This window comes from Actinocorallia sp. API 0066 (assembly GCF_020991275.1).
Taxonomy (GTDB): Bacteria; Actinomycetota; Actinomycetes; order Streptosporangiales; family Streptosporangiaceae; genus Actinocorallia.
Genome location: NZ_JAJLQY010000002.1, coordinates 112,097 through 169,322, shown reverse-complemented (window position 1 = coordinate 169,322; position 57,226 = coordinate 112,097). Strand labels below are relative to the sequence as shown.

Annotated in this window: 52 protein-coding genes (2 of these 52 cut by a window edge); 16 read left to right on the top strand and 36 right to left on the bottom strand. The window is 70.1% G+C overall.

Annotated features, from left to right (window positions below; translation table 11 throughout):
• The 3 genes from LO762_RS05590 to LO762_RS05580 form a co-directional block, all read left to right on the top strand.
• Positions 1–970, top strand: the 3' portion of a protein-coding gene (locus LO762_RS05590) for an NAD(P)/FAD-dependent oxidoreductase (RefSeq protein ID WP_230613119.1). It extends 485 nt beyond the left edge of the window; 970 of the gene's 1,455 nt are visible here — the last part of the coding sequence; its start codon lies off the left edge, out of view; the stop codon is at positions 968–970.
• A 10-nt stretch (positions 971–980) separates the two neighbouring features.
• On the top strand, positions 981–1,739 hold the full coding sequence (locus tag LO762_RS05585; protein WP_230613118.1) for an SDR family oxidoreductase: 759 nt from the start codon (positions 981–983) through the stop codon (positions 1,737–1,739).
• Positions 1,740–1,863: 124 nt separating this feature from the next.
• Positions 1,864–2,181: a co-chaperone GroES gene (locus LO762_RS05580; RefSeq protein ID WP_230613117.1), complete on the top strand. Its 318-nt coding sequence runs from the start codon at positions 1,864–1,866 to the stop codon at positions 2,179–2,181.
• Between the two features lie 18 nt (positions 2,182–2,199).
• On the opposite strand, the gene LO762_RS05575 is transcribed toward LO762_RS05580, so the two are convergent.
• A complete protein-coding gene (locus tag LO762_RS05575) occupies positions 2,200–2,574 on the bottom strand; it encodes a VOC family protein (protein WP_230613116.1) in 375 nt (124 codons plus the stop codon).
• Positions 2,571–3,311 (bottom strand): ArsR family transcriptional regulator, encoded by a 741-nt coding sequence (locus LO762_RS05570; protein WP_230613115.1) that lies wholly within the window; start codon positions 3,309–3,311, stop codon positions 2,571–2,573. Before LO762_RS05570 ends, LO762_RS05575 begins: the two co-directional genes overlap by 4 nt.
• 189 nt (positions 3,312–3,500) lie before the next feature.
• Between LO762_RS05570 and LO762_RS05565 the strand changes: the two genes are divergently transcribed.
• Entirely contained in the window at positions 3,501–3,836 is a 336-nt protein-coding gene (locus LO762_RS05565; protein ID WP_230613114.1) for a DUF6223 family protein, read from the top strand.
• Between the two features lie 93 nt (positions 3,837–3,929).
• On the opposite strand, the gene LO762_RS05560 is transcribed toward LO762_RS05565, so the two are convergent.
• From LO762_RS05560 to LO762_RS05550, 3 genes are all read right to left on the bottom strand, one after another.
• The gene (locus LO762_RS05560) at positions 3,930–4,535 is read right to left on the bottom strand and encodes a response regulator transcription factor (protein ID WP_230613113.1); all 606 of its coding nucleotides are present in this window, start codon (positions 4,533–4,535) and stop codon (positions 3,930–3,932) included.
• 101 nt (positions 4,536–4,636) lie between these two features.
• The gene (locus tag LO762_RS05555; protein WP_230613112.1) at positions 4,637–6,571 is read right to left on the bottom strand and encodes a multicopper oxidase family protein; all 1,935 of its coding nucleotides are present in this window, start codon (positions 6,569–6,571) and stop codon (positions 4,637–4,639) included.
• Positions 6,568–7,029, bottom strand: coding sequence for a DUF6220 domain-containing protein (locus tag LO762_RS05550; protein WP_230613111.1), 462 nt, complete (start codon positions 7,027–7,029; stop codon positions 6,568–6,570). The genes LO762_RS05555 and LO762_RS05550 overlap by 4 nt, the downstream gene beginning before the upstream one ends.
• 232 nt (positions 7,030–7,261) lie before the next feature.
• On the opposite strand from LO762_RS05550, the gene LO762_RS05545 reads away from it, so the two are divergent.
• Both LO762_RS05545 and LO762_RS05540 read left to right on the top strand, forming a co-directional pair.
• Positions 7,262–8,473, top strand: coding sequence for a sensor histidine kinase (locus LO762_RS05545; RefSeq protein ID WP_230613110.1), 1,212 nt, complete (start codon positions 7,262–7,264; stop codon positions 8,471–8,473).
• A 5-nt stretch (positions 8,474–8,478) separates the two neighbouring features.
• A complete protein-coding gene (locus LO762_RS05540) occupies positions 8,479–9,162 on the top strand; it encodes a response regulator transcription factor (RefSeq protein WP_230613109.1) in 684 nt (227 codons plus the stop codon).
• A gap of 49 nt (positions 9,163–9,211) precedes the next feature.
• Here LO762_RS05540 and LO762_RS05535 read toward each other — a convergent pair whose 3' ends face one another.
• From LO762_RS05535 to LO762_RS05520, 4 genes are all read right to left on the bottom strand, one after another.
• Positions 9,212–10,420 carry a 3-deoxy-7-phosphoheptulonate synthase gene (locus LO762_RS05535; protein ID WP_230613108.1) on the bottom strand — a complete coding sequence of 403 codons (1,209 nt, stop codon included), beginning with the start codon at positions 10,418–10,420 and terminating at the stop codon, positions 9,212–9,214.
• A gap of 11 nt (positions 10,421–10,431) precedes the next feature.
• Positions 10,432–12,033, bottom strand: coding sequence for an FAD-dependent monooxygenase (locus LO762_RS05530; protein WP_230613107.1), 1,602 nt, complete (start codon positions 12,031–12,033; stop codon positions 10,432–10,434).
• Positions 12,034–12,106: 73 nt separating this feature from the next.
• Positions 12,107–13,804: a hypothetical protein gene (locus tag LO762_RS05525; RefSeq protein ID WP_230613106.1), complete on the bottom strand. Its 1,698-nt coding sequence runs from the start codon at positions 13,802–13,804 to the stop codon at positions 12,107–12,109.
• Positions 13,801–14,127, bottom strand: a complete 327-nt coding sequence (locus LO762_RS05520; RefSeq protein WP_230613105.1) for a DUF485 domain-containing protein — start codon at positions 14,125–14,127, stop codon at positions 13,801–13,803. The genes LO762_RS05525 and LO762_RS05520 overlap by 4 nt, the downstream gene beginning before the upstream one ends.
• Positions 14,128–14,315: 188 nt before the next feature.
• Between LO762_RS05520 and LO762_RS05515 the strand changes: the two genes are divergently transcribed.
• Positions 14,316–15,056, top strand: a complete 741-nt coding sequence (locus LO762_RS05515) for a DUF6081 family protein (protein WP_230613104.1) — start codon at positions 14,316–14,318, stop codon at positions 15,054–15,056.
• Here LO762_RS05515 and LO762_RS05510 read toward each other — a convergent pair.
• The 4 genes from LO762_RS05510 to LO762_RS05495 form a co-directional block, all read right to left on the bottom strand.
• Positions 15,049–15,750 carry an SDR family NAD(P)-dependent oxidoreductase gene (locus tag LO762_RS05510; protein WP_230613103.1) on the bottom strand — a complete coding sequence of 234 codons (702 nt, stop codon included), beginning with the start codon at positions 15,748–15,750 and terminating at the stop codon, positions 15,049–15,051. The genes LO762_RS05515 and LO762_RS05510 overlap by 8 nt on opposite strands.
• 121 nt (positions 15,751–15,871) lie before the next feature.
• Positions 15,872–16,975: a 3-dehydroquinate synthase II gene (locus tag LO762_RS05505; protein ID WP_308103390.1), complete on the bottom strand. Its 1,104-nt coding sequence runs from the start codon at positions 16,973–16,975 to the stop codon at positions 15,872–15,874.
• A 32-nt stretch (positions 16,976–17,007) separates the two neighbouring features.
• The gene (locus LO762_RS05500) at positions 17,008–17,841 is read right to left on the bottom strand and encodes a 2-amino-3,7-dideoxy-D-threo-hept-6-ulosonate synthase (RefSeq protein ID WP_230613102.1); all 834 of its coding nucleotides are present in this window, start codon (positions 17,839–17,841) and stop codon (positions 17,008–17,010) included.
• 14 nt (positions 17,842–17,855) lie between these two features.
• Complete coding sequence (locus LO762_RS05495) at positions 17,856–19,121, bottom strand: aspartate kinase (RefSeq protein ID WP_230613101.1); 1,266 nt, start codon at positions 19,119–19,121, stop codon at positions 17,856–17,858.
• Between the two features lie 224 nt (positions 19,122–19,345).
• Here LO762_RS05495 and LO762_RS05490 point away from each other — a divergent pair, with 224 nt between their 5' ends.
• The gene (locus LO762_RS05490; protein ID WP_230613100.1) at positions 19,346–21,310 is read left to right on the top strand and encodes an anthranilate synthase family protein; all 1,965 of its coding nucleotides are present in this window, start codon (positions 19,346–19,348) and stop codon (positions 21,308–21,310) included.
• 94 nt (positions 21,311–21,404) lie between these two features.
• On the opposite strand, the gene LO762_RS05485 is transcribed toward LO762_RS05490, so the two are convergent.
• Genes LO762_RS05485 through LO762_RS05455 form a run of 7 tightly spaced genes read right to left on the bottom strand, consistent with a single transcriptional unit; the run spans position 21,405 to position 28,833 of the window.
• Positions 21,405–22,295 carry an aromatic prenyltransferase gene (locus tag LO762_RS05485; protein ID WP_230613099.1) on the bottom strand — a complete coding sequence of 297 codons (891 nt, stop codon included), beginning with the start codon at positions 22,293–22,295 and terminating at the stop codon, positions 21,405–21,407.
• A gap of 58 nt (positions 22,296–22,353) precedes the next feature.
• Positions 22,354–23,529: a hydroxymethylglutaryl-CoA synthase gene (locus tag LO762_RS05480; RefSeq protein ID WP_230613098.1), complete on the bottom strand. Its 1,176-nt coding sequence runs from the start codon at positions 23,527–23,529 to the stop codon at positions 22,354–22,356.
• Between the two features lie 2 nt (positions 23,530–23,531).
• Positions 23,532–24,593, bottom strand: a complete 1,062-nt coding sequence (locus LO762_RS05475; RefSeq protein ID WP_230613097.1) for a hypothetical protein — start codon at positions 24,591–24,593, stop codon at positions 23,532–23,534.
• Positions 24,590–25,699: a phosphomevalonate kinase gene (locus LO762_RS05470; RefSeq protein WP_230613096.1), complete on the bottom strand. Its 1,110-nt coding sequence runs from the start codon at positions 25,697–25,699 to the stop codon at positions 24,590–24,592. The genes LO762_RS05475 and LO762_RS05470 overlap by 4 nt, the downstream gene beginning before the upstream one ends.
• Positions 25,696–26,745 carry a diphosphomevalonate decarboxylase gene (mvaD, locus tag LO762_RS05465; protein ID WP_230613095.1) on the bottom strand — a complete coding sequence of 350 codons (1,050 nt, stop codon included), beginning with the start codon at positions 26,743–26,745 and terminating at the stop codon, positions 25,696–25,698. The genes LO762_RS05470 and mvaD overlap by 4 nt, the downstream gene beginning before the upstream one ends.
• Positions 26,735–27,697, bottom strand: a complete 963-nt coding sequence (gene mvk / locus LO762_RS05460; protein WP_230613094.1) for a mevalonate kinase — start codon at positions 27,695–27,697, stop codon at positions 26,735–26,737. Before mvk ends, mvaD begins: the two co-directional genes overlap by 11 nt.
• Positions 27,698–27,744: 47 nt before the next feature.
• Positions 27,745–28,833 (bottom strand): polyprenyl synthetase family protein, encoded by a 1,089-nt coding sequence (locus LO762_RS05455; protein WP_230613093.1) that lies wholly within the window; start codon positions 28,831–28,833, stop codon positions 27,745–27,747.
• Positions 28,834–29,240: 407 nt separating this feature from the next.
• On the opposite strand from LO762_RS05455, the gene LO762_RS05450 reads away from it, so the two are divergent.
• From LO762_RS05450 to LO762_RS05440, 3 genes are all read left to right on the top strand, one after another.
• Positions 29,241–31,820 carry a LuxR family transcriptional regulator gene (locus tag LO762_RS05450; protein WP_230613092.1) on the top strand — a complete coding sequence of 860 codons (2,580 nt, stop codon included), beginning with the start codon at positions 29,241–29,243 and terminating at the stop codon, positions 31,818–31,820.
• Between the two features lie 355 nt (positions 31,821–32,175).
• Positions 32,176–34,119, top strand: coding sequence for a helix-turn-helix transcriptional regulator (locus tag LO762_RS33370; protein ID WP_230613091.1), 1,944 nt, complete (start codon positions 32,176–32,178; stop codon positions 34,117–34,119).
• 328 nt (positions 34,120–34,447) lie between these two features.
• Positions 34,448–35,455: a response regulator gene (locus LO762_RS05440; RefSeq protein WP_230613090.1), complete on the top strand. Its 1,008-nt coding sequence runs from the start codon at positions 34,448–34,450 to the stop codon at positions 35,453–35,455.
• 115 nt (positions 35,456–35,570) lie between these two features.
• On the opposite strand, the gene LO762_RS05435 is transcribed toward LO762_RS05440, so the two are convergent.
• The 6 genes from LO762_RS05435 to LO762_RS05410 form a co-directional block, all read right to left on the bottom strand.
• Complete coding sequence (locus LO762_RS05435) at positions 35,571–36,209, bottom strand: isochorismatase family protein (RefSeq protein WP_230613089.1); 639 nt, start codon at positions 36,207–36,209, stop codon at positions 35,571–35,573.
• A 40-nt stretch (positions 36,210–36,249) separates the two neighbouring features.
• Positions 36,250–37,035, bottom strand: a complete 786-nt coding sequence (locus LO762_RS05430) for a 2,3-dihydro-2,3-dihydroxybenzoate dehydrogenase (protein ID WP_230613088.1) — start codon at positions 37,033–37,035, stop codon at positions 36,250–36,252.
• Positions 37,035–38,258 carry an FAD-dependent monooxygenase gene (locus LO762_RS05425; RefSeq protein WP_230613086.1) on the bottom strand — a complete coding sequence of 408 codons (1,224 nt, stop codon included), beginning with the start codon at positions 38,256–38,258 and terminating at the stop codon, positions 37,035–37,037. Before LO762_RS05425 ends, LO762_RS05430 begins: the two co-directional genes overlap by 1 nt.
• An 18-nt stretch (positions 38,259–38,276) precedes the next feature.
• A complete protein-coding gene (locus tag LO762_RS05420; protein ID WP_230613084.1) occupies positions 38,277–39,593 on the bottom strand; it encodes a phenylacetate--CoA ligase family protein in 1,317 nt (438 codons plus the stop codon).
• Positions 39,590–40,351 (bottom strand): amidohydrolase family protein, encoded by a 762-nt coding sequence (locus tag LO762_RS05415; RefSeq protein WP_230613082.1) that lies wholly within the window; start codon positions 40,349–40,351, stop codon positions 39,590–39,592. The genes LO762_RS05420 and LO762_RS05415 overlap by 4 nt, the downstream gene beginning before the upstream one ends.
• A 205-nt stretch (positions 40,352–40,556) precedes the next feature.
• Complete coding sequence (locus LO762_RS05410) at positions 40,557–41,225, bottom strand: response regulator transcription factor (protein WP_230613080.1); 669 nt, start codon at positions 41,223–41,225, stop codon at positions 40,557–40,559.
• A 139-nt stretch (positions 41,226–41,364) separates the two neighbouring features.
• On the opposite strand from LO762_RS05410, the gene LO762_RS05405 reads away from it, so the two are divergent.
• A complete protein-coding gene (locus LO762_RS05405) occupies positions 41,365–42,399 on the top strand; it encodes a beta-ketoacyl-ACP synthase III (RefSeq protein WP_308103383.1) in 1,035 nt (344 codons plus the stop codon).
• A 48-nt stretch (positions 42,400–42,447) separates the two neighbouring features.
• A complete protein-coding gene (locus tag LO762_RS05400) occupies positions 42,448–42,696 on the top strand; it encodes an acyl carrier protein (RefSeq protein ID WP_230613076.1) in 249 nt (82 codons plus the stop codon).
• Positions 42,697–42,710: 14 nt separating this feature from the next.
• Here LO762_RS05400 and LO762_RS05395 read toward each other — a convergent pair whose 3' ends face one another.
• Both LO762_RS05395 and LO762_RS05390 read right to left on the bottom strand, forming a co-directional pair.
• Entirely contained in the window at positions 42,711–43,838 is a 1,128-nt protein-coding gene (locus LO762_RS05395; RefSeq protein ID WP_230613074.1) for a sensor histidine kinase, read from the bottom strand.
• Between the two features lie 244 nt (positions 43,839–44,082).
• A complete protein-coding gene (locus tag LO762_RS05390) occupies positions 44,083–45,009 on the bottom strand; it encodes a hypothetical protein (protein WP_230613072.1) in 927 nt (308 codons plus the stop codon).
• Positions 45,010–45,277: 268 nt separating this feature from the next.
• Between LO762_RS05390 and LO762_RS05385 the strand changes: the two genes are divergently transcribed.
• The gene (locus LO762_RS05385) at positions 45,278–46,759 is read left to right on the top strand and encodes a DUF6851 domain-containing protein (RefSeq protein ID WP_230613070.1); all 1,482 of its coding nucleotides are present in this window, start codon (positions 45,278–45,280) and stop codon (positions 46,757–46,759) included.
• Between the two features lie 99 nt (positions 46,760–46,858).
• On the opposite strand, the gene LO762_RS05380 is transcribed toward LO762_RS05385, so the two are convergent.
• From LO762_RS05380 to LO762_RS05365, 4 genes are all read right to left on the bottom strand, one after another.
• The gene (locus tag LO762_RS05380) at positions 46,859–49,027 is read right to left on the bottom strand and encodes an MMPL family transporter (RefSeq protein ID WP_230613068.1); all 2,169 of its coding nucleotides are present in this window, start codon (positions 49,025–49,027) and stop codon (positions 46,859–46,861) included.
• A 159-nt stretch (positions 49,028–49,186) separates the two neighbouring features.
• Positions 49,187–50,665, bottom strand: a complete 1,479-nt coding sequence (locus tag LO762_RS05375) for an MFS transporter (RefSeq protein WP_230613066.1) — start codon at positions 50,663–50,665, stop codon at positions 49,187–49,189.
• Positions 50,650–51,768: a hypothetical protein gene (locus LO762_RS05370; RefSeq protein WP_230613064.1), complete on the bottom strand. Its 1,119-nt coding sequence runs from the start codon at positions 51,766–51,768 to the stop codon at positions 50,650–50,652. The genes LO762_RS05375 and LO762_RS05370 overlap by 16 nt, the downstream gene beginning before the upstream one ends.
• A 29-nt stretch (positions 51,769–51,797) precedes the next feature.
• Positions 51,798–53,024 (bottom strand): oxygenase MpaB family protein, encoded by a 1,227-nt coding sequence (locus LO762_RS05365; protein WP_230613062.1) that lies wholly within the window; start codon positions 53,022–53,024, stop codon positions 51,798–51,800.
• A 163-nt stretch (positions 53,025–53,187) separates the two neighbouring features.
• Here LO762_RS05365 and LO762_RS05360 point away from each other — a divergent pair, with 163 nt between their 5' ends.
• Together LO762_RS05360 and LO762_RS05355 are read left to right on the top strand one after the other, a co-directional pair.
• On the top strand, positions 53,188–53,868 hold the full coding sequence (locus tag LO762_RS05360; RefSeq protein WP_230613060.1) for a TetR/AcrR family transcriptional regulator: 681 nt from the start codon (positions 53,188–53,190) through the stop codon (positions 53,866–53,868).
• 32 nt (positions 53,869–53,900) lie between these two features.
• Positions 53,901–54,665 (top strand): DJ-1/PfpI family protein, encoded by a 765-nt coding sequence (locus LO762_RS05355; RefSeq protein WP_230613058.1) that lies wholly within the window; start codon positions 53,901–53,903, stop codon positions 54,663–54,665.
• Here LO762_RS05355 and LO762_RS05350 read toward each other — a convergent pair.
• From LO762_RS05350 to cobF, 4 genes are all read right to left on the bottom strand, one after another.
• Complete coding sequence (locus LO762_RS05350) at positions 54,637–55,410, bottom strand: hypothetical protein (RefSeq protein ID WP_230613056.1); 774 nt, start codon at positions 55,408–55,410, stop codon at positions 54,637–54,639. The genes LO762_RS05355 and LO762_RS05350 overlap by 29 nt on opposite strands.
• Entirely contained in the window at positions 55,410–56,669 is a 1,260-nt protein-coding gene (locus LO762_RS05345) for a VWA domain-containing protein (protein WP_230613054.1), read from the bottom strand. The genes LO762_RS05350 and LO762_RS05345 overlap by 1 nt, the downstream gene beginning before the upstream one ends.
• A gap of 67 nt (positions 56,670–56,736) precedes the next feature.
• Positions 56,737–56,967 (bottom strand): hypothetical protein, encoded by a 231-nt coding sequence (locus LO762_RS05340; RefSeq protein ID WP_230613052.1) that lies wholly within the window; start codon positions 56,965–56,967, stop codon positions 56,737–56,739.
• A gap of 45 nt (positions 56,968–57,012) precedes the next feature.
• Positions 57,013–57,226, bottom strand: the 3' end of a protein-coding gene (gene cobF / locus LO762_RS05335; protein ID WP_230613050.1) for a precorrin-6A synthase (deacetylating). Its footprint extends 551 nt past the window's final position; 214 of the gene's 765 nt are visible here — the last part of the coding sequence; its start codon lies beyond the right edge, outside the window; its stop codon occupies positions 57,013–57,015.

Below are 57,226 nucleotides of genomic sequence, written 5' to 3'. Positions count from 1 at the left end.
CACCGGACGCCGCGTCGCCGTCGTCGGCACGGGCGCCAGCGCCATCCAGTTCGTCCCCGAGGTGGCGCGGCGGGCCGCGCGCCTTGACGTCTACCAGCGCTCGGCCCCCTGGATCATCAAGAAGGCCGACCGCGCCTACGGGCCGCTCGAACACCGCCTCTTCGCCTCCCTTCCGTTCCTGCAGGACCTCCACCGCGGACTCATCTACACGCTGCTCGAATCACGCGCGCTCGGGTTCGTCTCCTGGCGCTGGCTGCTCGGGCTCACCGAACGCGCGGCGCTGCGGCGGCTGCGCCGCGACGTCCCCGACCCGGACCTGCGCCGCGCACTCACCCCCGACCACCCGCTCGGGTGCAAGCGCGTGCTCATCTCGGACGACTACCTCCCCTCGCTCCAGCGGCCCAACGTGACCGTCGTCACCGATCCCATCAAAGAGGTACGACAGAACGGGGTCGTCACCGGCGACGGCACGTTCCGCGAGACCGACACGCTCATCTTCGGCACCGGGTTCCAGGCGAACGACTTCCTCACGCCGCTGCGCGTCACCGGCCGCGACGGCACCGCCCTGAACGACGTGTGGCGGGACGGGGCGGAGGCGCACCTCGGCATGACCGTGCACGGCTTCCCGAACCTCTACCTGCTGTACGGGCCCAACACGAATCTGGGCCACAACAGCATCATCTACATGCTGGAAAGCCAGTTCGCTTACGTCCTTGCGTGCCTGCGCACAGGCAAGACGCTGGAGGTGCGGCGCGACGTCCAGGACGCGTCCGTCGCGGAGGTGCAGCGGCGGCTGCGGACGTCGGTGTGGAGCAGCGGGTGCAGCAGTTGGTACCTCACCCCCGACGGCCGCAACGTCAACAACTGGCCGGGGTTCACCTTCGCCTACCGCAGGGCGACCCGCCGTCCGGATCCGGCGCACTTCCACATCACGGCAGCCGCGCCTACGATCCGGCCGCGCAGCGCCTAAGGTGAGCCACATGCCTACCGCACTCATCACCGGCGCGACCGCGGGCATCGGCGCGGCCTTCGCGCGGCGTCTGGCCCGGGACGGACTCGACCTCGTCCTCGTCGCCCGCGACAACGAACGGCTGACCGCCTCCGCCGACGACCTCGCCTCCCGCTTCGGGATCAAGACCGAGGTGATCCAGGCCGACCTGGCCACCGACGAGGGGATCTCCCGCGTGGAGGAGCGCCTGCGTGAGGGCGTCGACCTCCTTGTCAACAACGCGGGCTTCGGCAACCAGGGAACGTTCCTGAACGTGCCCGTCGAGGACGAGCTCCGCATGCTCAAGGTCCACTGTGAGGCCGTCCTGCGGCTCACCTACGCCGCGCTTCCCGGCATGCGGGAACGCGGTAAGGGCGGCATCATCAACGTCGCCTCCGTGGCTGCCTTCCTTGTGCGCGGCACCTACGGCGCGTCCAAGGCGTGGGTGGTGAGCTTCACCGAGGCCCTCGCCCAGGAGATCCGCGAGCCCAACGTGAACGCGCTCGCCCTGTGCCCGGGGCTCGTCCGCACCGAGTTCCACGAGCGCGCCAACATGGACGTCACCGGGGTGCCCGCCGCGCTGTGGCTCGACGCCGACGCCGTCGTCAACACGGCGCTGGCCGACCTGCGCCGTGGCCGTGCCGTGAGCGTGCCCGACGTCCGCTACAAGGCGATCGTCGGCCTCAGCAAGCTCGTCCCCAAGAACCTCGCGGGGAAGCTGTCCAGCCGGACCGCCCGCAGCTACGACTAGCCTCCGCCCGGCCGGACGCCCGCCTGTGCGGCGTCCGGCCATCACGGGGACGGGTGGGACGGAGGGTGCGGCCGGGAAAGTCAGGACAAGCCCCCGCACCCCGCCGCCTCGATAGAATCGTCGCGTGCCCGACCCGAAGTTCGAAGTCCAGATGCTGCACGACCGCGTCATGATCAAGGCCGACCGCGAGTCCGAGCGCACGAGCAGCAGCGGCATCGTCATCCCCGCGACGGCCGACAGCTCCAACCTCCTGGCCTGGGGCGAGGTCTGCGGCACCGGCCACCACGTCCGCACCGTCAAGACGGGCGACCGCGTCCTCTTCCACCCGGACGACCAACTCGAAGTAGACCTCCAGGGTGTCAAGTACCTGGTCATGCGCGAACGCGACCTCCACGCCATAGCCAACGAACGCCCCGAACACGGCACCGGCCTCTACCTCTGACGGGAAGCCTTCCGCTCCTCAGGCCGGGGTGCCTGCCTGGAAGAGTTCGACCAGGTTGCCGGCGGGGTCCGCGAGGAGGATCTGGCTGCCGCCCGGTCCCTTCACCAACTCGCTGCGGAAAACGACGCCTGCGCCCTTCAACCGGGCGATCTCGCCTTCCAGATCGTCAACGACCAGGTGGATGCGGTTGCGGCCCGGGGTGTCGGTGTCCGCGGGGGTGGCTCGGGCTCCGGAGCTCGTGGGACCCGACAGCAGGAGCCGCAGAGGGCCGCGGGTGACGTCGGCGAAGGCCGGGGCCGCGTTGAGGTTGAGAGCGAACCCCAGGTGGGTGGTGTAGAAGTCGATGCCCGCCTGGACGTCGTCGACGACGTAGCGGACGTTGGCGTGGGTCATGGGTGTCTCTCCTCTGCGAGAACGGGCAGCAGGTAGCGGATGCGCGTGTCGATGTTCGTGGCCGCCCGGTCGAACGCCCGCTCGGGGTGATCCTCTCGGGCGGGGTCGGGAATGCTCCAGTGGATGCGGTGGGCGTCGTCGCCGAACTCGGGACAGATCTCGCGCGCCTTGTCGCACAGGGAGATCACGTAGTCGAAGTGGCGGTCGCGCAGGGTGTCGAGGTGCCGGGGCCGTTGGGCGGTGATGTCGATGCCACGCTCACGCAGGACGCGGACCGCGTCGGGATGGATCTGGGGTTTGGGCAGGCTGCCAGCGCTGGTCACCGTGAGACGGCCGGCGGTGTGGTGGCGGAGCAGGGCTTCGGCGATCGGGGAGCGGGCGCTGTTGCCAGTGCACACGAACAGCACCTTGAGGTCGGTCCGGCCCACCGGCCGGATCTCACGGCGCAGTGCCGGATGCAGGGCGGCGCCGACATCGGCGAGGGCGTCGGCGCAGCCGTCCAGATCCAGGCTGTAGTAGCTGTCCCGGGCGTCGAAACTGCTGCGGCGCGCGGAGACGAGGCCGCCCTGGCGGAGCAGCCGCAGGTGATAGGAGACCAGGCTCTGGGGCTCTTCGGTGAGCGCCATGAGTTCACGGACTCTCAGGTCGCCGCCTGCGAGTCCGGTCAGCAGGCGCCAACGAAGCGGGTGCGCGGCCAGGCGCACGAACTCCGGCACGGCTTGAGGTGGTGACGCCATGACTCCAAGATACATCAAATCAGTTTGATGAATTCTGCTGCATGCGCGGTACTCCGGGCGCGGTCTGCCACGTTCGAAGTACTCCGGGTGCGGTCACCGCGGCAGCGCGAAGTGCCTGCGTTCGGAGGACGACAGATGACGTGCCGGGAGGACATGCTTCGAGTGCATCCGAACCGCGAGGAGAACAAGATGAACTCTGAAGTCCTGATCCTGGCGAGTGACCTGGGCACGGGCAACGCGAGGGCCGGTGCGATCCTCGCCGCGGTCGTCGCGTTCGTCGGCGTCGCCATGGCCGGACGGGCCCTGGCCAGGACCAGGAGCGGAATCGCGGGCGCGGCCGTCGGCCTGGCAGGGATCGCCCTCGCCGGACTCCACCTGGCGACGTCCAGCGGCGACGTCGCCACCGGCAACGGACGAGGAGGCGCCTTCGTCGCCATCGCGATCGGGCTGATCGCCGCGAGCACCGGTGCCCTCGCCCACCGCCGCGCACACCGCGCCGCCTCCGCCACCGCGCCCCCGGAGTGATCCGAACCCGGATAGGGGCACGATCCGATGAGCACCGCGGACACGGTCGGCGGGATCGGGCTCTCCGTTCCGGTCGGATCCGGCTGTTCCGGTTCAGATCCAGCCGGCGCGCGCGGCCGCTTGGACGGCGCCGATCCTGTTCTCCGCCTCAAGCTTGGTGATGGCCGAGTGGATGTGGTTGCGCACGGTACCCGGACTCACGCGCAGCTGCGAGGCGATGACCTTCGCCGAACGCCCGTCCCGAGCCGCCTTCAGGATCTGCGTCTCCCGAGCGGTCAGCGGGTTGTCCCCGGAGATCAGCATCTCGGCGATCAGTTCGGGGGTGAAGTGCCGGTCCCCCGCGTGCACCTTGCCGATCACCAGGGCCAGTTCGGCGATCGAGGTCTCCTTGGTCAGCAGCCCGCGCACCCCGGCTTTGATCGCCCGCCGCACGTCACCGGGCCTGGCGTCGCAGGTGAGGATGACGATCGGGAAGCCCGGACGCTCCCGGCTGAGTTCTTCGGCCGCCTCTATCCCGCTCATCCCCGGCATGTGGACGTCGAGAACGGCCAGGTCGGCCTGGTGGTCCTCCACCAGCGCCAGGACATCCTCCCCCCGTCCCGTCTCGGCGACGACCTCGATGTCCCCCCTCAGTTCAAAAAGCCTCGCGAGGGTCTCCCTGAGTATGGCTTCGTCATCGGCTACGACGATCTTGATCATGATCTCTTCTCCTAAGCAGATCTCCGGCCTAACCGTGCCGTGGCTTCGATCTTCAGTGAGTGCCGTCCAGGATCAGGTGTCGTCCGCCCTCCTCGGGTGGGTCAGTGGGTATGGCCGCTACCGCCGAAGGGAGTGCTGACGCCCTCGTAAACGAGGCGGAGCATCATGCCCTGCTCCTGGTGGGGAAGATTGTGGCAGTGGTTCATCCAGATCCCCGGATTGTCGGCCCGGAACGCCACCTCCCAGATCTGCCCGGGCCTCACGTCGAACGTGTCCACCCACAGGGGGCTGCCGGAGGCGGGCGTGCCGTCCCTGGAGAGGACCAGCACCGGATGTCCGTGCAGATGCCAGGGGTGTGTCTCAAGGCTCCGGTTGACCACGGTGAACCGGACCAGGTCGCCCTCGGCTACCAGCTGGTCCGGGACCGACGGGTGCCCTCGCCCGTTGACGGTCTGGGCGTAGGCCGGGCGTCCGTCGACCATGGCCACCGACCGATCCAGAACGAGGGTGAAACGCCGGTCCGCGGCGACGGGATCGAACGGCCTGGCCGCGGGTTCTCCGTAGTGCAGCAGGTCGAGTTCCGGCCAGGCCGCGGTGTCCGGAACCGCGGGGTCCTCCGCGGTGCGTCCGGTCGGACGTAGCAGGACGCCGTGTTCGGTGTCGTGGTCGAGCAGAAGGGCCACGGATGTGTCCGGCATCTGGAAGACCACGTCGTACCGTCCGCCCGCGGGCAGGCGCAACCCGACCTCACGCACCTCCCCCGGCCGGTTGAGATCACGGCCGTCGACGGCCGTCACCCGGAAGGGTGTGCCGCACAGCGTGAACCAACGCGGATCGGAGTCGGTGTTGATCAGTCGGAGCCGCACCGACGTACCCGGACGGGCCGGGTGGACGGCGCGCCCGTCCTGGTCCCCGATCAGCACGGCACCGTCGAAGGTGTGCACGGGTAGTACCAGGTCCACCCCTTCTTCGGTGGCCTCGCGCGGACGCACCACGAGCGTTCCGTAGAGTCCCTTGCGGACGCCCGGATGAGACGACTGATGAGTGTGGTACCAGTACGTTCCCACCTGGTCGCAACGGAATCGGTAGACGAACTCGCCCCCCGGTCGCACCGCGTGCTGGGTGGCGCCCGGCGCGCCGTCCTCGCCGCAGGGGACGTCGTAGCCGTGCCAGTGCAGCGTGACGCCGTCCTCGATGTCGGTGTTGCGCAGGGACACCTCGACCAGATCGCCTTCCGTCGCCCTGATCGCGGGACCGGGTAGCGTACCGTCGTATGTCCGGGCGTCGAGTTCCCCGCCGGACGGGAGCCGCACCGTGGCGGTCTTCGCCGTCAGTGTGTACCGCCGGGTGATGCCACCCGTGGCCGGGGCTCGCGGCCCGCGCAGGTCCGCCACCGAGACGTCCTTCGCGCCTCCCGTGGCCCGTGCCGGTCCACCGCCTGTGACCACGCGCTCGGGGCTCCGGAAAAGCAGGCCGATCCCGATGCCACCCGTGAGGGTCACCGCCGCGCCGACGAACCCCCGGCGAGCGAGTCCTGACGGTGCGGCCGCGCCGCTCTCCGCGGCGGACGGTGAGAGCACACGCCCTGTCAGGAGGGCCGCCGCGCAGACGGACGAGACCGCTATCAGCACGGTGCCCGAGCGCAGGGGATACCCGGCCGAGAAGGTCACTACCAGGCCGACCAGGGCCGCGTAGCCGGCGGTGAACAGCGAGATGGCGGCCTTCGCTGGCAGCGTCCGGCCGGGCGTCCGCCGCGCGACCGACAACGCGGGCCCGGCGACGAGCGTCGCGGCCAGCCCCGCGGCGTAGAGCAGGGGAAGCACCAGGAACACCTTCTCCTGGACGAACCACCACCCACGGCCCCACAGCACCACCACGGTGAACGCCCGCGCGACGGTCACCAGGACCGCCCCGATGAGCACGCCGTACAGCAGCCGGTGGCGCTGGAGAGCCGCTGCGGCACCGGCCGCGAACCATGCGGCGACGCACACCAACGCCACCGCATGGTCCAGGACGATCCATACGAACGTGGTCATGACGCCGGTGCGGATCCCGGCCGGGGAGCACCGTCACCCGCTCCGGCACCGGTGGCCGAGGCCGGGCCGGCCAGCACGCGCGCCTCCTGCAGCACGGTACGGTTCACGGCCATGATCATCAGTCCGTTGACCGCGTGCAGCCCGAACACGAGTTGCCCGGCCGTGGTGGAGGTGTCCGAGTCCCCGAGTCCCCTGGCGATGACCGCGATCACCGGCTGGAGGATCGCCAACCCCACGAGCGCGCCGCACCGGCCGACGATCCTGCCGGGCAGCCTGATCGCCGCCGCGACAACCGTCAGTACCAGGGCGAGGAGGACGCTCATGTATCCGAGAGCGCGGTGGGGCCGGAACGCCTCCTCGTTGGGCGCGCTGTCAAAGGCACCGCTCGCCGCCAGAAAGAACTGCAGAACGATGACGAGCATCAACAACGCCGCCAGGCCGGCGAAGACTTTGCGCATGGGGGTGCTCCTTCTGGTCTGTCGGACTGGAGAGGTCTCGTGCACGGCCGTCTCCGGCGGTCCTTTCACGAAGGCCATCATCACGTGGATGTTCTCGGCTGATCGTCCGCCGGGGAACGGCGGCGTCTACGCGTTTCGACGTACTCCGGCGCGGCCCGACCGCGCTCTCCGTCGTAGAAGTCGACGCCTTTGAAGGGAGTCCGGGCATCGTTCCGGTCCTTATGATTGCGCCATGCAGGACCGAATCGCGTCATTCCGACTTTCCGCGTGGGCGCAGGATCTGGCTCTCGCTCTCTTCATCACCGCCATGCAGGTCGAGGGGACCCTCAGCCGGGTGGCGGCGGAACCTGGCACGGTGCTCCGCCCGCTCTCCGATTTCGGGTATCTCGGCTACGTCCTGCTGATCGTCAGCGGAGCCGTCCTGGCGTTGCGCCATCGCAGTCCGGTCACGGTACTCGTCGTGACCGCACTCGCCAGCGTGACGTACTACGGCCTCGACTTCCCCGACGGTCCCGGCTGGCTCAGCCTCTTCGTCGCCCTCTTCACCCTGACCGCGATGGGCGACGGCCGACGGTCGCTCGCCATCGCGGGCGTCGCCATCACGGTCCTGGCCGCCTGCTGGCTGGTCTCCGCGGCCGACATCGAACCCCGCGCCGCGATGGGTTGGATCTTCTTCCGGATCGGGGCGAGCATCATGAGCGCCGCGCTGGGCGAGTCCGTCCGTTCTCGGCGGGTGATCGCGGTGCGGGCCGTCGAGCGGGCGGAGTTGGCCGAGCGCACCCGTGAGGAGGAGGCTCGTGCCCGTGTCGACGCGGAGAGACTGAGGATCGCGCGGGAGGTCCACGACACCGTCGCGCACGCCATCGCCATCATCAACGTCCAGGCCGGGGTGACGGCCCACGTCCTCGAGAAGCGCCCGGAACAGGCACGCGAGACCCTCAGGACCATCGAGAAGATGAGCTCACAGGCGCTGAGGGAGATGCGGGCCATTCTCGGGGTGCTGCGGGACGTCGACGAGGACCGGGCACCGCATCCCGGGCTGGGACAGCTCGACGAGCTCACGGCCAAAGCCCGTGACGCCGGCCTGGACATAGACCTCGAGATGACGTCGCCGCCCACACCGCCACCCAGCGCGGTGAGCAGCGCGGCCTACCGCATCCTGCAGGAGTCGATCACCAACGTGATCCGTCACGTCGGGCCCACCCGGGTGCAGGTGGCGCTGGACTACGGGATCGACACCCTGGAGGTCCGGGTGACCAACGAAGCCGGTTCGTCCGCTGCGACGGCGGCCGCAGCGAAGGACGATCACTCCGGCCGCGGCATCCTCGGCATGCGTGAACGCTGCCAGTTGCTCGGCGGTGAACTGGCCGCGGCGGCCCTGCCCAGTGGCGGATTCGAGGTCAAGGCGCGGCTGCCCATGGCGCCGACGGGAACGGCACGCTGATGGACATGCCGGAGAGGCCGCCAGGCAAGGCGCCGATCAAGGTGGTGCTCGCCGACGACGAGTGGCTGGTGCGTTCCGGGTTCAAGCTCCTGCTCGACGTCGAGGACGACATCGAGGTGGTCGGCGAGGCGACGACCGGGGCCGAGGCCGTGGAGCAGGTCCGCACCACTCGGCCGGACGTCGTGCTGATGGACATCCGGATGCCGAAGATGGACGGTATCGAGGCGACCGGCGAGATCGCCAGGACCGTCGGCCTGAACCAGGTCCGCGTGCTGATCCTGACCACCTACGAGACCGACGCGTACGTCTTCGCGGCGCTGGAGGCCGGAGCGTCCGGATTCCTCCTCAAGGACGCGGGCCCGTCCGAGCTCCTGCACGCCATCCGGGTCATCGCCGCCGGGGAGGCCCTGATCGCGCCGCGGATCACCCGCCGTCTCATAGCCCAGTTCACCGCGGCGCGTACGACCGTCAGGACCAACGAGGACCGGCTGGCGGTCCTGACACAACGCGAGCGCGAGGTGCTGGCACTGGTGGGTCAGGGCCTGAGCAACGACGAGATCGGCACCGAACTCCTCCTCAGCCCCGCCACCGCGCGCACCCATGTCAGTCGTGCGATGGGAAAGCTGGGCGCCCGTGATCGCGCCCAGCTCGTCGTGATCGCCTATCAGACGGGTCTGGTGAAGCCCTGACCCAAGCGGCGGCCCCGGGCGGAGAACTCCGCCGCCGGGGGCCGCCGCCTCACGGACCAGGCGATGTTCCCTTGGCCCATGCCTCGATGAGCTCGGTGGCCTGCTCGGCATTGAGCCGTGGATCGCACAGGGTGGTGTAGTGGCGGGGCAGATCCTCCTCTCCCACGGGTCCGCCGACGCACTCGGTCACGTCGTCCGCCGCGACCTCCAGGTGGATCCCGGCGGCATGCTGCCGGTGCCGTTCGAGGATGTCGCGGAACCGCAGCGCCTCAATGATCACGTCGGCGAGTCGCCGCGTCTTCAGGCCGAGCCGTGATCTCACCGTGTTGCCGTGCATCGGGTCGCACAGCCAGATCACCGGATGCCCCGCGTCGGCCACGAGGCGGACGAGGCGCGGCAGTTCCTCCACGACCTCGTCCCGGCCCAACCGCGGGATCAGGACCAGGCGGCCCGGCTCTCGCCGCGGATCGAGCGCCTCGCACACACGCCGGACGTCGTCGGGATCAGCGGCGGGCCCGATCTTGCAGCCCACCGGGTTGGTGATGGCGGACAGCAGCGCGACATGCGCGTCGCCTGGCCGTCGGGTCCGCTCTCCCACCCAGGGCAGGTGCGTCGAGGACAGGTACAGGTTCCCGGTGTCCGGGTCGGCGCGGAGCAGCCGGGACTCGTAGTCGATGACCAGCGCCTCATGGCTCGACCAGGGTCCTTTCCCCGACGCCGCGGCGCCGTCGGCCCGACGGCTCTCCCGGATCGCCAGATGCACGCGCTCGCTGGCGCGGTACGCCCAGGGCATACGCCGCGGATCGGCCTCCCGTGTGCCCTCTGTGGCGATCTCGGAGTTGACCAGGTGGCCCCGGAAGGACGGAATGTCCAGGCCGCCGAACCGTTCGACGGGCTGGGATCTGGGTTTGGCGAACTGCCCTCCCATCCGGCCGACACGGACGACCTCCCGGCCGGTCAGTTCGCTCAACCGGTCTCCCAACGCGTTGAGGACCCGCAGTTTCTCGGCGGTGTGCCGAGGAGCGCACTCGTACAGGCTCTCCGCGCAGTCTCCCGCCTGGAGCAGAAGGCCGCCCGTCGCGTTCAGGTTCGACAGCGCGCCGCGCAGGTGCCGGATCTCCACGCCCGTCGCCAGCGGAGGGGCCGACGCCAGAGTTCGGCAGGCTTCCCGGTAGGCGGGGTGGTCCGCCCAGTCCGGCTGCTGTGCGGCCGGCCTCTCGTTCCATGGGCCGAGCCGTGTGAGGTCGGGTGACTGCATCCGTGCTCCCGTCATCGCTGGTCGCCCACACCGCGCACCCGTCGTACCACCGCGGCGGGATCCGAAGGGGGCTCGTTTCCGCGCCAGGCGACATGCTGGTCCGGCCTGAGTAGCACGAGGTCCCGCTCCCACAGCTCCCGGGCATGGGAGTCATCTACCACGGTGTGGTGCACGGGCAGCCCCTGAGCCGCCGCCTCGTCCAGGAGCGGGGCCGCGCTGCCGTCGCCGACGAAGTCGACAAGCGTGAAGAACGGGCCGAAACCGTCGTACATCTGCCTGCCGTCTCGCAGGAGCAGGCTGGGCGGGCGGCTCCCCGGCCACGTGGTCGGCGTGTATCTCCGGGGAGACCACGACGGTTCGGGGGAGTCCTCCCGGCAGATGACGGGTGAGTCGCCGTAGCGGTAACCCAGTTCGATCCCTCGATACTCGTTCTCGCCTCGCCTGGCGTCGAGGAACGAGGCGACGGCTTCCGGTGGCGCGCCGTCGCGGAGCAGCCTTCCGGCCTCAAGGTGCACGTTGAGATGCCGGTGGGAGGTGTGCGTGTTGCGCAGGCCCACCGGACGGCGTTCGGCGTCGTAACTGTCGAGGAGACCGGTCCCGCCGAAGCCCCGGACGAGCGCGGCCACCTTCCAGGCCGCGTCGATCGCGTCGCCGATTCCCGTGTTCATCCCGTACGCCCCGGTCGGGAACATCCGGTGCGCGGCGTCTCCGGCGAGGAGGACCCGGCCGGAGCGGTAACGTTCCGCGATCATGAATCCGGGCCGCCAGCGCGAGGTCAGCAACACCTTGTCGATCTTGATGTCGGCGGCCACCGTCTCCCGCAGGAATGCCGCCGGGTCCGTCGGCGGAGTGTCGAACTCGGCCGGATCCGTGCCGTTGACGTGCACCGTCCAGGTGTCCACCTCGTCCTGGGCGATGATGACGTACCGAAAGGCGAAGTAGTGCCAGAACCGCCCGTGCCGGTGCAGGCCCGCCAGGTCGCGACTCCTGAAATGGATCATGAAGGCGCCCGGCAGCCCGGCAACATCGAATCCCTCCTCGCCGATGCCCACGGCCGCACGGACCCGGCTCGACGCGCCGTCGCAGCCGATCACGTACCGGGAGCGGAGCGCGACCCGGTCGTCGGTCATCACCTCCACCAGGTGGCTGGTCACCGTGTCGTCGTCCTGGGTGAGGGACTCCAACCGAAGGCCGCATCGCAGATCGATGAGCGGTTCGTTCCGGCAGTGGGCCCGCAGGACCGGTTCCAGCTCGATCTGGGAGATTCGCTGGCCGGGCACGGCCGGCTGGGTTCCGTCGTTCCGCTCGACGATGCGCCGCCGTTCCTCCGCCACCGAGGGAAGGTCCCAGACGGTGACCGGCTCGCCGGCCAGGCCCGTCGACCAGATCACGTCAGCCCGGTGCTCCGGGCCGACACCGGCTGCGCGGACGTCGTCGGCGACGCCCAACCGCCGGAAGAACTCCATGCTCCGGGCGTTGACGTAGTCCAGTTTCGGATGGACCGACGTCTCAGAACCCTGGTCGACGAGCACGCTGCGGATGCCGTGGCCGGCGAGCGCCAGCGCCGTGACCATACCGACCGGGCCCGCGCCCACGACGAGAACTGCCTCCACGTTGCCCCTCCCAAGGGGGTGTGGGGCGGCTCGGCCGCCCCACACGGTCACGATCGTTCACCTTGAGCGCTGCTCAGCGCGCTTCGCTGGGAGCCCTGTCGAAATCGCCGTCCGCGTCCCGGGCGACCGTGCCCTTCCCCGACGGAACGGCCGCGCCGGTGAGCGCGCGCACCTGCATCTGGGCGAAGGCAGCGTCGTTGCGCTCACCACTGGTGACGCTGCCGAGATAGCCGAACAGGAAGCCGAGCGGAGTGCCGAGCAGACCGGGTTCGAAGTCGACGAACTTGAAGTCGGCGTCCGGGAAGATGGCGGTGGGGTCACCCGACACACCGTTCGAGAACACGACCATGAAGAGGGTCACGCCGAGCCCGCCGTAGATCGTCCACATGAGCCCTCTGGTGTTGAAGCGCCGCCAGAACAGCGAGTAGACGACCGCGGGCAGGATGCAGGCACCTCCGATGTCGATCGATGTCGGGATGAAGATGTGCGTGAGCTGGGTCATCATCGCCATCCCCACGATGAGGGAGCCGAATCCGATGATGAGCACGTAGCGCCGGATGTCCTTCAGCTCCGCGGCCGGGTCCTCCGGCCGGCCACGCGCCGCACGGATGTCCTGGGTGAAGGACAGCACCGCGTTGAGCAGCAGGACTGCGAAGATGGCGCCGACCGACAGGAGGGCGATCGCGCCGAGTGCGCCGGCGGCCCATGCGCCGCCGAGCTCGTCCGCGATCTTGGGCAGGGTGATGTCGCGGTGGGCCGCGATCTGGCCGATGGCGTCCCTGCCGAGGATCGCGACGGCGCCGATACCCACGATGATCATGCAGGCCCAGAACCCGACGGTGAGCAGCGCGGCCCAGCCGGCCGTCTGACGCGCGGCACGTCCGTTCCGCGCCATGTAGAAGCGCATGAAGAGGAACGGCATCCCGATGGACCCGACCGCGATGGAGAACGCCTTCGACAGGTGCACCCACGGGTCCTGCCCCGAGTTGACGGTGGCGCCGTCACCGAACAGGCGGCCGGTCTCCAGCAGTTCCCCACGCGGGTTCGGGACCGCTTTCGCTTCGGCGTCGGTGAGCAGATCGGCGATGTTCAGCTTGTACTTCGCCAGGATCGCGATGGTCAGGACGGCGATGAAGGCGATCATCAGGCCCACCTTGAGCACGAGCACGCGCGTGATGCCCGGCATGCCGCCCAGGTACACCATGCCGATGGCCGCCAGGCCGACGATCAGGACCACGGTCACCACGACCGGCACGTTCACCGTGGAGCTGGTGGTGAACATGCGGCTGGCGACGAAGCCCACCGACGCGATCGCGATGATCATGAACATGGTGTAGATCAACAGGGTGATGACCGCCGACGCGATCCGCGCCTGACGCTCGTCGGCGCGCAACGCGAACAGGTCGCCGATCGTGTGGCCTCCCACGTTGCGCATCGGCGACGCGTAGATCAGCACCGCGAGCACCGTGGACATCACGAACGCCGTGAGCAGGAGGACGGCGTCGAAGCCGTTCAGCGCCACGTGACCGGTGATGATGATCACGGTCGAGTACATGAGACCGCCGGCGACGTGTGCGAGGGCGTTCTGACCGACACCGAGCTTCTGGCCGGCGAGGAGGAAGTCGTCCCGGTCGCGCACGGCGCTGCGCGAGGAGATGACGAGACCGAACGCCACGACCGCGAGAACGAGTACGATCCCCGTCGCGATCGTGGGCGCCGCCCACGTGTTGTCCACCGGAGGCGGCGGCGGGGCCGCGAGCGCGACGATCATCGAGTGCCCCCTTCCAGTTCCACCCGGATCTGCTCACTGGCCGGGTCGAGCCTGCTGCTGGCGAACCTCAGGTAGGCCACGGTGACCGCCACGACCAGGACGAACGACAGGAGCAGGAACAGCAGGCCCACGTTGAACGGCCCGCCGAGCTCCGTGCGGAAGACACCGGGCGCGAAGGCCGCGAGCGCGATGCCGACGAACCACCACCCGTAGAAGACGATGCTCGCCCCCGCGATGAAGGCATTCGATCTCCGTCGCAAGGCCTGGAACCGGGCGCTCTCGTACTCCGCCACATAACGGTCGTCGGCCACTGCCGAGTCCATGTGCCCCATGACACCTCCCCTATCCGACAATCAGGTCAGTACGTCGACAGTCTCGATTACCGCGGCACGCGGGGGCCTCACCCATTCACGGGATATCCGGCGTGCATGGGGAAATGGCGTGACCCCGCGGAACCGAATCGCGTGAACGTGCGATTCGCAGGGTTCCCGGCAGCGTTGATGGTGGCTCCATGAGGTCGGCACTACAGACCAGCCCCTGGACCTACGACGACTTCACGGGCGGCGAGATCGATCCCGCCCGCTGGAGGATCATGTCGATCGCGGGAGCTGACGGCGAGACGCATCAGTACCGGGACCGCAACGCGCGCGTGCGTACCGGGAACGGAAGCCTCGAGTTGACCGTCAACCCGTTCACCCGGTTCCACGACACGGACCCGAGGCAGAACAACGCCAAACAGATGTACCGGTCCGTGCACCGTTTCGCGGTGCCGGACGCGGGCCTGCTCACGTTCGAAGTCGACATGGCGGTGCGGACCTACGAGCAGATCCCCTACAACCTGCTCGACGCCTTCGGCACGGTCAACCTCTTCGACCTGGAGACCGGCGTCGTCCTCAACGCCGCCGCGACCAACGACACCGTCTACGCGGTCGTCGAACGCCTGGTGCTCCCCGGCGTGACCCGCCCAGCCGACCATTACCTCCACCGGGTGGTCCTGGACGTACCCACCGAGCCGGGGCACGAGCACGGCTACGCCATCAGCTACCGGGCCGAAACGTCGCACGTGGAGTTCCACGTGGACGGTCGACTCGCCTACTGGACCCGGCTCCCGGTACCGGTGAGGGGCTTCACCGCGGGCATGGCCCTGTTCTCGGCCCGGGACCTCTCCCGCTACGCTCGCGCGCAGCGGGAGCACGGGCAGGGCGCGACCGGCCGTTGGGGGCCGTGGCGGGTCACGACCGACGTCACATGAGCACCTCTCCGCCGTCGATGTTGAGGTTGACCCCGTTGACGGCGCGGTTCCGCAGCAGGAACTCGATCGCCTCCGTACAGTCCCGCATGGTCACCGGGCGCCCGGTGAGCGCGCGTTTCTCCGCCGCGTCACGGGCGGCGGGCTTGTCACTCCAGAACGGGGTGTCGGCGACGATACTCGGGTGCAGGGCGCTGATCCGGATGGGGGCGAGTTCCAGGGCCAGCGTCCGGACCAGCGCGCTGACGCCGCCGTTCGCGGTCGTGACGGTGGTCGAACCCGGATAGGGCCGGTGGCTGGCCAGACCCCCGATCAGGACCGCCGCGCTCTCGCCGGTCATCTTCGGGGCGAGACGGTGCAGGACCTCGGTGTAGCCGACCAACTTGACGGTGAGCAGGCGTACCGCGTCCGCCGGGCGGTAGTCGCGGACCGTGTTGTGGTCTCGGTCCAGGGCCGACAGGACCAGCCAGTCGACGTGTTCCACGTCCTCCAGTGCGCCGCCGATCGCGTCCGGGTCGGACAGGTCCAGTGCGAGACCGCGGGTCCGTCCTCCGATCTCGTCGGCGACGGCCTTGGTCCGCGCCGCGTCCCGGCCCGTGACGACGACGTCGTCGCCCCGGTCCGCGAACGTCCGGGCGAAGTGCCGCCCGATCCCCGACGTTCCGCCGATGACCACGATCTGGGTGCGATCGGACATTGAGGTGCTCCTCCTTCGAAGAGGCCGAGGGGCGCGTGCTCCCTCAGCCGGTCGTGTCGCCGAGAGCGGGACGGGCGGCCCCGATGACAGGACCGCCCGCGCGTACCGCTCCGCCTGCGGATTACTTCTCGATGCAGAACTCGTCGATGGGATAGCCGACGTGCCGCTGCTCGACCGGCAGGTATCCCAGGACCTTGGTGCCCGGTTCGAGCTCGGTGACGTTGAGCACGGTCCCGCCGGGGCCGAGCAGCCGCACGTGCCAGTCGTCCTGCACGATGAGGTTGACCGGCACGCCCGAGGGCGCGACCGCGTCGATCGCGAGCAGCGGCCGCGTCTCGATCTTCGCCCGGCCGACGGCGACCACCCGCGCGCGGCCCGACGCGTCGACGGCGAGTACCTTGCCGCCGGAGTGCAGCTCGCTGAGGTAGTTGGTGCGGCCGTTGGCCGACAGCGTGTAGGAGTGCAGGGCGCCGGCGTTGACCCGGAACGGCCGGGTCGGCATGTACGGCAGCGGGTGGGTTTCGCTACAGCAGAGGATCATGCCCTGGGAGTGCGAGCCGACCAGGATGCCCTCGTCCAGGCGGAGGTTCGTGCAGGTGTCGACGCAGACGCGCTCGCCCATCCCCACCCGACGGATCCCGGTGACCTCCAACTCCACCAGGGACAGGTCAGCGGTCTCACTGACCGCGGCGGCCTTCAGCTCGGTGGCGTCGCCCACGACCCGCGGCGCGAGCATCACGCCGTCGGAACCGTGCTCCAGCACACCGAAGACGATCTCCGCCTCCTCGACGTCGGCCACCTGGGTGACGATGCCGCCGGTCGCGCCTGCGGCGGCGGCCAGCACGATCTCCAGCGGGATCTTGGTGGGGTCACGGAAGTACAGCAGGCTCCACCTGTCGTAACGGGCCGCGCGGCAGGCGTCCTCAAGGGTGTCCGCGTCCACGATCTCGACGTACCGGCCGAACTCCACGTCGGGGAACCGCGCCGCCAGCTCGGCGGGCTCTCCGTGCGCGACCGGATCGACGATGACCAGGTCGGCGGGCGTCAGCTTCTCCGGCAGCGGCCGACCGAGCAGGAAGAGCACCTTCCTCACGGTCGGGGGAAGGGTCTGCAGGTCGGCGGGGTCGGCGGCGACGATGGCGTCCACCCGCTGGTGGACGGCCTCCTCGATGATGGCTTCCTTGGCTCCGCCGAGGTCACGGATGTCCAGCCAGCACAGCTTCACGGTTGTCTCCTCCAGGGAAGGCCGATGGATTCTCAGGGGGCGAGGATGAGGTGGTTCTCCGCGCCGTTCCCCTCCGGAACGCGCGGCGCTTCATGGACCAGACGGGCGACGGCGGCCGCCATCCGGCCGGGTTGGTCGGCCTGGAAGACGTTCCGCCCCATGGCCACTCCGGCCACGCCGCCGCGCAGCGCGTCGGACACATAGGCCAGGACGGCTTCGGGCTCGGCCAGCCGCGACCCGCCGGCCACGATGACGGGGATCGGGCAGGTCCTGACCACGTCTGCCATCCGCTCGGGGGTGCCGGCGTAGTCCGTCTTCACGATGTCGGCTCCGAGATCGGCCGCCAGCGACGCGGCGTGCGCCACCAGCTCGGGTGCCCGCGAGTCGCCGATCCTCGGTCCACGGACGTACATCATGGCCAGCAGCGGCATGTTCCAGCGGTCGCACTCCCCCGCGACGACCGCGAGGTCCGCGATCTGCCGGGCCTCCGCACGGGATCCCACGTTGACGTGCACGCTGACCGCGTCGGCGCCCAAGCGCAGCGCCTCCTCGACATACCCGACCAGGTACTTCGCGTCGGGGTCCGAGGCGTGCCTGGTGCTCGCACTCAGATGAACGATCAACGCCATGTCGCCGAACCAGCGGTGGTCGATGTGCCGAAGCCGCCCCTTGTGCAGGACGACGGCGTCGACGCCGGTGCCGGCCAGCTCGCCGAGCAGCGGATTCAGGTCGCCGCGGACCAGCGGGCCGTCCGCCACGGAGTGGTCGAGCGGCACGACGAGCAGGCGCCCGTCCTCGTGCCGGAACAGGCGGTGCAGGCGAAGTCCCCGGGCGAACGAGACGTTGTGTACGGCGTGTACGGCCAAGATTCCTGCCTCTCTCAGACGATGGCGGACCGACCCGGCCCCGTGGACGTGACGTCGGGCGGCTCGGCCCGGTCCAGCCGGAACTCGCGGTGCAGGGCCTCGACGGCCTCGACGGTGCGTTCCCTCGGAACGATCACGGACAGCCGCATCTGCGACGTGGAGATCCAGCTCGTCGGAATCCCCGCCGAGGCCAGGGCCGCCATCAACCGGGCGGTGTACGCGGGGCGGCTGAGCAGGCCGCTCCCGACCACCGACACCTTGCCGACCTCGTCGTCGAACTGGACTCCCCCGCCGAAGGAGGCGGTCATCTCGTGCAGCGGTTCCCGCACGGCCTCGGCCTGGCTGCGGCGGATCGTGAAACCCATCCGGAACTCGTTCTCGTAAGCCCCGGACCTCGCCACCAGGTCCACCACCGTGCCCGCACCGGCCAGCACCTCGAACACGTCCGGAGCGAGATCTCGTCGGCCGGACCTGCAGTGCACCAGCACCCGAACGACATCCGTGTCGTGGGTCACCGCGACGACCGCGCGGCGTGTCTCCAGCTCGCGGTCGCCCGGACGGCCCGCGATGATCGTCCCCTGCGCCTGCGAAAGAGCGTTCCGGACCCGCACTTCTACCCCCTCCATGACGGCCAGCTCGACACAACGGCTGTGCAGGACGTTCGCGCCCGCGAACGCCATCTCGGCCATGACGTCGGGCTGGACCCGGGTCAGGCACCGAGCCGCGGGCAGGATGCGCGGATCGGCGCTGAAGACGCCGTCCACGTCGGTGTAGATCTCGCATGCCGACGCCCCCAGCCGGGCCGCGAGCGCCACCGCCGTCGTATCGGAGCCACCACGCCCGAGAGTGACGGTGTCACCGGCCTCGTCAACACCCTGGAACCCGGTGACGACGGCGACCTGGCCGCCGTCCAGCGCGGCCCACACCCGGTCGGCGCCGATTCCCGCGATCAGCGCGTCGCCGGGCCGGGCCGTGGTCCGGATCCCCGCCTGGTGACCGGTCAGCGAGACGGCCGGCACTCCCAGACCGGTCAGCGTCAGAGCCATGAGAGCCGCCGACTCGCACTCGCCCACGGAGAGCAGCTGGTCCAGTTCCCGGGACGAGGAGACCACCCCGACGTCGGCCGCCAGGCCCAGCAGGTCATCGGTCCTTCCGCCACGGGCGGAGACGACCACGACCACCGGCTGTCCGTGCCGCCGTGCCTCCCTGACGCGGAGGGCGGCATGACGAACGCGATCGAGCGTCTGCAGAGAAGTGCCGCCGTATTTCTGAACGAGCACATCCAAAATTCTCACCGCCCTTCCCGAATCAGTACGACTCGACAGTAACCAAGGAGCGGCCGCGGGCCCACTACCCGCTTGAGTAGCCCGCTTCATTCAACACCGCACGCCAGCGTGCGGGCCGTTGGCTGAAATACGGGATAGCGGCATCACGTCATGCGTCCCGCCTTTCTTCGCAGCATCATCCACAAGGGGTGTTCTTGGCTCAGACAAAAGGGAGAGAAATGAACGGTACAGAAGCGGGCACGGTCGGCGCCCCGGACATGCTCAACCGCCTCGGCGCGGACCGGTCGGCCTTCGCGCTGCTCCACCGTCCCGGCTCGACGCGGCACCCACGGGTGGAGGTTCTCACCGGCGACGTGTCCGAGGTCGACAGGCTCTCCGCACTGCCCCTCGCCACCCCGTCGGCGGACGGAGCGCGACCCGACCTTCTCGTCGCCATCCCTTATCGGCAGATCACCGAGCGCGGATTCACCTGCCGCGACGATCACGCGCCACTGCTCGCCATGCGCGTCCGCGAACACGTCGCGCTCGGCCTGGATCAGGTTCTGGCGGCGCTGCCCGAACGGCGTTTCAGCGTGTCGGACGCCGACTTCGACATCAGTGACGACGCTTACGCGGCGACCGTCGAGCGTGTCCTACGCGACGAGATCGGGCGGGGCGCCGGATCGAACTTCGTCATTCGGCGCTCCTTCACCGCCCGGCTGGACGACGACTCCGTCGCCACGGAACTCGCCATCTTCCGCCGACTGTTGACCGGTGAACTCGGCGCGTACTGGACTTTCCTGTTCCACACCGGCTCGGCCACCTTCATCGGCGCTTCACCGGAACGGCATGTGAGCATGCTCGACGGCACCGTCACGATGAACCCCATCAGCGGCACTTACCGGCACCCGGCCACGGGTCCGGAGATCTCCGGACTCCTGGACTTCCTCAACGACCAAAAAGAGGCGAACGAGCTCTACATGGTCGTCGACGAGGAACTGAAGATGATGGCCCGTATCTGCTCCTCGGGCGGCCGAGTGCACGGGCCCTTCCTCAAGGAGATGGCGCGGCTCACCCACTCCGAATACCTCCTGACCGGCCAGAGCGACCTCGACGTCCGTGACGTCCTGCGCGAGACGCTGCTCGCGCCGACCGTGACGGGCAGCCCTCTGGAGAACGCCTGCCGGGTCATCGGACGCCATGAGGTCTCGGGGCGCGGGTACTACGGCGGCGTCCTCGCTCTGATCGGCCAGGACGCCGCGGGCAGCCGGACGCTCGACTCAGCGATCATGATCAGGACCGCCGAGATCTCCCATGGCGGCGGGTTGCGCCTGGGCGTCGGCGCGACCCTCGTCCGTGACTCGGACCCCGGTTCCGAGGCTGCCGAGACCCGGGCCAAGGCCGCGGGGATGCTCAGGGCGCTCGGCCTCGCATCGGAACCCGTCGGAATCGACGGCAGGTCGGCGGGGCCCCGAGCGGCGCCGGCCACCAACCCCCGGATCCGTCTGGCGCTGGCGAGCCGCAACCTCACGCTGTCGCGCTTCTGGCTCGACGGCGGGCACCGCGGCACGCCCGATCCGGTGCTGGCCGGTCGGCGTGCGCTGGTCATCGACAACGAGGACCTGTTCATGGCGATGCTCGACCACCAGTTGCAGTCCCTCGGCCTGCACACCACCGTCAGCCGATTCGACGGCTCCCCGGACACGAGCGGATTCGACATCGTCATCGTCGGCCCCGGCCCCGGAGACCCCCGCGACCTGGCGGATCCGAGGATGGAGGCGCTCCGGACGCTCACCCGTGGCCTCCTGGCCGGCTCCGTGCCTTTCCTCTCCATCTGCCTCGGCCACCAGGCCCTCGCCGCCGAACTCGGCTTCGACATCGTGCGGCGTGCGGAGCCCAACCAGGGCGTCCAGGAGCGGGTCGACCTCTTCGGGAGGTCCGAACTCGTGGGCTTCTACAACACCTACGCCGCCCGCTCCGATCACGACTTCGCTCCCGGGGCCGAAGGGCGCCGGCCCGTGGCGATCAGCCGGAACCGCGAGTCGGGCGAAGTCCACGCGCTGCGCGGCACGGGATTCCGGTCCGTCCAGTTCCACCTCGAATCCATCCTCACCCAGCACGGCCCGAGGATCCTCACCGACCTCCTCGTCTCCCTGCTCGCGGAGGCGGGGGTCACCGCCGCCCCCGTGGGAGCGGCCCGCTGAGCCCGGCCCCGGGCCCACCCGGTTCCGCCGGCCGAGAAGGAGCGGCGCCGGCCAAGGCGGTAAGCCCCGGTCGGCGCCGTCGTTGGTGCGGCCGTCAGATGAAGTTCAGCGTCCCGGAACGCCATTTGTAGTGGGACTCGAGCTTGTAGTACTCCCCCTGCGGTGCCAGCGCGACGCCGTAGACGAACTTGCAGTCCTCGCCCGCGTGAGGAACGCTCTTGACGAACCGCTCGATCTCGGGTTCGACGCGCACGGGGAGCGTGTCGAGATCCGTCGTCGAGACCGCGTAGCAGATCCGCTCGACCCTCGGGGAGTCCCAGCCGAGGGTGAGGTAGAGGCCGAACGCCTGCTCGCCCAACTGGAGCATCCGCCCGCTCGGTTCCACCGCTCCGATCTCGCGGAGCATGGTCAGGATCTCCGTCGAGGTGAAGCACTCGGCGGGGACGTCGTTGAAGTACACGTTCACGGTGCGCGCCGGGTAGTCGATACCGAGCACACCGACCCTGTCGTCCAGGCCGTGACGGGCGAGGAGACCGGCGTTCTCCACCAGTGCGCGCGGCATGGACGGGAGGGTCGCGAGGTCGGCGACCTTCTGCAGGTCGTCGGGGGTGAAGGCGGCGTAGATCTTCTTGAAGCCGCCGACGACGCCGAAGTCGATGCCGTGGCTCTCCACGGGAAACCGCTCGTGGAGTTCCCGGAGAAGGGTTCCGCTCGGGTGCTCCGTCCGTTCGGTCAGGCCTTCGGCCAGCGCGGAACCGTAGGGGTCGCGGTCGTCCGGATGGGTCCTGAAACGGCAGTCGAGTTCCCCCACCTGTCGCAGGGCGGTCGCCACCCGGAACGCGACGACGGCCGAGGGGTGCGCGAAAGCGTCTCCGAAGGCGCTCAGAATCGGCCAGACCCTGTTCCGGGAGAACGCCACCTCCAGCTGTTCGGCCGATTCCTCGATGATCGAGCAGAGTTCCGCCGCCTCAGCGGTTCCCGACATTGGTCCTCCTGGGGGTCGGCGGACGCGCGGTCGGCCGCGCGTCCGCTGGATTTCTCGGTCAGCGCGGCTCGTAGACGCGCTTGTGGCCGGACAGTCCGGCCAGCCGGTACGGACCGGTGGTCTCCCTGAGTACGGGATGGTCACCACCGTCGACGGGGAAGGCGAACTCGTGCAGCTCGCGGTACGTGGCGTAGTCGATCTCCCGCCGGCGGCCGATCGCCTCTCGGTGGGCGTCGGACCGCAGGTGCGCGCGGTACCCCCGGACCACGGTGCCGGCGAAGAACTCGGCGACGCATCCGGAACCGTAGCTGAGGAAGCCGATCGCCTGGCCGGTCAGATCTTCCGGAGCGTCGAGGAGCGCGGCCAGTCCGAGATACAACGAGGCGGTGTAGCTGTTCCCAAGCTCCGCGTTGTAGGCCGTGGTGTTCCCGATCGCGGCGGCGAGCGTGCTCTCCGCGCTGTCGTGGCCGCAGTGGTCGAGCAGGTGCCGGTGCGCCTTGTAGGCCATCTTTGTGAACGGCTGGTGGTAGCAGAACGCGCCGAACTCGCTGAGCGGTCGCCCGCCGCGCTCCGTGTAGTCCTTCCAGGTCCCCTCCACCGCCTGCAGATAGGCGGCGACGGACTCGCTCTTGCTGACCAGGGCGGTCGAGAGGTAGTTGGGACGCCAGAAGTCCATGATGTCCGCGGTGAACAGGCCCGACGGATTCTCGACGCGCACGAGCGCCGGATCCGCGCTGATCAGCAGGGCCACGGCGGCCGCGCCCTGGGTGGCCTCGCCGTGGCTGCCCAGTTCGTACTTCGAGACGTCGCCTGCGATCACGAGGACCTGCTCGGCCGGGTCCCGGTGGACCAGGCCGAGGGCGAACTGCAGCGCCGCGGTCCCGCCGTAGCATGCCTGTTTGAGCTCGACCACCCGGGTGGCCGAGGACAGGCCGAGCAGCGAGTGGACGTGGACGCCCGCCGCCTTCGCCTGGTCGACCGAGCTCTCCGTCGCGAACACGACGGTACGGATCCGGTCGGCGCCGTGCCGGGCGATGACCGGGGCGGCGGCGGCCGCGCCCATGGTGACGATGTCCTCGTCGGCGGCGGGCACGCTCATGGCGACCTGTCCGATGCCGCGGTGGTACTTCGCGGGATCGATCCCCTGGTGGGCGGCCAAGGTCTCGTGCGTCAGGACGAACTCCGTCGTCGCGATGGACAGGTCATGGATTCCGGGGGCGCTGTCCTCGGGCACCGCTAGCCTCCGATCTTCGTTGTGGTGTTCCTTCGTTCCAGCAGCAGGTGCGTCCGCATCAGCTCACCGGGGTTCGTCTGCGCCGCCAGAAGCGAGAGTTCACCGCACAGGACGGTCGCCGCCGCGATGACCGCGAGCCTGCGCGCGTTCGCACCGGGTTCGCGCGGTTCGCGGCAGCCGAGCCGGGTGAGGTTCGCCTCGACGAAGTCGAGTCCCTTCCCGTTCCCGACCGTGCCGACGACCAGGTTCGGCAGAGTGCAGGAGAAGTACAGGTCGCCGTCCCGGTCCTCGGCCACGGTGACGCCCTGGGAGCCTTCGACGATGTTGGCCGCGTCCTGCCCCGTCGCCAGGTAGAACCCGAGCAGCATGTTCGCGTAGTGGGCGTTGGCCGAACGGATCCCGCCGGCGAGCAGGGTGCCGATCAGGTTCTTGCCCACGTTGAGTTCGGCCACGGCGGCCGCGGAGGTGTGCAGCGTCCGGCGGACGATGTCGCCGGGAACGAGGATCTCGGTCACCACGTTCTTGCCGCGGCCGAGAATACCGTTGATGGCGGTGGCCTTCTTGTCGGTGCAGTAGTTCCCCGAGATCGAGCCGTAGGAGATGCCGGGGACGGTGCGCAGAATGTGCGTCAGGAGCGTGTCGGCGGCCAGCGTCGCCATGTTGTGGCCCGACGCGTCGCCGGTGGTGAACTCGAACCGGAGGAACAGCAGGTTGGCGGCGATCTCGTGCCGGAGCCCGACCAGTTCGATGAACCTGCCGCAGCCGCGGGTGGCCTTCCGCAGATCGTCCAGGGCGGCGTCGACCGCCTGGGCGGCGAGGTGGGCGGTCCGCGCGTCCTCCGCTTTGACGTACACCGAGCGGGTCATCCGCTCATCGACCAGCGTCGCCACGATGCCGGACTCGACCATCGTGGAGACTCTCGCGCCACGGCTGACGGAGGGCCACAGCGGAGACTCGTAGGTGGCCAGCGGGACCTTCGTCTCGGTCGTCGCCGCGTTGCCTGAGATTCTGAGCGGCCCCACCCATTTCATGGGGACGCCGGCCACCGCCGACCCGTCGCTCATCGGGTGCCTCCCGTCGCCGGCTGGACGTGGACCGGCAGCGGAAGCACCCCTGCGGCGGTCCATCCGTCCCGCATCCTTGTGGTTTCCCGCGCCGCCCAGGCGTCCAGGAGCGCGATGCCGCAGTCGCCCCCGCCGGCGCCCGAGGGCTTCGCCGCCGCGCCGACAGCCTCGGCGGCCTCGCACAGCGCGGCCAGGCCAGGTGTGAAGACGCCCAGCCCCGCCTCGTCGTCCAGATCGGCGAGCAGTTCCCGGGCGCACCGGACCCGGTACGCCAGCTCGCGGTCCTCGCCCTGTTCGAGAGCTCGGATCGCCGCGCTCACGCACTCGTCGCTGCGGTCCGTGAATCTCCGTTGCGACGTGCTGCCCCACCAGTCGCTCCCGAGCCTCCCGGCGAGCGAGTCCGTGCTGGCGGGACGGCCCGTCCACCCCACGTGCAGCGTGAGTCCTCGCGGCGGAGGAAGCCGTCGCAACCGGAAGCCCGGCCACGGTGCCCGGATCGTTTCCGCGACGCCGATGCGCTCCGCCATGTCCAGCACCGCGGCCCGGTCTGGCGACCGGTAGGCGATCCAGCCGCCCCAGACACTCGCGGCGAGGTCTCCGCCGGACGAGCCCGTGCCATGCCGCGCCGTCGCGAGCAGCGCCAGCCGGAAGCGTGTCTCGTCCGGCACCTCGATACCGCAGAACGCGGCGACGGCGGACACCGTGGCGACCGTGACCGCACCGCTCGACCCCAGGCCCAGCTTGGTGCCTTCGCTGTGCAACCGGCTCGTGATCGACAGCTGAAGGGGCGGCGCCCGCAGGCCGCGCTCGGCGAGCAGCCCGTCGACCTCGTCGATCGCCGCCACCACGTGCGAGAGGTGGGTCGGCACCGGGTACCCGTCATCCAGGCCGACCAAGCCTGCGTCACTCCGGCGCAGGCGCACCGTACCGGGCACGAGGTCGGATCCGATCACCACGTCGGGGCCGTCGGACGCCGATACGGTCACGCTGACGTGCCGGTCCACCGCGACCAGGACCGCCGCGTGGCCCGGCTCCATCACCGCGTACTCCCCGACGACGAACAGCTTTCCCGGCGCCCGCCGGGTGACCGTACGGGGGGCCGTCACTCTCCGACCCCCGGACGGAGGCGGGCACCCGGCCCGCGGCCCGCGGTGACCGTCGAGAGTCCGGGAACGGAACCGCGGATCGTTTCCGCGACATGCGCGGCGTCCGTCCGGTGACAGAGGATCTTCACGTTCGGCCCGGCATCGATGGTCGCGTAAGCCGGCACGCCGGACTTCCGCAGATCCGACACGGCGTCGAGCACCGTCAGGGTGGCCGCGGACAGGTAGCGGACCGCCGGCCGCGCGGCGAGCATCGTCGCGTGCATGCCGAGGCAGTTCCGCTCGGCGACCTCCCCCACCGCCTCCAGGTCACCGCGTTCCAGGGCGATCCGTATCTCGGCGAGGTCCGCTCTGCTCGACTCCGCCCATGCCGGGTAGAGCGGTGAGGTCTCGACCGTGCGCCGCATGGCCGCGCGACTGGAGACGGCTTTGGGCGCCCTGTCCACCATCGCGACGACCATCGCCGGGTCGAACTCGGGGACGGTCACCGGCTCGGCGTACGAACTCAGGTCCGCGGCGTCTCCGGAGCCCCGGCCCGCGTGACAGATCGCGAACCCGTCGAAGAGGGACCGGCTCGCCGACGCCGAACCGCGCCGGGCCAGGCGCGACATCTCGGTGCGATCGAGGTCGAGCCCGTAGGCGGCGGCCGCCGCGACGGCGAGCGCGGCGAAGCCGCTCGCCGAGGAGGCCAGGCCCGCCCCGGTCGGTACGGAGTTCCGGGTCTCCACGTCGGCGGCTTCGGTGCTCCCCGCCCTCTCCCGCACCAGGTCCAGGAAGGCGATGACGCGCCGCCGCTGCTCTCCCGCCGCGGGCATGCCGTTGAGCGTGACCGTGTCGGTTCCGATCGCCGGGCCGAGCCGGACGGTGGTGGTCGTGGGGAAGACGTCCAGGGTCATCGACAGGCTGTCGACCAGCGGGATGACGAGCTGTTCATCGAGTTTGCCCCAATATTTGATCAGTGCGATGTTGGGATGGGCGACGGCCGTCGCGTGGCGACCGGAGACGGGCACGGACGGCCTGGCCTGTTCCACCCGGTGGTCAGTCGACATGACTCGCGAGCCTCCTCATGGGCACGATCCAGGTCCGGGTGGCACCGGCCTCGCGGAGGGTCCGCCCGAGTTCCTCCGCCGCGCCCGGCCCACCGGCCAGCGCGATCACGCATCCACCCAGCCCGCCGCCGCTGATCTTGGCGCCTGGGCTTCCCGCCATGAGCGCGGCCGCTACCAGTCGGTCGATCCGGTCCGTACTGAGCCCGAGTTCCTGGAGCAGGACGTGGTTCTCGGTCAGCCGCGCGCCGAGGCCGGCCAGGTCGCCCTGCTCGAGGTCGCGGACGGCTCCGCCGGTCAGGCCGGACGCCCTGCTGACGAACTCCTCCTTGGCCTGCGCGTCGTGCTCGAACCTCCGCCGCACCAGTTCCACGGCCTCCTTCGTGCTGCCGCCGACACCGCTGTCCGCGATCACGAACCGTCCCTCGAAGTTCGTGGAGAGCTCCTGCACGACGCCCGAGCGGAAGAGGACGGGTGAGTCGGAGCCGGTCGCGACCGCGTCGATACCGCTCGCCCGGCCGTGCGCCACGTTCTCCGACGCCTGCACGAGCCTGAACACCGTCGCGGCGTCGAGGCCGAAGCCGCAGAGGTCCGCGAGCGCCAGCACGGCCGCGCGGGCGCAGGCGGCGCTGGAGCCGAGCCCGCGGCCCTGCGGAACAGCGCAGTCCACCACGACGTCGACGCATAGGTCGTCGCTGAAGCCGGTCGCCTCCCTGAACTCCGCCAGCATCTGTCGTGTGCCGTCCCCCGGCAGGGGCGCCGAGGCGGCAGGGCCGGGGCCGGCGATCGTGAAGGAGATCCCCTCCCCGCCGTCGTCCGGGCAGGGAACACGGGTGGCACGTGCCGTGGCCGTCAGGAACGGGATCGGCACGGCCAGGGCCGGAGCGCCGTACACCACGGCGTGCTCCCCGAGCAGAATGGCCTTGCCGTGAGCCCGGCCAGTGCCCGAGTCCACCGCGAGTCGTCCATGACCGACGAGAGCGCCGGAGTCCGCCATCGCCATCACCGGGCCCGCTGGGTCGCCCTGATCGCCAGCTCCGCGAGCTGTTCCTTCGCCGCGACGGCGGTGCCGCTCGCTTCGAGGACGGCGAGGGCGTGGTCGGTCAGGACCTCGATCTGCTGCTCGATGTCGCGCACGGCGCCGACGTCGAGGAGTACTCCACGGACGCGGGCCAGCTCGTCCTGCGACAGATCCGTGCCGACCTTCTCCCGGAGAAACGCCGCCGCACCCGGATCGTGCTCGTCGGCGCGCCGGAGCGCCGTCGCGAGCAGCACGGTGCGCTTGCCCTCGCGGAGATCGTCACCGGACGGCTTTCCCGTCACCTCGGGGTCGCCGAACACACCCAACAGGTCGTCCCGGAGCTGGAACGCCATTCCGATGTCGGCTCCGAAGGCCCGGTAGGCGGCGACCAGATCCGCGTTCGCGCCAGCGAGCACGGCGCCGAACTGCAGCGGCCGCTGAACCGTGTACGACGCGGTCTTGTACCGGTTGACGCGCAGAGCCGACTCGACGTCCTCGGCTTCGCTCGCCTGGTTGTTCAGATCGAGCAGCTGGCCGTAGAGGACCTCCGACCGCACCGCGGACCACACCTGTCCGAGTCCGGCTTGGACGTCCGCGGGCAGACCCGAAGTACGGATCATGTAGTCGGCCCAGACCAGCGCCACGTCCCCGATCAGGATGGCGGCGCCCGTGCCGTACGCGGCGGGGTCGCCCGAGTAACGACGCGACCGGTGGCGCTCGGCGAAGGTCACGTGCGCGGCGGGACGGCCGCGCCGGGTGAGGGACGCGTCGATGATGTCGTCGTGGATGAGGCCCGAGACGTGGAGCAGTTCAAAACCCGCACAGGCTCTCAGCACCGCCGGGGCCACCGGGCCTGCCGGGTCCCCGCCGGCTCCGATCCAGCCCAACCAGGCGACCAGGGGGCGGATGCGCTTCCCGCCGCCCAGAACGTAGTCCTCCAGTTCGGCGATCGTGTCCGTGAGGTCCTGGCCCAGGTGCTCGGCCTCGGCGCGACGTTCCGCGAAGAAGCCCCTGAGCGCCGCGTCGACGGCGGTCGGCGCCACGGCCGACTCGGCATGGCTGATGGTCATGGTCTCATTTCCCGGTCGAAGCGACTGTCCGTCTCACACTCGTGCATCGCGGGGCTCCATCGATTCACTGACCGCCGGACATATTCGTGGTTCGGCTGGAAGACTCGTCAGGAACGGCCGGCGGCCCTCAGGGCGACAATTCATTCCCGGCCCCGCGACCGGACCGTCCGGATATTTCATCTGCCTGGCTCAGAACGGTAATCGCGTGACGTGGACCTGCCCACTACCCGCGTGGGTAGTACTCGCCCGTCCCGGCACACGGCTCCTGGTCTTCGCTCGGGACCGGCGAGACTACTCATTCCGACAGGCCCGGACTCATTGACCGGGCACGAGGGCTCATCGAGCATTGACGATCTACACCCACGGCGTGTGTTGGGCGATTCTCCTGACCAGAATGGGGGGCATTCATGCACACACTGGCAGGCCGCGAACAAGTCCTTTCCGCGTTGGGCGGCCATCTGGACGCCGCCGCTCGGGGCTCCGGAAGCTGCGTCATCGTCGAGGGGACGTTCGGTTCGGGCAAGTCCCGCCTCCTCAAGGCCGTCGCCCTGGAGGCCGCGGAGCGCGGCCTGACCGTGCTCTCCGGGCGGGCGAGCGCTACCGAGCAGCCCCTCCCGGTCCCCCTGCTGGTCACCTTCCTGCGGCACGTGACGCCCGACCAGGCCGGCCTCGACGATCTGGCCGACCCCGACCGGAATCACTTCTGGGTGGCCGACCGCGTCGGGGAGCTCGTCGAACGCGCGACGGGCTCGCACCCGTTGCTCATCGTGCTGGACGACGCCCAGTGGATCGACGACGCGAGCGCCATGGCCCTTCGGGGCCTGGTGCAGTCCCTCGCCTCCGCACCCGTCCTGTGGCTGCTCGGGCGCCGACCGGTCGCCACCCGGTCGCTCGCCCAGCAGGCCGTCGACTGGCTCATCGACCACGTCGCGGTCCGGCTCCGGCTGGGGGCTCTGGACAACGAGGCCGTCATCGCGTTGTGCGCCGACGTTCTCGGCGCCAAGCCGGATTCCTCCCTTCTCTCGTGGGCGGCCCGGTGCGGCGGCAACCCATGGCTGATGGAGAACCTCTTCGGATCGCTCCTCGAAGCGGGTCAGGTGGTCATCGTGAACGGCACGGCCTCGGTTGTGGCCGAGAGCCTGCCCGACAGCGTCATCGCCGACATCGGCCGGCTGCTGGAGGAGATACCGCCCCGGGTCCGGCGCCTGCTCGCCCAGGGCAGGAGGATCGGACGCACGTTCACCGTCGAGGCCGCGGCGGCGGAGCTCGGCGAACCCGTCCTGGACCTGGCCTCCAGCGCCGACGTGGCCGTTGAGGCGGGCCTGGTGCGCAGGACCGGCGAGGAGCTGGCGCTCGCCCACGACCTCATCGGGGAGGTGCTCCAGCGCGCCGAGTTCCCCGTGTCCGCGCACGAAGCGCCGACACACGGGTCCGTCCCGCCCACGGTGGTCACGATCGGCGCCCGGCGCAAGGAGGAGGACGAAGGCATACGATCGGGAAATCTCGCCTCGACCGTGCGGCTCCGGCCGGTCAGCGGCCCGGGAGCCCGCCTCGAACCCGCGCTCGCCCACCTGGCGGTGCGTCCCCCCGCCGCGTACGGATGCGGGTGCGAGCAGGCGGTCGCACCCGCGATGAAGGTTCTGGTGGAGCCGCGCGACGGGACGTCATCGCTCCTGGCGCGCGCCCTGCGGCTGCTCGCCGGGGCGGGGCGGGACGCCGAGGCCGGTCGCCTCGCGGACATCGCCCATCGCTCCGGGCCGTACCGGACGCTCGTCGAACCCCACCGCCTGAGCGGTCCGCCCGACCGGATCGCCTCGCCGCGGAGCACACCGGCGTGTTGCGGCTCAGGCGAACGGCCGCTGTGGACGTGGTTGGTGCGGGCGCTCGGCGCGGCCGACCGGTTCGAGGAGGCGGCGGCCGTCTGCGGAGCCGTCCGGCTGGAGTCGGAGAGGCTCGGCGAACCCCTGCCGGAGTCGCTGTGGCACGGGCTCCGCGCCGAACTCCTGATCGCGACGGGCCGGCTTGAGGAAGCGCGCGCCGAGGCGGAGTCCGCGCTGCTGGTGACGGCGCACTCGGCACCGGCGGATTCCGTGCCCGCCCGCCTCGTCCTGGCCCGGCTCAGCCTGCGGTCGGGCGACCTCACCGCCGCCGACGACCGGCTGCGCACGGCCGAACGTCTGGTACTCGGCGAGCGCGCCGCCGACCGGGGCGCGATGGACCTCGCCTTGGCACGGTTCCATGCCGTCGGCGGGCGGCCGTCGATGACGGTCCGGACCCTGGTACCTCCGGACGGGCGGATCGCCACCGACCTCCTTGTGTCCGGCCTGGCGCCGACCGCGGCCGCGACCGTGGCGGGACTGGCGGAACAGGCGGGCCACGGAGCCGAAGCGGCACGGATGGTCGAGCTCTTCAAACGCCTCGCTGAGCAGCACCCTGAGGTCCCCTCCCTGCGAGCCGCCGCGGAGCATGCCGAAGGGGTCCTGCAGGGGGACCTCGCCGCGTTGCACCGTTCCGTGGCGCACTACCGGCGCGCCGGTCGTCCGCTGGCCGCCGCCGGTGCGCTCGAGGACACCGCGCGGGAGGAGTGGGGCCAGCGCGACAGGTCCCGGGCGATCCTGCTCCTTGAGTCCGCACTGGACCTCTATCTGAGCTGCGGGGCGCGGCGGGACACCGGCCGGGTGCAGGAGCGGCTGCGCGAACTGGGCGCGCAGGAGGTCCGCGGGACAGGCAGGGAGCGGCCCAAGACCGGCTGGGAGAGCCTCACGAGCGCGGAGCTCAGAGTCGTCCGGGCGATCGTCGACGGCCGCACCAACCGGGAGGCCGCGAGCGTGCTGTTCCTGTCACCGCACACCGTCGACAGCCATCTGCGGAAGGTGTTCGCGAAGCTCGACATCAACAACCGCGTCGAACTGACCAAGTATTTCCTCGTACACAGGGCACTGTCGCCCGGGACGGAAACCTCGGTTCAAGCCGGTGTCGCCGTCTGATCAGGGTGCGTGACCATGCCGGACGATCCGCCTGCGGCGACGTACCGGCCCAGGTCGTGATCCATGACAAATGTCATGCCCGACACCAGACAACAGTAACCCGTGGATCGGAGCAGAACGCATGCCTCGGGCGTGACAAATTCTCTCTGGAAACACCAGAAAATGCAGGCGATGATGACCCTCATGACGGTGATCAGGAAGCCGGCCGGTTCTGCGAGGAACCAACGACTACGACCTGAGGCGCACGACCGCCACCCTGGATCTCCCCGGCTCCGCGAATTCTTTTCACACAAAAGACGAGCCCACAATGCGTGCTCAGGTCACAGACGCCAGAGAGAGTCGGGGTTGTGACAACGTGACCGTGACAGAAAACCATGAATCAGAAGCCGTTTTCAAGGCGGACAGGCAGGTCCCCGGTGCACCCCCCGGGTCCGGCATGGACCACGACCTGCTCGACTGCGCAACGGGTGCCTGCATGGATGTCCGGGTTCTTGCTGAATCCGTCCTCGGGTTGGCGGAGGAGGGGATCGCCAAAGAACAGCACGAGGAAGTCCACCCGCCCGGACAGCGGCCGCCGCACAAGGTGTTGGCACTGGTGAAGCAGCGCCTGGACGGGCTGAGCCGGGATTGCCGACAGTTCCTGAAGGTCGCCGCGATCCTGGGGCGATCCTTCATGCTGGACGACGTCTCCCGCATCCTCGACCGGTCCTCGGCCTCCCTGCTCACGTCCCTGGACGAGTCGATGGCCTCGGGTTTCCTCGTCATCGCCGGGCATCAGTTCGCGTTCCGACACGATTTCCTCTGGCAGGGGGTGATCGAGACGATTCCCGCTCCCGCGCGCCGCGCGATGCGTCGCGAGGCCGGAGACCACGCCGAGCGTCGGCCTGATCCGCCCCGGGAAACGGCCGGGACCTCCCCCGGAGCGGGCCCGGCGGCTCACGAGCTGATCATGGTGGGCGAGGTGGAGGCGGGGATAGCGGTCGCCCGGGAAGCCCTCTCCCGCCCCGGCACCCCGGCCTCGGACAGGCTCGAAGCGGAAGCGTCCATGATCCTCGGCTATTCGTTGCTGAACAGGCAGGAGGCAGTACTCCTCTCGGAGCGAATCCTGCGAGCGCGCAGAGGCGGCAGCCACGGCGACGTGGCCACGATGATGGCGCTCACGACCCTTTCCACCGCACGTTGGCTCGCTGGGGAACTAGCCGAGGGCCTCACCCTGGGACGCGCCGCGGCACGATACGCCGAGGCCGCCCCTCCCGTGTGGCGCCTTTACTCCCTGCTCACCCTGGCCGGGAAGCTGGCCGACCTCCGCGAGTTCGACCAGGCCGAGTCGCTCATCGACGAAGTGGCGGCCGGCCTGCGCGGATCACCGGCGCCGGGCCTGGCCGCAGTGCCCGCGGCGATGCGGTCCCGGCTGCTCCTCCAGGCGGGGCAGTTCGAAGAAGCCCAGCGCCAGGCCGAGTCCGCCGTCTCCCTGTCCGGACGGGACGGCATCACCGCGCTTCGCCCCTTGGCGCTGTCGGTCCTCAGTTCCGCGGCCCTTTCCCGCGGGGACCTGTCCGCCGCCGTACAGCACCTTCACCGGATGAAGGAGGAGATGCCGGAAGGGCGAGCGGTGCTCGAATCAACACAGTACGCCTGGGCGGAGCTGCGCATCGTCATGGCGGTGCGGGGACCTCGGGCGGCCTTCGATCTGCTGTCCCGCGAGCACCAGGGGCTTGCGACCCGACGGAGCCTGTACGTGGAGGAGCCGGGTGCCGCCGCTTTCCTGGTCCGCCTCGCCCTGGCCGTGGGCGACTCCGACCTGGAGCACAGCGTCCTCACCACGATCGACAACCTCGCGAGCGGCAATCCCGGTATCTCCGTCATCGGCCTCGCGGCCATGCACGCCCACGCCCTCGCGGACCAGAACCCGGCCGCGCTCCAGCGTGTCACCGCCCAGTCCCCGGATCCGTTCTCGGTGGCCCTCGCCACGGAGGATTTCGAGAGGTTCCTCGCCACCCACTCCGCGACGACGGACCAGTCGGCCGCGATATCCAGCCATTCCCCCGAGGAGGCCGACGACTGGTCGGGCCTCTCCCCCATGGAACGGCGCATCGCCCATCTGGTGAGCCTGGGACTGACTAATCGACAGATCGCCAAACAGATCCACCTTTCGGCCCACACTGTTAATTACCATCTCCGGAAGATCTACAAGAGACTGGACATCAACACCCGCGCGGAACTCGCCCGTGGGGCCGCGATCCATTACCCGGACGAGAACGGCACGATCCCCACGGATCGCGATAACCATTCATCTTAGAGAGGCCCTCGCAGGTCCGGGCCGACCGCCCACCGAGCCGACCGTCCGGAAGTCTGCCAGACTATCCCACGACAAGATCAACTGTCAATAGTCAATCAGCGGTCGAATAATGGTCTTGATGGAGAAGTTCCCGATCGCTATAGTCCGTTCAGTGCCTGTGTGAAATCCACAGAAGCGGGGGCAGCGGTGTGACTTTCTTCGTGATCAGCCATTACGCGAGGTCATCCGCGAGAGGGCGATTCAGTTGAATGACGTATGTTCTCCCGCCCCCGCGTCGAAGAAGACCTCCGCTGTACTCATCGTCGACCGCTGCGCGGGGCTCGAATTGATGGCCGTGCTCAACACCGCCGCGGAGCTGGAGGTGGTCGGCGAGGCGTCAGGCGCGGAGGAGGCCGTGACCCGAGCCGCCCGGCTCCAGCCGGACGTCGTCGTGATGGACACCCGCGTCCTCGGCTCGGACGAGATCACCACCGTAGAGCGCCTGCGCGACCTGGCAGTTCCTCCCAAGATCCTGATTCTCTCCACACACGGCCAGTACGACCGGTTCCGTCCGGTGCTGCGAGCCGGTGCGGCGAGCCTGATCAGCAGGGACGCCCAGCCGGACCAGCTGCTGACCGCGATCGCCGCCGTCGCGGCAGGCCACCTCGTCTGGCCCCCGTGCCTCCCCAGCCGACTGTTCGCGGAACAGACCGTCAGTGCGCCACTACCCGCTTCCGGCACCGGAACGCACAAGGCGCCTGAGCGGGCGGACCCGGCCGCGTCGAGCGTAAGAGCGGAGCCGTCCGCCCGGGATTTCCACGATCTGCTCGGCCGGAGCCTCGCCGCCCTCAACCGCAAGAGCGAGCTGGTCGCGCAGTTGCTCCCCGACCAGCCAGAGCGGGCACGGGCGGAACTGGAGGCCGTGTGCGTGTTCGCGCGCAGGTCGATCTCCGAGGTCCGGGCCCTGGCACGTGGGCACCGGCTGGGGGAACTGTCCACCGAGATCGAGGAGATCCGCTCCGACCTGGAGATGATGGGCGTGAGCGTGGAGGTCATCGGTGCCCTCGGTGCGCTGCCCAAGCCCGTCCAGGACACGTTCGGATGGGTGGCCCGGGAGGCCGCGGCCAACATCATCCACCACAGTGACGCCACGACCTGTTCGATCGACGTGTGGACCACCCGGTGGTCCGGTCATCTCCGGATCGTCAACGACGGTGTGCGAGAACAGGGCGCGCAGGACGGGACCGGACTCGCGGGTCTGACGGGGCGCCTGCAGGCCATCGGCGGCACGCTCGCCCATGGCCTGGGCCCCGACCTCACCTACTACGTAGAGGCCACGGCACCGTTGGACTGGTAGAACGGTCCAGGAAGAGGTGCAGGATGATCAAGGTCGTCATCGCCGAGGACAAGGAGCCGGTGAAAGGCCGAGCACCGGCTCTGGACCGTGCGCCCGGCCCCGGTCCGGGGTCGTCTCAGGTCTCCAGAGCCGTCAGCACGTCCGCCGTCGACATCGGCACCGCGCAGCGCTCGGCCGCGTAACGAAGCGCCAGCTCGTGATGTTCGAGAGAGAAGTCGGCCAGGGCGTCCGCTACGAGAAACGGCTGGATGTCGAGGCTGAACGCGTCGGAGACGGTCATGAGGCATCCGACATGGGCGTAGACCCCGCAGACGATCAGCTGGTCGCGTCCTTGGCGCCGGAGCCGCTCCCTCAGGTCGCTACGACAGAACGCGCTGTAGCGCCACTTGGTCAGCACCGTCTCGCCCTCCTCGGGGGAGACGTCTGCGACGATCCCGCGATCGGACTCGTCCTTGCCCATCCCCGGGCCCCACAGGTCGTACAGCAGCCCGCGCTCCTCGCGGGTCATGCCGCCCGGCTGGGCCGTGTACATCACCGGTACGCCGACGGTACGGGCCGCGGCGACGAGCTTCGCCGAGTTGGCCAGCAGGTCGCTCAGCGGGGAGCTCCCCGCCGCGAACGGACGCAGGAAGTAGTGCTGCATGTCGTGTATCAGGAGGACGGCCCGGTCCGGATCGGGACGCCAGGGCAGCACCGCCTTCGGCAGATCGCCGCCACCGGGTACGTGGTACGACGTGATCGGGGTTATGGCCACCGTTCTCCTCCTGGTTCCGGTGAGAGTTCCTCGGACGGCGTCAGACGTGCAGGCCCGCGCCGCCGTCGACGTACATGTCGTGCATCGTGATGTGCCCGGCCTGGTCGGAGACCAGGAACGCGACGGCGTGCGCCACGTCCAGGGTCTGGCCCAGCTTCCGCAGCGGTATCCCGACCTTGTACGCGGCCGGTGAGCCCTCGATCGGGGACCTCAGTCCCTCCCCGTCACCGAGCATCGAACGCAACATGGGCGTGTCGGTGGAGCCGGGCGAGACGATGTTGCAGCGGATACCGTGTTCGGCGAGCTCCAGCCCCAGGCAGCGGGTGAACTGGGCGGACGCCGCTTTCGACGCGGCGTACGCGGCCATCTCCATCCGTGGCACGCCGGCCGCGTTGGAGGCGATGGTCACGATCGTGCCGGACCCGCGGGGGACCATCCGGCGGGCCACCGCACGGCAGACGTTCACCACGCCTCCGGCGTTGACCGAGATCACCTCGCTCCAGTCCCGGTCCACGAGCTCGACCACCCTGCCGGTGCGCAGGACACCGGCGGCGTTGACCAGGATGGAGATCGGGCCTTGCTCGTCCTCGACGCGCCGCACGAGCGCGTCGACGGCCTCGCTGTCGGAGATGTCAGCGAGGTGACCGCGCGCCGAGGCGCCCTCCGCCTCCAGCTTCGCGACGATCGTGCCGAGGCCCTCGGCGTTGCGGTCCACCGCCGCGATCCGTGCGCCGGCCGCTGCCAGCGTGGCCGCCACCGCCGCACCGATACCCTGGGCCGCGCCGGTGACCAGTGCGAGCTTCGATTCGATTCCGGATAGTTCCATTATGTTCTCCCGATGGTCGGCATGGCGGTGCTCTCGGCGGCGCCGTCGGCCAAAGCCGCCCGTTCGGCGTCGTAGGCGAACAGCCACGCGTGCCCGTCCAGGCCCGAGGAGGCACCCGCGGTCTCGTCGCGGCGCCGCTGCGCGACGCCGTCTGCCAGGTGGAAGGATTCCGTGTTCTCTCGTGACCGGCTCTGGATCCGGCTCGTCCGGGCGAGACGGACGTGCTCGTACCGGCGCAGGGCCGCGTCCAGGGAGTTCGGACCCTCGTCCGCAAGGCAGCGGGCGAGCACGGCCGCGTCCTCGATCGCCTGATTCGCGCCCTGCGCCTGGAACGGCAGCATCGGATGTGCGGCATCGCCGATGATCGCCACCCTGCCCGTGACGAGGCTCTTGATGTTCTCCCGGTCGTGAAGGGCCCACCTGCTGACCGACTCCGCCGCACCGATCAGCCCGGTGACGTCCTCGTGCCAGCCTTCGTAGGCGGCCGCCAAGTCGCGCACGTTGCCCGGTGCCGACCACGACTCCTCCCGCCCGGCCCCACCTGGAACGGTGGCTCCGAAGCTCACCTGCCGCCCGGACGACACCGGGTAGCACACACAGTGCCGGCCGGGCCCGAACCACAACCGCACCGCCTCGGCACCGAGCAGGTGCGGCACCCGCTCGGCCGGAACCAGGCCCCGGTAGATCACCTGCCCGGAGTACCGGGGACGGTCGGCGACGAGCTGTTCACGGACGACCGAACGAATACCGTCGGCGCCCACGACCAGGTCCGCCTCGATCGTCGTCCCGTCGGCGAGCTCCAACCGTGCCGCGTCGGCCATCCGCTCCACCGCGACACAGCGGGCGGCGAGGTGAACCCGCTCGGGCGGGACGAGCGCGAGCAGAACGCTGTGCAGGTCCGCCCGGTGCAGCGTGTAGTAGGGTGCGCCAAACCGGCCGCGGCAGATTTCGCCCAGGGGTGTGCGCTGCAGGAGCGCGCCGTCGTCCCACCGGCGCATCTCGATCGCCCGCGGCTCCACCGCGACGGCGCGGAGCCGGTCCCGCAGTCCCAGCCGGTGCAGCAGACGGCTGGCGTTGGGCGCCAACTGCACACCGGCTCCCACCTCGGACAGGACGTCCGCCTGTTCGTAGACATCGAAGTCGATTCCGGCCCGGTCGAGAGCCACGGCGAGCGTGAGGCCGGCGATACCGGCCCCGATGATCGCCACGCTGGTCTTCGGCATTGAGCCCATTCCCTCGGTTCAGTAGTAGAGGAGCGCCTTGCCCCAGTCCTCGTCGGGTCCGAACAGGCTGCGGGGTTTGACCACGTCGGGGATGGCGGTGAGCGCCTCGCGCGGGATCAGCGAGCCGGGCGGCAGCCCGACGACGTCGCCGTCGATGCCGAAGGACTCCCGGACCAGAGCCCTGAGGCTCCCCTCGGCGGCCACCCGGTGTGCTTCGGGAACCTCCATCTCGACGCGCAGGCCCGTCCGTTCCGCCCGTGCCCGCCAGAACAGCACCTGGTAGGACTCGGGAAGCGAGAAGACGAGCTGTTCCAACCGGTGCTGGGTGATGGTCACGCCACTGACACCGTGGCCGAAGGCGGATCTGCCGAAGACCTGGACCGTGGGCAGTCCCCACCCGCAGTCGCAGTCGTCATAGGAGACCAGGACGTCGTCCTCAAGGTTGTAGCGCAGCAGCGGCATCGCCTCGCGGTACAGCGGAGTGACCACGAGCTGGCCCGCCCCCTCCCGGCCGACGGTGCCGGTCCGCGGGTCGTACACCTCAAAGAGCGCCCGGTCGGCCCACAGGTGCATCCGGCCGTACTCGCACTCCCCCGCCAGGCTGCCGGTCTCGGTGGATCCGTACTCCTCGATCACCGGTACCCCCCACAGCCGGCTGATCCGGGCGCGCCGCGCGGGGGTCAGCGGTTCTCCGCCGACGAACAACGCGCGCAGGTGGGGGAAGTCCACGCCGGGCCGGTGCCCGGCCTCCGCGGCGGCGGCGGCCCAGATCAGGCACTCGGTCGGCACCGACCAGGTCAGTGTCACCGCGAGGTCGTGCATCACCCGGACGACGCGGGCGTAAGGCATGGCCAGCGACCGGTTGTCGCCGGGGACCACGGTGGCGCCCTTCAGCCGTCCGGCGGCGTGCGCGAGGTGGCCGGTCAGCAGCAAAGCGTACGGCGTGCGGACGAGAAGGACATCGTCCGCCGTGACGCCGATCCACTTGCGGGCGAAACGCTCGGCGAGATCGACCCAGTCCTCCGCCGTGTAGTAGGACGGCGTGGGGTGACCGGCCGTCCCGCTGGACTCGTGGTAGGTGGCCAGCCGTTCCTTCGGGACGGCGAGCATTCCGAAGGGGTGGTTGTCACGCAGATCCTGCTTTGTGGTCAACGGCAGATCGGCGAGTTCGGCGGCGGTCGCCGGCAGTGCGGCCGACGTCAGCCGCGGCCGGTAGAACGGCGAGCCCGCCGCCCAGGAGACGGTCTGCTGAAGCTGCTTCTCCTGGAGACGGTGCAGTTCCTCCGGCCCGTTCCACTGGCCGAGCTGGGGCAGACTCGAACTTGAGTGGCTCACTGCTTGTCCTCTCCTAGCAGTCGGTGGGCGTTGTCCCAGGCGACCCGCCGCCACTGCCCGGCGGGAAGTCCAAGGGCCTGGTACTTGGCCAGCTCAACGGACGGATGTTGCAGCGGGTACTCGGAGCCGAAGACGACCCGTTCCGCCCCGAGGCGGTCGACGGCAGCCTCGACCACGCAGGTGTAGCCCCCGGAGGTCTCCAGCAGGATGTTGGGTTCGTCCTTGATCAAGTTGAGTGCGTGGAAGTCGATGTTCCCGATCCCGCTGTGCCCGAGCACGAAGCTCACGTCCGGGAAGACCCGGGCCAGCGCGACCAGGTCGGCGACACCGGCGCCCGGCCGGTCCAGGCACACGACATAGACCGGGTGGCGGAAGTCGGCTGCCACGCCGACGAGCGCCTCCACCCGCGGATCGTCCAGGCCGACCCCGTGCACGGCGGGCGAGATCTCCAGTCCCCGGAACCCGGCCGCGCCGGACCGGTAGGCGTCGGGAGCCCGGTGCGGGTTCGCGAAGAAGAACGGCACCAGGCGACCGTCGGTGCCGGCGCAGGCGGCCAGCACCGCGTCGTTGTCGGCGTCGGTCTCGACATGCCCGCCCTCGATCAGCTGGCGGGAGAGGCGGTCCAGGTCGATCGTTCCACCCGCGCACACCACCGCTCGTTCCAGCCCGCACCGATCCAGCGTCTCCAGGAGTCGTCGGCGGGCCTCCGGCCGGGGAGCCAGCCGCACGTGAAAGTCCAGCACGGGTTGTCCGGTCATTGCTCCTCCGTCATCCGCAGGCGGCACACCGAACTCAGGCGAGCACCGACCATGGCGTGCCGGACCGTTGACCGTTCCGGCGCATCCGCAGTCCTGTCCCCGCCGCAATTCTTCGGCTGGTCGATACGGTAATCGCGAGGTGCTGTTCTGCCCACTACTCAAGCATGTAGTGCGACTTCCGGCGGTCACGCGCATTTCATCGCCTTCAGATGTTCCGCGGAGACACCAGACCGGATTCGTAGGCGAGGACCACGAGCTGGGCGCGGTCCCTGGCGTGGAGCTTGGTCATGGCCCGGTTGATATGGGTTTTCGCGGTGACCGGACTGATCACCATCTGATCGGCGATCTCGTCGTTGGACAGACCGCGGGCGGCCAACGCGACGGCCTCGCGTTCCCGGTTCGTCAGCTCGGGCAACGCCTGATCGCCTTCGGACCGGGGCTGGACGGCGATGTACCGGCTGATCAACATCTTGGTGACCGACGGCGAGAGGAGGGCGTCGCCCCGCGCGGCGACACGCACGGAGTGCAGGAAGTCCTCGGGCTCGATGTCCTTCACCAGGAATCCCGCGGCGCCGGCCCGCAGCGCGTTGAAGACGTACTCGTCGAAGCCGTAGTTGGTCAGGATGACGACGCGCACCCCGGCCAGGGCGGGATCAGCGGCCACCCGACGGGTGGTCTCGATGCCGTCCATGACCGGCATCTGGATGTCGACGAGCGCGACATCGGGCAGATGCCGCCTGATGAGCGCCAGGCCCTCCTTGCCGTCGCCCGCCTCCGCCACCACCTCGACATCGTCCTCGGCGTCGAGCAGCGCCCGGAAACCTCCCCGCAGGAGCGGCTGGTCATCGATCAACAGGACCCGGATCGTGCTCATCCGCGCACTCTAGCCTTTCTCCCTGCGGCTTTCTGTGCGAAATCCGCTGTCCGGTTTCCTACTCACGCGGGTAGTGGGCGGTGCGGTATACCGCGACTACTGTCGTCTCATACCGGTCCGATGAGGGGGTGAAACGGCTGTGGAGCCGCTGTCCACAAACAATTCCCATGCCGCTCTGATCGGGGTGGGCGCATTTCTGCCGCCACGGCGGATCAGCAATGAGGACCTCGCCGAGCGCATGGACACGACCGACGAGTGGATCACCACGCGAACGGGAATACGGGCCAGGCACTGGGCCGATCCCGGAATCGCCACCAGCGACCTGGCCGTCGAGGCGGGACACCGGGCTCTCAAGTCGGCGAGGCTCACCGCCGAACCGGGTGCCGTCGACGCGGTGGTCCTGGCCACCACCACGCCCGACCACCCGTGTCCGGCCACCGCCCCGCAGGTCGCGGCCAGGCTCGGGCTCGGCACCGCCGCCGCCTACGACGTCGCCGCTGTGTGCACGGGCTTCCTCTACGCCCTGGCCACCGCGTCCGCGCAGATCGTCGCCGGTCACGCCCGCCGGGTCCTGGTGATCGGCGCGGAGACCTACTCCACCCTTCTCAACCCCGCCGACCGGACCACCAACGTGATCTTCGGGGACGGAGCCGGCGCCGTCGTCCTGGAGGCCACCTCCGAAGCCGACCGGCCGGGCGTCCTGCTCGGCGTCGACCTGGGCTCGGACGGTACGCGGCACACGCTCATCACCGTCGCCGCCGGCGGGTCCCGGCAGCGTTCCACACCGGGCGCGCCGGACCCCGACGCCCACTACTTCGCCATGGACGGCAAGAAGGTCTTCGCCCAAGCCGTCACCCGCATGGCCGGGTCGTGCGCGAAGGTACTGGAACGCGTCGGCTGGACCACCGACGAGGTGGACCACCTGGTCGGCCACCAGGCCAACCTGCGCATCCTCCACGCGCTCTCCAGGCAGCTGGGGGTCCCCCAGCGGCGCGCGGTGGTCCACCTGGACCAGGTGGGCAACACCTCCGCCGCCTCCGTCCCGCTCGCCCTCGCCGACGCCGCGGGCCGCGGCACGCTCGGCGTCGGCGACCGGGTCCTGTTGACCGCGTTCGGCGGAGGACTCACCTGGGGAGCGGCCGCGCTCCGCTGGCCGGACGTCGTCCCCGCCTGATGCCCGCCGCGCCACACCTCACCCCCCGACCATAAGAAGGGCTACCTCATGTCCATTCAGACGATGCCGCCCGCCGACCTCCTGATCGAAATGTTGCGGAAGGACTTCGGCGTCACGTCCAGCATCACCGCCGACACCACGTTCGAGAGCCTGGACCTGGACTCGCTCGTCCTGGTGGAGTTCTCCGTCGCTCTCACCCGGCGCTACGGTGTCGAGGTCGACGACGACGAACTGGCGGAGGCGGGGAGCGTCACCGGAACCCTGGAACTCCTCAGGAGCAAGGGCGCGGAGATCTGACGCCGGGCGGCGGTTCACGTCCGGTCGACCGGGAGGACGGCCTGGACCGTGAAGCCGCCCTCGTGCCGCGGTTCCGCGCGCAGGCTTCCGCCGAGCGCGGTGACCCGTTCCCGCATTCCGATGAGTCCGACGCCCGGCACCGGGGTGGTGGCCGGGGTCGCTTCGCCGTCGTCATCGACCCTGACGGTGACGGCGGCCGGAAGGTGCGCGATCCGGATCGTCGCCCTGGCACCGGCCGAGTGGCGGGCGACGTTGGTGAGCGATTCCTGGACGATCCGGTAGACCGCCCGATCCACGGCGGTCGGGACGTTGCGCGCGTGGCCCTCGATCGTCAGCGTCGCCTCCAGACCGGTTCTGCGCACCCGTTCCACCAGTTCCGGAACATGGTCGAGTCCGCGCGGCGGCGTCCTGGCGTCGTCTCGCAGCGCCTCCAGTGTCGTTCGGAGCTCCCTGCTCGCCTCACGCCCGGCCTCCTGGATCGCGAGCAGCGCCTCCGGTACCCGCTCGCCGCGCTTGCGCGCCAGATGGACGGCGACCTCGGCCTGCACCTTGATGACGGAGATCTGATGGGTGAGCGAATCGTGCAGCTCCCTCGCGATGTGCAGCCGTTCCTCGACGGCGCGGTGCCGCGCGACCTCCTCACGGGTGCGTTCGGCTTCGTCCGCCCGTCGCTCCGCCTGCCGCAGCGCCTCACCGGCGGCGCCCGCGGCGACCAGCCAAGCCAGTTCGAGCGCGTTGCGGGACTGCGCGACCGCCTCACCCATGGTCAGGTGGAGCGGAGCAATCCATACAGCCAAGGGGAGAACGACCAGCATCGTCACGCTCACCACCAGCGTGATGATGTGGTGCCCCGCTCGCACGGCCGCGTACACGGCGAACAGGTAGGCGACGGCGGGCACGTCGAATCCGACCGCCTGGTAGCTCACCGCGCACAGCCCGGTGACGAGCAGGACGGGAACCGGCGCCCGGCTTCTGGCGGCCAGTGCCAGACCCGCCGCGACCAGGAGCGCGTAGCCGAGAAGGTTCAGGTCCGTTCCGGGGTTCCGCCCGGACAGGCCGGTGACCAGCAGCACGGCGGCCACACACGCGGCGATCGTCCAGTCCCTGATGCCAGCCGGATAGGCAAACCGTGCCGCGCTCATAAAGCGCATCCTAGCCCGCCGCATCCGTGCGCGAATCCTCCTCTCGCACTAGTGGATACTACGCACGCAGTACTTCCACCGCGCAGCCGTCGCACACCCTCGGATACGCCATCCGTTCCGCCGATGATTCCATTGTTCTGCGGAATACCGGACGAACAATCGTTCACGAAGGACATCATTCGCATTCTGCGGAACGACTCGGCCCTCGATCCGGTTTCCCCCGGCCGAGCCGATCCGCGGCGGATCACCGCGGGGTCGACACCGGCGCCAGGCCGTCCCATCGCGTCATCTCCACCGCCAGCGCGGCGAGCCGATCCTTGGCGCCGGCGGTCGCGCCACTCTGTTCCAGAGCCGCGAGAGCCCGCGTGACACGGCGGGCGATCTGGAATTCGATGTGCTCCAGCGCACCGGAACCGACGAGCGCCGCCCGCACCTCGGCGGGCCCGTCGGCGAGGAGGTCGGCCCCGACGAGCGCGCCCAGCAGGTCGTCCCGGAGCCGCAACGCCTCATCGAGTTCGGCGCCGAACGCCGCGTAGGCCGCGACGAGATCCATCCGGGCGCCGGCGATCGCGGCGCCGAACCGCAGTGGACGTTCCGCCGCGGACGAGCCCGCCCCGAGCCTCGGACCCGGGCCCTCCCCGTCGTATGCCAGGCTGATCAGCTCGACCTGCTCGATCAGGTTGCTCGAACGTATCGCGGACCATACCGGTCGGACCCGGGCTTGCGCGTCCTCCGGCAATCCGGACGCGCGCACCATGACGTCCGCCCAGATCCGAGCCAGGTGGCCCATCAGGACGGCAGCCTCCCGCGCCGAGAACCGCCTCACCGGGTTCGACGCCACGAAACGAGCGCGAAGGAGCCCCGGCGTGCCCGTGGCGTGCCCGTGGAACATGATCGGCGCATGGAGCAGCTCCAGCCCCGCACAGGCGCTGAGCACGGCCTTGGCGACCGGGTCCCGCGGATCACCGCCGGCACCGAGCCAGCCGAGCCAGGCGAAGGTCGACCGGGCACGTTCGGCGCCGCGAAGAACATGGGCCTCCAGGTCGGCGACCGCGGCGGCGAAGGCCTGGCCGAGCGCATCGACCTCGGCGCGGCGTTCCGCGAAGAAATCCCTGATCACGGCTTCGATGGCGGCCGCCTCCCCAGCCGGCCCCAGATGGCCGACGGCCATGCGCTCACCCCCACAGAATCGCCTGGACGACATCACTTCGAACGCCGTTTTTCCAGTCCTCCAATTATTAAAGGACGCGCACGCGTGCGGGTGTCCACTACCCGATCAAGTAGTGGACCGATTGAACATGCCGAAGTTAACGTCATCTCGAATCAGGACACCCGTCAAATAAGTTCCGATGCGCGAGTGGCGGCGATTTCTGCACAGCGGAGTATCGCGCGTCCGCCGATTTCCCGCGGAAGCCGCCGTCGAAAGGAGATTTCCGGTCATGTTCAATCGACGGCTACGAAGACGCCACATGGGCTACGCGGCGGCCGCGGTCACGGCGGCCCTGATGGGATCGCTGACCGCTTCCGTGACGGCCTCCTCGCGTGAGCCGGTCGGCTTCGACCTCGACAACGGGAACGCCCTGATCGGCGTCATCTACCCCAGGTTCGACAGCGTGTCCCGCGCCGAGAGTCTCGGCCGCCCCATCCCGTGGACCGCGGACCACGCCATGCTGGTGGAGATGCCGTGGTTCGACGCGATCGCTCCCTACCACCCCACGGCCGTGGGCATCTTCTCGGACCTCGGACGCCGGCCGCCGGCGGAGCGCACGACACGCAACAAGAACATCGCCGTCGTCTACGCCGCCTTCACGTCGCTCAACGCGGTTCTTCCGCAGCACAAGGCGGCATGGCGCGAGATGATGCAGGCCGCGGGCCTCGATCCCGACAACACCGCTGAGGACCGCGCCACGCCGAGCGGCATCGGAATCCTCGCCGCCAAGAACGCCCTGGCCGCGCGGAAGGCCGACGGGAGCAACCGGGACGGCGACGCCAACGGCCGTCAGTACAATCAGCGGCCGTACGCCGACTACACGGGATACAAGCCCGTCAACAGCGCGTACGAGCTCCGCTCACCCTCGCGCTGGCAGCCGAACACCTCCTCGTCGAGGGACGTCTTCACGGTGCAGGAGTTCGGATTCCCGCAGTTCGGCCGACTGAAGCCGTTCTCCTACCGGAGTCCCCAGCAGTTCCAGGTGCCGCCTCCGCCGAACGACCATCTCCTTGACGCCAAGGGCTACCGGCGCCAGGCGGACGGGGTGTTGCAGGCGTCGGCGGGGCTCGACGACCGGAAGAAGATGACCGCCGAGCTCTTCAACGACAACGTCAGGCCCTTCGGGGCGATCGCCGCCCAGGTCGTCATCGGCGGCGGGCTCAGCACCGAGAAGGCCGTCCAGTACGTCACCACCTCCATCGTGGCCGGTTACGACGTCACGGTCGCCACGTGGTACTACAAGCGCAAGTACGACTCGGTCCGGCCGTTCAGCGCGATCCGTCACCTGTACGGGGGCAGGAAGATCACGGCGTGGGGCGGTCCCGGGAAGGGCACCGTCAGCGACATCACCGGCGACGAGTGGCAGGGCTATCTGAGCGGGCTGGCCGCGGCCTCTCCCGAGTACCCCTCCGGCGTCACCGCCGTCTGCCTCGCCTACACCCAGCAGGCGCGGCGTTTCACCGGCTCCGACAAGCTGGAGATCTTCGTTCCGGCGCCCAAGGGCTCCTCCCTCGTCGAACCGGGACGCACGCCCGCCAGCGACGCTCCCCTTCGCTGGAGCGGCCTGAGCGACTTCGCGAAGGACTGCGGCCAGAGCAGGGTCTGGGGCGGGGAGAACTTCCCGGCCTCGGTCGAGGCCGCCAGCCGGTACGCGTCGAAGATCGGCGACCTGAGCTACGAGTTCGTCCAGCGCAAGCTGAACGGCAGCTAGACCCACCGTCCCTCCAGGAGAACGCCCCTCGGTCGGGGCGGCCCGGCCCGCCTGAAGCCGGACCGCCGAGAGCGAGGGGCGTTCGTGTCCGTCCCCGGATCAGCCGGTGCGCGTCGGAGCCGGTGCGGCCGGGACCTCCTTCGCCGCCCGGCGCCGCCCCGGCATCCACCAGTTGGACTCGCCGCAGAGCTCCATCACGGCGGGGACCAGGACCAACCGGATGATGGTGGCGTCGACGAACACGGCGACGGCCATGCCCAGACCGATCTGCTTGACCGAGACGTCGGGGCCGAGCAGCGCCGTCGTGAAGATGGCGATCATGATCGCGGCCGCGGCTGTGATGAGCTTGGCGGTCCGCGCGAGCCCGCGCACGACGGCCGTCCGGGTGTCGCCGGTCCGCTCGTACTCCTCGCGGACCCGGGAGACCAGGAAGACCTCGTAGTCCATCGACAGGCCGAACAGAAGCGGGAACATCATCATCGGCACCCAGGTGGTGATCGGCATCTCGGTGGGGAATCCGAACACCGAGCCCAGCCAGCCCCACTGCACGATCGCGACGACCACACCATAGGCCGCGCCGATCGAGAGCAGGTTCATGACGGCGGCCTGCAACGCGATCGTCACGGAACGGACCAGGACGACCAGCAGGAGCAGGGACAGCACGATCACGACCGCGATCATCAGGGGAAGGCGCGCGCCGGTCTCCTCGGCGAAGTCGATCGCGCCGGCGTTCGGGCCGCCCACGTAGACGTCGGTACCGCCGGCCCCGGGCAGAACCCCGTCGCGGAGCTCGTGTACCAGGCCGGTGGTCGCCTCGTCCTGGAATCCGGTCGTGGGGAAGGCCACGAAGGTGGCGGCGATCCCGTCCCGGCTGACCCGTGGCTCGGTGGCGTAGGCGACGCCTTCGGTGTTCCTGACGGCGTCGACGACGGCGTTCAGGTCGGCGCCAGGGGCGCCGACCTGGGTGGCGAAGACGAGAGGCGCTCCGTAACCGGGGCCGAACCCCTCCGAGAGGATCTCGTACGCCGCGTAACTGCTCCGGTCATGGGGCTGCACGCTGGCGTCGGGCAGGCTCAGGCGCATCGACAATGCCGGGGCGGCCAGCACCAGCAGGACCGCGCCCGCCAGCAGAGCGGCGATCCGTGGCCTGCGCTGCACCGCCGCGGCCCAGCGTTCGGCCGGGGTGCGCCGCTCCCGAGCGGGGAAGGAGTCCTTCCCGCGCCGCCGGGTGAGGGCGCGGGGCAGGCGCAGCGAGTCGATCCTGCGGCCGGTGAAGCCCAGGAACGCCGGCAGCAGCGTCACGGCCGCGGTCATCGTCACCAGCACGGTCACCGACGCGCCGATGGCCACACCGGTCATCATCTTCTGACCCATCGCGATCAGACCCAGGAGCGCGATCACCACGGTCGTGCCCGCGAACAGCACGGCGTGCCCCGCGGTCGTGATGGCCGTGACCGTGGCGGCCTCGGGCCCTTCGCCTTCCTGCAGCGCCTCCCTGAAGCGGGTCACGATGAACAGCGCGTAGTCGATACCGACGCCGAGGCCGATCAGGACGGCGACGAGCACCGTGAAGTCCGGCGAGGGGGCGAGATGCCCCACGAGCTTCATCAGCGCCACGCCGCCGAGGATGGCGATCAGCGCCGTCACGATCGGCAGGCCCATCGCCACCAGCGAGCCGAAGGCGATGAAGAGGATCACCGCCGCCGTCAGTAGGCCGATGGCCTCGGCGGGGCCCTGCGGCGGCGTCTCGGCCTTCTCCGCCTTGTCCCCCGCCAGCCCCAACGCCACGCCGTCGCCGGACGCCTCCTTGACGAGGTCGACCAACGGCTTGACCGACGTCTTCGCCACGTCCGGGTCGGTCAGCGGAACGATCGTACGGGCGATCGTCCGGTCCTTCGTCACCAGAGTCGCGTCCTGGTAGGGCGAGGTCACCGGTCCAGTGACGGACGAGGCGTCGAGCCGGCCGATGACCTCCTCGATCCGCTGCCGCGCCCAGGGGTCGTCGATCCCGTTCTCCGCTTTGATCGCGAGGGTCAGCGTGTCTCCCCGTTGCTCGGGGAAATGCCTCTCGATCAGAGCCTGCGCCTTGGCGGAGTCGGATCCTCCACCGGAGTAGGAGTTGTCGGGAGCCGCGCCATAGCCGAAGCCGACGAACGCCACGGCGACGACTCCGGCGATCCAGGCGAGCAGAACCAGGCGGCGGCGCCGGTAACAGAAACGGGCAAGTCCCGCCAGGGCTCCGTTCGCCCGGGGGGTCTCAGTGGACATTGAATTCTCCTCCAGCCATAGGGGCTGTCCTCCATGGTCGCGATCGGGCCGCTCGCGGGCGTCGTGCGAGCGCAGACTCTCGACCGCGTCGGCTACCACGGATGCCGTACGTCGTCTGCGGTAGCGACGGCGGATCGGACGATCAGGCGGGGATGTCCGTCAGAACGGAGTCCCGCCGACGCTCTTGAGCTCCTCGACGTCGCTCCTGCGGACCCGGACCACGAACAGCGCGGTGAGCGCTCCCGCACCCGCGATCACCACGGCCGCCGCGAAGCTGCCCGCCATGCCCGCCGCCAGGACCTCGCCGCCCCAGCTACCGGGCAGTTCGCCCGTGCTCTCGAAGGCGGCCTTCATGTCGGCCGAGGCGTGCGCCAGGAAGTCCGGCATCTGCCGCTCGGCCTCCGCGCGGCCGGCGGATCCGTAGACCGTGGTCAGCAGGGCCAGTCCGATCACACCGCCCAGTTGCTGCGTCACGTTCAGCAGGGCGGAGGCGGCACCGGTGTCCAGCCGCGTCACCCCGGACACCGCGGTCAGGGTGAGGGTCACGACGTTGAGCCCCATGCCGACGCCGAAGACCAGCATCGGGCCGAGGACGCCGTCCAGGTAGCCGCTCGTGGAATCGATCAGGGCCAGCCACGCCATGGCGCCCGCGGCCAGCAGCGAACCTGTCACCATGAGGGACTTCGGACCGGCCGGCGGCAGGAGGCGCTGGGCCAGGCCCGCGCCCGCCGCGATCGCGACCGTCACCGGCAGGAAGGCGACGCCGGCCTTGACCGCGCTGTACCCCAACACGTCCTGTACGAAGAGCACGATGTAGAAGAAGACCCCGAAGAGAACCGCGGAAAGACTCATCATGACGATGTAGGTGCCGGCGCGGTCGCGGTCCCGGAACAGCCGCAGCGGGGTGACGGGCGCCCGCGCGAACCGCTCCACGGCGAGGAACGCCGTCAGCAGCACGGCGGCCCCGGCGAAACAGAGCAGCGCTCGCCGATCGCCCCAACCCTCGGCCGCGGCGAGGACGAACCCGTAGACCAGGGTGGACACGCCCAGGGTGGAGGTCAGGGCCCCGGCGAGGTCGAACCGTCCGGGCTGCCGCGCCGACTCGTTGATGTACAGCTTCGCGAACGCCACGATCACCAGCCCTATCGGGACGTTCACGAACAGCACCCAACGCCAGTCCAGCCATTCGGTGATCAGGCCGCCGACCAAGAGGCCGAGGGCGCCGCCACCAGCGGAGACCGCGGCGAACACACCCAACGCGCGGTTACGCTCCGGGCCTTCGGGAAACGTGGTCGTCACGAGCGCGAGCGCGGTCGGCGAGGCGATGGCGCCGCCGACCCCTTGGAGCGCCCGCGCCACCAGCAACTGCCAGGGTTCCTGGGCCAGGCCGCCGAGCAGCGACATGACGACGAACAGCAGGATGCCGAAGACGAACACCCTGCGCCGACCGAGGAGGTCCCCGGCCCTCCCGCCGAGCAGCAGGAGCCCCCCGAACGTCAACGTGTAGGCCCCCACCACTGCGGTGAGGGCGGTGGTGGAGAAGCCGAGCGCGGTCTGGATCTCTGGAAGCGCGATGTTCACGACCGTCGCGTCCAGCACCACCATCAGCTGGCATGCCGCGATCAGTGCCAGGGCCACACCACGTTTGTCCGCTCGCGGCGCCGGAAGCGGAACCGGCCTTTCTCCGCCCGACCGATAAATTGCCACCATTTCCCCTTACGCCCGAGAAGTGAACACTTGTTCAATATCACTGCGGGCGTTTGTCCCACATGGCGCGATGACGTGAATTCGCCTGCGGGTGGGTTGGTGTGCTCGGGTCGGTTTCGGGGCCGGGGTGGTCGGCTCCAGGTTGTCGCGGGGGGCTCGTGGCGGGGGAAGAAGGCCAGGGCGGCGAGGACGAGGGTGAGGCCGGTCCAGCGTAGGGCGAGGGGGGCGGGGTCTGACGGCCAGGGTTCGGCGTACAAGGCGGGGCCGGAAAGGGCCATCGTGGTGCGGCCGCAGACGGCGATGAGGACCGCGACGGTGCTGAGGCGGCAGCGTTGCAGGGCGATCTGGAGTTGGATGAGGGTGATGCCCGCCATGCCCAGGATCAGGTACGGGTAGGGCGAGGCCAGCACGGCGGCCACGGACGCCTCGTGCACCCAGACGGCGGAGACGCCCCGCCCCGCCGCCTCCGCGACGCCCGCGCACGTCCCCGCGCTGATCCCGTACGCGACCCCGGCCAGCGGCTGGGCGTGCCGCCCGCCGCCCCTGCGGTCCCCGACGAGCCAGACCAGCACCGCGACGCACATGGGCGGCACGACGACCAGGGCGAGCGGCCAGAAGGCCCAGGCACCGGCCGTCTCCAGGTCGCCGATGTCCGACGTGCCGGACACGCCCAGCAATAGCACCGCCAGCACGGCGACGCCCGCCGCGGCCCTCTCACGGCCGCTGAGCCGCTCGCCGAGCGCGGCCGAGGTGTACCCCAGCAGGAGCAGCAGGCTGAGCCCGAGGAGCGGCTGGGCGACGTGCGCGGGCAGCGTGGCGAACGCGACGACCTGGCAGGCGAGCCCGGCGAACAGCAGCAGCCCGCCGACGAACCAGCCGGGGTCGCTCAGCATCGCGACGGTCGCCTGGACCGGACGGCCGCCGCGCAGCGGCGGCATGCGCTGCGCGGCGTCGCGGAACAGGACGAAGGACACGAAGTAGACCCCGGTGCCCCCGAAGGCGGCACCGAGCCAGGCCAGGTGCATCTCGTTCACGCCCGCTCTCCCGGTGTGCCGCGGGCCGGTCAGTACCTGGGGTTGTTGGTGTGCGGGATCTGGATGTTGATGGGGATGTTGCCCTCGGAGAGGATGAGCAGCGCCGCGAGCCGCAGCACCTCGTCGAACGCCCAGTAGGACTTCTGGACGACGCCGGGCGCCTTCTCCAGCTTGAGCAGCCCCTCGCGGACGGCGATGAACGGCTCCCAGCCGTGCTGGAAGACGCCGTCCCACACGGGCGTCTTGCGGATCTTGAGCCAGCCCGCGATCTCGTCGCCCAGCACGTACCTGGTGAGCGCGCTGAGGATCGGCTTGGTGAGCAGGGTGCCGTCGATGGACGCGCCGAGGCCGAGGAGCATGTCGGCGAGCTTGATGCCCTCCGGCGTCGGCGCCAGGATCGGCGTGAGCACCTGCGCGGCCTGGGAGTTGGCTTCCGCCCACGAGTTGGGGATGTACTCGTCGAGGACGCCGAGCATGTGCGCGGTGACCTGCCAGGAGTGCAGGAAGGCCGTCGACTCCGCTGCCGGGATGGGCACCTTCCACTTGAGGAGGTTCTGCATGACGGTCGTGGGCAGGCTGTGCCAGGTGACCATGATGTCCGCCTGGGAGATGGGGATCTTCTCGTCGGCGACCTTGCTCCAGTGCAGGGACTGCGGCAGGAGGTGCCGCACCCCGGCGTGCGCGAGGCGGGTCTTGACGCAGGTGACGATCATCTCGCCGTCGGGCTTGAAGGCGTTCGCCGTCCCGATGTCGTAGCCGAGCTTGGCGGTCTTGGTGATGCGGTCCTTCATGTCCGCACCGCCCTTGGAGTAGTAGACGGCTCGCGCCTCGCGGGGGATGACCGTGCTCATCATCCCGCTCGCGAAGCCGTAGGTGACGCCCAGGTACAGGCCGCGCTTCTCGTTGAAGTCGACGGCGGTGCGGAGTTTGCCCTGGTCGGTCCACTCGGGCAGTCGGCGCGCCTTCTCCATGAAGGCGCGCAGGTCGGCCGGAAGCCCGTCCGGGAGCGGCTGGCCGTTCTTGCGCCAGGTGTTGAGGAGCTTGTTGACCTGGGCGACCTCGCCGCGCTGGACGATGCCCGCGACGATCGGGTCGGCCTCGGCGTCCCACACGGTCCTGGGGTCGAGGCCCGCGCCGACGCCGGCGACCGAGCCCTTGGGGGACCAGGACCACGCGGGCGTCGCGGCGGCCAGCGCGCCGAACGCGCTGAGTGCTCCGCCCGCCCAGAGGACGTCACGTCTGCTGCGCTCCACCATGCCTATTACCTCCTTGGCAGCCGGAAAGGGGTGGTCTGATACGCTGAAACGCGAGATGGATCTGCGTATCATCCGCTGCGGACCCCATCAGAACACATGCGTTCCAGCCCGACAAGACCCAGCCATCAGCAAGTACTTACTGACAGAATTTCTCGGGAGGGCCATGGAGCCGGCGCAGCAGTCCCCCGTCCCCGCCCAGGACGCCGAGTCGCTACTGGAGCGTGCCTACAACGACGCCCTCGAACGGATCGACGACGCCGACGAGAGCAACACCCGCATCCTCGACGGCGCGTACGAGCAGTTCTGCAGAATGGGCATCCAGCGGTCCACCATGGAGGACGTGGCAAGGCGCGCGGGCGTCTCGCGCATCACCGTCTACCGGCGGTTCGCCACCAAGGACGCCCTCGTCGAACAGGTCGTGCGGCGCGAGTTCCGCCGCTACTTCGACACGTTCCTCGTCGAGATCGAACGGGCCGAGACCGCCGCCGACAGGGTGGTCGTCGGCTTCGTCAGCTCGTTGCGCGCCATCTGGAGCAACCCACTGATCGGCGGGATGATCGCCACCGAACCCGACCCCCTCGTCGCCGCCCTCATCAAGGACGGCGGGCGGACCCTCGCCACGGTGCGGCAGTTCGTCGCGGGCCAGCTCCGCGCGGAGCGGCGCGCGGGCAACGTCGCCGCCGACCTCGACGTCGATCTCGTCGCCGAGATGATGGTCCGGATCTCCGCCTCGTTCCTCGCCATCCCCACCCGCCTGCCGGACCTCACCGAGGACGAGCACCTGGCCGCCCTGGCCCGCCGCTTCCTCGTCCCCATGCTGACCCCTCCCGCCGCGCCGGACTGACCGGCCGCGCCCATCCCGTTCTGGAGGCCCACATGCGCATCGCCTACGTGCTCTACCCGGGATTCACCGCGCTCGACCTCATCGGCCCCTACGAGGTGATCAGCCGCTGGCCGGACGCGACGTTCCGCTTTGTCGCCACCTCGCCCGACCCGGTCACCACCGACCTGGGGATGAGCGTCCTGCCCACCGCGACGACCGCCGACGTCGGGCCGGTGGACATGATCGTCGTGCCCGGCGGCGGCGGCACCGCCTCGCTCGACGCCGCCCGGGACGCGGAGCTGATCGGCTGGATCACCCGCGCCGCGCCCGACGCCGGATGGCTGGTCTCGGTGTGCAGCGGCAGCGTCCTGTACGCGACGGCGGGCCTGCTGCGGGGACGGCGCGCGACCACCCACTGGGCCATGCGCGAGAACGTGCGCGCCCTGGGCGCGGACGTGGTGCCGGAACGTGTCGTCTTCGACGGGAACGTCGTCTCCGGCGCCGGCGTCTCGGCGGGCATCGACATGGCGCTCGCGCTGACCGCCCGGGTGCACGGCGAGGACACCGCCAAGGCGCTCCAGCTCGTCATCGAGTACGACCCCGAGCCCCCGTTCGACAGCGGCTCCCCCGACAAGGCGGCCGCCTCGACCCTGCGCCTCGCCAGCCGCATGCTCCTCGGTGACGCCCCCCTGCGCGCCGCCGCCCGGGTGACGGGCCACCTGGTCGCCGCCCGGTTCCGCCGTCCTCCCCGGACGGGCGCGTCCGGCCCGTCCGGGGGGCGTGGGGGCGTCAGGGGCGGCGGCGGGGGTGCCGGGTGAGGGTGTAGCCGAGGATGCCGGTGAGCGCGGCGACGGCGCCGCCGACGATCGTCCAGGTCCAGCGGCCCGTCAGCCGGTTCACCCAGCTTTCGGCCTGGGCGAGCGGTTTGGGCGCCGACGTCGTGGCGTCGGTCGGCGCGGCGCCGTCCGGCGGCAGGGTGGCGCCCGCGTTGATCGGCGGGGAGAGCGGCGCCTCCATCCGGGCACCGGCGGGGTGCGCCGCGCCCTCCTTGACGGTCAGTTCCACGTTCGCCTGCACGGGCAGCCCTAGATCCCGCTCGGGGAGCCCCGTAGCGGACAGCCTCAGGTAGTACGTCCCGGGCAGCGCGTCGTGGGACCAGTGGTCGGCCCACGACCTGACGCGGCGCAGCGAACACCCGACGGTGACGTCGGCGGCGTCCGCCTTGGCGGTGCCCGTCTGGGTGCCCGCCGTGCAGGGCTGGCGGCGGCGCAGGCCGTCGAACACGTCGAGCGTCCAGGTGGTGGGGCCGTGCCGGTCGGCCGTGGGCGGCAGGGTGACGCGCACCGAGACCCGGTGCGCCTCCCCGGCCGCCGCCGCGAACGACCAGTACAGGTAGTCGCCGGTCGAGGCGGGCACCACGACGGGCTGCCCCGGCACGATCACGGTGGCGCTGAGGAACGACGGCCCGGCCGTCGTCACCGTGGGCACCGGCTGCTCGGCGGAGGCCGGCGCCGGAAGCACGAGGATCGAGGCCGCGACCAGGATCAGGATGCCGCGCATCATCAGCCCTCCCTTCGGATCGAGATCCGCCAGCGGGCCAGCCAGCCCGTGACCAGCCCGGCTACCAGGCCCGCCAGGGCGAGCACCGCAAGCAGCGTCCAGCCCCTGCCGAGGACGGGATCGCCGGGATCGGGCGAGGAGGCGACGAGGTCCACGGTCAGCTCCAGCGGCATGCCGGGGGACGTCAGCACGCCGGGCGGCGCCGAGAACGAGTTGCTCACCACGAGGCAGACGGTCCGGGGCTCGGCGTCGTCGTCGGCGGGCCGCCCGTCGGACCAGCGCAGCCCGGCCGACTGCACGTCGGTCCTGCCGCTGCCCGCGTCGGAGCCGCGCACCAGCTCGCGGCCACCGCTCGCGGTCGCCCGCAGCAGCACCCCGTAGTCACGGTTGAGCCTACGGTCGAGCGACAGGCTCACCGAGGCACGCAGCTCCTGGCCGGGCGCAAGGCGCACCCGGTACCAGCGGTGCTCGCCGAACTGCTCACGGTCGGTGTAGACGCCGGGGGCAAGGGTCGGCGCGGTAGCACAGTTCTCGGCTCCCGCGACGTGCAGGGGAGCTTCCGCGTACGTGGTGACAGCACGGTCGATGAGCTGTTCCAGGCGGTCGGTGAGCTGCTCCTGGCTCTGCACCGCCGTGTACGTCCCGCCGGTGGCCTCCGCGATGCACGTGAGCTGCCGCCGCACCTTGGCGTCCAGGGTGAGGCCGAGGGTGTCCACGACGAGGTGGGTGCCCTGCGCGGCCAGCTCCCTGGCGACGTCGCAGGGGTCGGGCAGGCCGCAGGAGTCCTCGCCGTCGGTGATGAGGATGATCCGGCGGGTCGTCTCGCCGGTGCCGAGGTCCTTCGCGGCCGCGCGCAGCGCCCAGCCGATGGGCGTCCAGCCCGTCGGGGCGAGCGTCGCGATCGCGGTCTTGGCCTCGACCTTGTCGACCGTACCGACCGGGAAGAGCAGCTTGGTGTCCTTGCAGCCGACCGCCTTGGAGCTGCCCGGGAAGCGGTGCTGCGAGCCGAGCAGGCGGATCCCGAGGTGCGTCTCGGGGGGCAGCGCGTCCACGACGTCGTTGAACGCCTGTTTCGCGACGGCCATCCTGCTGCGGCCGCCGATGTCGGCGGTGCGCATCGAGCCGCTGGAGTCCAGCACCAGCTCGACGCGCGGCGGTTCCTTGGCGGGGGTCTCGTCGGCGACGGCCGGGGGCGGGCCCAGCGTCGCCGAGGCGATGAGCGCGCAGGCCAGCCCTGCCGCCCACCGTCGTGCGATGATCATCCCAGAATGTTATTGATCATCCGCTTCGGATCCGCCAGATCAGGACATTCCCCGATAACGATACGGATCAGCCGGGCGACCGTCCCGGACGTCCGTCGCCGTCGCCGTACCAGTTCTCCAGGGTGAGGTCGAGTGCGGCGAGGTCGGGGTGCGCGAGGAAGGCCGCGTACTCCGCGTCGCGCCGGGCCGCCTCGGCTTCGAGCTGCCCGATCCGGGCCCTGACCACACGCACGACGTCACCGGTGACCTGGTGCCACCGCCCCACCACGTCACGCATCCGACCGAACTCGTCCTCCATACCGGACATCTCTACCCACTCGGCGCGCGATCCACGCGCCCCGGATCAGGGTGTGTCGGGGTGGCGGCGGATGAGGTAGGTGTCCATGATCCAGCCCTTGCGCTCGCGGGCTTCCGCGCGCGCGCTGACGATGTCGTCAGCGACCTCGGGGAGGGGGCCGGAGATGAGGATCTCGTCGGGCATGCCCAGGTAGGCGCCCCAGAAGATCTCGGCGTCGGGGGCGTCCAGGGCGGTGAAGGTGTTGTGCGCGTCGAGCATG

Bases quoted from the DNA above. Each gene is read 5' to 3' on its own strand.
- LO762_RS05585 (WP_230613118.1), top strand. From the start codon at position 981: ATGCCTACCGCACTCATCACCGGCGCGACCGCGGGCATCGGCGCGGCC.
- LO762_RS05575 (WP_230613116.1), bottom strand. From the start codon at position 2,574: ATGACCCACGCCAACGTCCGCTACGTCGTCGACGACGTCCAGGCGGGC.
- LO762_RS05570 (WP_230613115.1), bottom strand. From the start codon at position 3,311: ATGGCGTCACCACCTCAAGCCGTGCCGGAGTTCGTGCGCCTGGCCGCG.
- LO762_RS05565 (WP_230613114.1), top strand. From the start codon at position 3,501: ATGAACTCTGAAGTCCTGATCCTGGCGAGTGACCTGGGCACGGGCAAC.
- LO762_RS05560 (WP_230613113.1), bottom strand. From the start codon at position 4,535: ATGATCAAGATCGTCGTAGCCGATGACGAAGCCATACTCAGGGAGACC.
- LO762_RS05555 (WP_230613112.1), bottom strand. From the start codon at position 6,571: ATGACCACGTTCGTATGGATCGTCCTGGACCATGCGGTGGCGTTGGTG.
- LO762_RS05550 (WP_230613111.1), bottom strand. From the start codon at position 7,029: ATGCGCAAAGTCTTCGCCGGCCTGGCGGCGTTGTTGATGCTCGTCATC.
- LO762_RS05545 (WP_230613110.1), top strand. From the start codon at position 7,262: ATGCAGGACCGAATCGCGTCATTCCGACTTTCCGCGTGGGCGCAGGAT.
- LO762_RS05540 (WP_230613109.1), top strand. From the start codon at position 8,479: ATGCCGGAGAGGCCGCCAGGCAAGGCGCCGATCAAGGTGGTGCTCGCC.
- LO762_RS05535 (WP_230613108.1), bottom strand. From the start codon at position 10,420: ATGCAGTCACCCGACCTCACACGGCTCGGCCCATGGAACGAGAGGCCG.
- LO762_RS05525 (WP_230613106.1), bottom strand. From the start codon at position 13,804: ATGATCGTCGCGCTCGCGGCCCCGCCGCCGCCTCCGGTGGACAACACG.
- LO762_RS05520 (WP_230613105.1), bottom strand. From the start codon at position 14,127: ATGGACTCGGCAGTGGCCGACGACCGTTATGTGGCGGAGTACGAGAGC.
- LO762_RS05515 (WP_230613104.1), top strand. From the start codon at position 14,316: ATGAGGTCGGCACTACAGACCAGCCCCTGGACCTACGACGACTTCACG.
- LO762_RS05510 (WP_230613103.1), bottom strand. From the start codon at position 15,750: ATGTCCGATCGCACCCAGATCGTGGTCATCGGCGGAACGTCGGGGATC.
- LO762_RS05490 (WP_230613100.1), top strand. From the start codon at position 19,346: ATGAACGGTACAGAAGCGGGCACGGTCGGCGCCCCGGACATGCTCAAC.
- LO762_RS05485 (WP_230613099.1), bottom strand. From the start codon at position 22,295: ATGTCGGGAACCGCTGAGGCGGCGGAACTCTGCTCGATCATCGAGGAA.
- LO762_RS05475 (WP_230613097.1), bottom strand. From the start codon at position 24,593: ATGAGCGACGGGTCGGCGGTGGCCGGCGTCCCCATGAAATGGGTGGGG.
- mvaD (WP_230613095.1), bottom strand. From the start codon at position 26,745: ATGTCGACTGACCACCGGGTGGAACAGGCCAGGCCGTCCGTGCCCGTC.
- LO762_RS05455 (WP_230613093.1), bottom strand. From the start codon at position 28,833: ATGACCATCAGCCATGCCGAGTCGGCCGTGGCGCCGACCGCCGTCGAC.
- LO762_RS05450 (WP_230613092.1), top strand. From the start codon at position 29,241: ATGCACACACTGGCAGGCCGCGAACAAGTCCTTTCCGCGTTGGGCGGC.
- LO762_RS05440 (WP_230613090.1), top strand. From the start codon at position 34,448: ATGGCCGTGCTCAACACCGCCGCGGAGCTGGAGGTGGTCGGCGAGGCG.
- LO762_RS05430 (WP_230613088.1), bottom strand. From the start codon at position 37,035: ATGGAACTATCCGGAATCGAATCGAAGCTCGCACTGGTCACCGGCGCG.
- LO762_RS05425 (WP_230613086.1), bottom strand. From the start codon at position 38,258: ATGCCGAAGACCAGCGTGGCGATCATCGGGGCCGGTATCGCCGGCCTC.
- LO762_RS05415 (WP_230613082.1), bottom strand. From the start codon at position 40,351: ATGACCGGACAACCCGTGCTGGACTTTCACGTGCGGCTGGCTCCCCGG.
- LO762_RS05410 (WP_230613080.1), bottom strand. From the start codon at position 41,225: ATGAGCACGATCCGGGTCCTGTTGATCGATGACCAGCCGCTCCTGCGG.
- LO762_RS05400 (WP_230613076.1), top strand. From the start codon at position 42,448: ATGTCCATTCAGACGATGCCGCCCGCCGACCTCCTGATCGAAATGTTG.
- LO762_RS05395 (WP_230613074.1), bottom strand. From the start codon at position 43,838: ATGAGCGCGGCACGGTTTGCCTATCCGGCTGGCATCAGGGACTGGACG.
- LO762_RS05390 (WP_230613072.1), bottom strand. From the start codon at position 45,009: ATGGCCGTCGGCCATCTGGGGCCGGCTGGGGAGGCGGCCGCCATCGAA.
- LO762_RS05385 (WP_230613070.1), top strand. From the start codon at position 45,278: ATGTTCAATCGACGGCTACGAAGACGCCACATGGGCTACGCGGCGGCC.
- LO762_RS05380 (WP_230613068.1), bottom strand. From the start codon at position 49,027: ATGTCCACTGAGACCCCCCGGGCGAACGGAGCCCTGGCGGGACTTGCC.
- LO762_RS05365 (WP_230613062.1), bottom strand. From the start codon at position 53,024: ATGGTGGAGCGCAGCAGACGTGACGTCCTCTGGGCGGGCGGAGCACTC.
- LO762_RS05360 (WP_230613060.1), top strand. From the start codon at position 53,188: ATGGAGCCGGCGCAGCAGTCCCCCGTCCCCGCCCAGGACGCCGAGTCG.
- LO762_RS05355 (WP_230613058.1), top strand. From the start codon at position 53,901: ATGCGCATCGCCTACGTGCTCTACCCGGGATTCACCGCGCTCGACCTC.
- LO762_RS05350 (WP_230613056.1), bottom strand. From the start codon at position 55,410: ATGATGCGCGGCATCCTGATCCTGGTCGCGGCCTCGATCCTCGTGCTT.
- LO762_RS05345 (WP_230613054.1), bottom strand. From the start codon at position 56,669: ATGATCATCGCACGACGGTGGGCGGCAGGGCTGGCCTGCGCGCTCATC.
- LO762_RS05340 (WP_230613052.1), bottom strand. From the start codon at position 56,967: ATGGAGGACGAGTTCGGTCGGATGCGTGACGTGGTGGGGCGGTGGCAC.